Below are 56140 nucleotides of genomic sequence, written 5' to 3'. Positions count from 1 at the left end.
CCACGTCGTCAGCTCCGGCGGGACCGGCCTGACCGGGCGGCAGGCCCTGGGGGCCCGGGACGGCGGTGACCCGGATCTCGTCGAAGGTGCCGCCTGGCTTCCAGAGAAAGAGCCCGACGTAGCTGGTGTCCATGTCGAAGAGCTCCTGGCTGAGGAAGAACTTCCGACCGTCCTCGGCCGTGCCGGCATACGGGACGTGGTAGTCGTCCGGGACGATGGTGATGCGCTCGGGTGCTTCTCCCACTGCTCCTCCTTCAGAGACGGCCGGCTCGACCGCTCGTCGTGACGCGGTCCTCGACGACCTCGCACCGGACCTCCCTGTGCATCGGCCGTGCACAGCATAGGGGCTTCCCGGGGGCGTGGCCGGATGGCATCCTGGGCGCTTGGTGAACTAGAGTTTTCGGTGTGCCGAAATCTCTGACGCGGACATGCGGATCGCTGCTCCTCCTCGCCTCGGTGGCCCTGGCCTCCCCGGCGCTCGCCGGGTGCGCCGCGTCGGCGAGCGACGCCACCGACGACGACCGCCCGGTCGTGCTCACCACGTTCACCGTCCTGGCCGACATCGCCGAGAACGTCGCGGGCGACCACCTGCGCGTCGAGTCCCTGACGAAGGTCGGCGCGGAGGTCCACGGGTACGAGCCGACCCCGGGCGACGTGCGCACGGCCGCCGACGCCGACCTCGTCCTCGACAACGGGCTCGGGCTGGAGGCGTGGTTCGCCCAGCTGGTGCAGGACGCCGAGGTGCCCCACGTCGTCGTCTCCGAGGGCGTCGAGGTGGTCGACATCGCCTCGGGCGCGTACGGCGGGGCGCCGAACCCGCATGCGTGGATGAGCCCGCTCAACGTGCAGGTCTACGTCGACAACATGGTCGCCGCCTTCTCCGAGCTCGCCCCGGAGCACGCTGCGGACTTCGCGGCGAACGGTGAGGCGTACGACGCCGCGCTGCAGCAGGTGCAGGACGACCTCGTCGCCGAGGTCGAGGATCTGCCCGCCAACCGGCGTGCCCTGGTCACCTGCGAGGGGGCCTTCTCCTACCTCGCGCGCGACGTCGGCCTGACCGAGCAGTACCTGTGGGCGGTCAACGCCGAGCAGCAGGCCACCCCGCAGCAGGTCGCGGGCGTCATCGAGTTCGTGCAGGCGAACGACGTGCCCGCCGTGTTCTGCGAGTCGACGGTCTCGGACGCCGCGATGCAGCAGGTCGTCGACGCCACCGGGGCCGTGTTCGGCGGCACCCTCTACGTGGACTCCCTGTCGGCGCCGGACGGCGACGTGCCCACCTATCTCGACCTGATCCGCCACGACGCCGACCTCGTGGTCGCCGGCCTCACCGGCACCGGCACCGGCACCGGCACCGGACCCGACCAGGAGGACGGCGCATGAGCGCGCCCGCGCTCGACCTCGACGGCGTGAGCGTCCGCTACGGCGACGTCGTCGCGCTCGACGGGGTCACGCTGCACCTGGACGCCGGCACGGTGTGCGGGCTCGTCGGCATGAACGGGTCGGGCAAGTCCACCCTGTTCAAGGCGGTCATGGGCCTGGTCGACCTCACCGCGGGGAGCGTCCGAGTCGACGGCGCCACGCCGGCCCGCGCGCGGCGCCGCGGCGTGGTGGGCTACGTGCCGCAGTCCGAGGCGGTCGACTGGGGGTTCCCCGTCTCGGTCCGCGACGTGGTGATGATGGGCCGCTACGGCCGGCTCGGCCTCACGCGACGTCCCCGCGCCGCCGACCGGGACGCCGTCGAGCACGCCCTGGCACGCGTGGAGCTCACCGACCTCGCCGACCGGCAGATCGGCCGCCTCTCCGGCGGGCAGCGCAAGCGTGCCTTCGTCGCCCGCGGCATCGCCCAGGACGCACAGGTGCTGCTCCTCGACGAGCCGTTCGCCGGGGTCGACAAGCGCTCCGAGGCGACCATCGTGCGGCTGCTGCGCGAGCTGGCCGACGACGGCCGCACCGTGCTCGTCTCCTCCCACGACCTGCACGCCCTGCCCCGGCTCGCCGACGAGGCGGTCCTGCTGCTGCACCGGGTCCTGTTCCACGGCCCGGTCGCCGAGGCGCTGGAGCCCGGCAACCTGGCCCGCACCTTCGGCCTCGACCTGCCGGACGCCGCATGAACCTCCTCGACCTGGTCGTCGAACCGTGGACCTACGACTTCATGGTCCGGGCGTTCGTCACGACCGCCGTCGCCGCCGTCCTCGCCGCCCTGCTGTCCTGCTGGCTGGTGCTCGTCGGCTGGTCCCTCATGGGCGACGCCGTCTCGCACGCCGTGCTGCCCGGTGTCGTCCTCGCCTACGTCGTGGGGGCACCGTTCGCCCTCGGTGCGCTCGTGTTCGGCGGTCTGGCGGTGGTGCTCATCGGAGCCGTGCGGGACTCGGGGCGGGTCAAGGAGGACGCCGCCATCGGGATCGTGTTCACCACCCTGTTCGCCCTCGGGCTGGTGCTCGTGTCCGTCACGCCCAGCCAGACCGATCTCGGCCACATCATCTTCGGCAACGTGCTGGGGGTCTCCCCGGCCGAGCTCGTGCAGGTCGTGGTGCTCGCCGTCGTCGGCTCCGCGGTGCTGCTGCTCAAGCGTCGAGACCTCGTGCTGTTCGCGTTCGACCCCGTGCACGTGCACGCCCTCGGCCTCTCGACCCGCCGGCTCAGCGCCCTGCTGCTCGGCGTGCTCGCCCTCACCGCGGTGGTGACCCTGCAGGTCGTGGGCGTGATCCTCGTGGTGGCGATGCTGATCATCCCCGGGGCGACGGCCTCGCTGCTGACCGACCGGTTCGGCCGGATGCTGCTGCTCGCCCCGACGATCTCGGTGCTGTGCTCCGTGACCGGCATCTACCTGTCCTACTGGCTGGACGCCGCCTCCGGCGGGATGGTCGTCCTGGTGCAGGGTGCCGTGTTCGCCGTCGTGCTGCTGGCGAGCCGGAGCCGCACGGCCCGCGGGTAGGCTCTGCGGCATGGGATGGAGCTTCGGGCGCAGGCGACCCACCACGTACCTCCAGGGGGTGGCCGTCGAGCAGTACCCGGCCCAGGCTCCCGAGGCTCGGCGGGGCCGGGCGCTGCGCATCACCGAGATCGGCGAACCCGTGCTGCACACCCCTGCACGGGACGTCGAGACGTTCTCGACGCCGGAGCTCGCCCGACTGATCGACGACATGTTCACCACGATGGAGGTCGCCCAGGGCGTCGGCCTGGCCGCCCCGCAGGTCGGCGTCGACCTGCGCGTCTTCGTCTACGACGTCACCGACGACCGCGGCGACCGACACGTCGGGCACGTGGTCAACCCGGTGCTCGACATCGACACCACCGCCGAGCTCGTCACCGAGGACGAGGGCTGCCTGAGCGTGCCCGGCGCGTACGTGCCGCTGGCCCGCCGCAGCGCCGTGTCCGTGCGTGGCGTCGACCAGCTCGGGGCGCCCGTGCAGCTCGAGGCGACCGGGTTCCTGGCGCGCTGCTACATCCACGAGTGCCAGCACCTCGACGGCGTCCTGTACTGGGACCACCTCGACGCCGACGGGCAGGCAGACGCCCTGCGGCAGCGTGACGAGGAACGGGCCGACATCCTGGCCGAACGTCGCGAGATCGCGATCGAGCTGGACAAGCGTCCCGCGGAGTACCCCGACGCTCCGGCCGGCGGTCGCTGAGACCAGCCGGCGCCGCGGGCCACCCGGAGGCGGCGTCCCGCCCGGCGGGCAGGCCCGTCAGTCGCCCGCGCGGCGCGTGCGCCACACGACCAGACCCCCCGCGCCGAGCCCCGCGGCGGCCAGGACCAGCCCGCTCGCGGCCCACAGGTCACCGTCGGCGAGGAACCCGAGCGCGCTGCTCTGCGACGTGTCGATCTCCGGCACCGGGGCGTAGGCGGACCTCGTGGGGACCGGCCGCGGCCCCTTGGCCGGGCTGGGCGACGGCGACGCCGACCTGCGCGGCGACGGGCTGGGGCTGGGCGACGGCGACGGGCTCGGGGACGCGCTCGGCGTGGGCGCGGGCGTCCACGTGGGACTCGCCTGCGGCGTCGGATCCACCGTGGCGGGCTTCTTCGACCGGGTCGGCTCCGGCGTCGGCTCGGCGCTCGGCGCGGTCTCGGTCGGGGTGGGCGACGGCGTGGCGCTCGCGGCGGGCTCGGCCGGGGCGGCGGCGGTGCAGACGCCCGCGGAGTCGCTCCACTCGCCGACGCCGGGGACGTACACGTAGGTCACGCACCAGCCGTCCGGGAGCACCTCGGCGGCGGCGGAGAACGGCACGTAGCCGGACTCGCCGTCGGGCATCGGTGCGGTGAGCCACTCGTACTGCCAGCCCTCCAGGCTGCGCACCGAGTAGCCGACGGGTGTGTTCCGGTCGTTGCCGCGGCGGCGTTCCCGCTCGGAGTACGAGACGCCGCCGGCGCTCACCTGCAGGTCGTCGTCGTCGGCGTGGGCGGCCGGGGTGCCGGTCACGACGCCGGCCGCCGTGCCGACCGCCGCGAGGCCGCAGCCCAGGACGCACGCCAGCAGCGTGCGGGCGGCGAGGCTGGGGCGCACGTGGACCTTCCGACGCAGGGCCCGGCGCGGTCCGCCGGTCGCTGCACATCGTAGGCGAAACCGACATGCCGTTCGTGTGCCGTCCGGGTGGTTTCGCCCGCTCTGTCGGCGCCGGGGGAGCGCGCCCGCGCGGTTCAGCTGCCGGTGGCGGCGAGCCAGTGCACGACGGCGGCCGCGACGTCGTCCAGCGCCTTGACGTCGTGGGTGCCCGGCAGGGTCACGAGGGTGACGTCGCCGGGGATCGTCGCGGCGTGCTCCGCCAGCTCGGCCGGGGTGCCGAAGGGGTCGCGGTCACCGCTGACGAAGAGCACGGGCACCTCCAGCGCGCCGAAGTGGTCGACCCGCAGGCGGTCCGGCCTGCCGGGCGGGTGCAGCGGATAGCTGAGGAGCACGAGCCCGGCCGCGGGCAGGCCTTCGGCGACCGCCATCGAGCACATCCGTCCGCCGTAGGACCTGCCGCCGAGCAGCAGGTCGCCGGTGGAGACCCCGAGCCGCGCCGCGAGCGCCGCGGCCTCCTGGCGGAGGTGGGCGACGGCGGTGGGCGGGCGGTCGGGGGCGCGCCGTCCCGCGATCCGGTAGGGGAAGTCGACGCGCTCGACGGGCAGCGGGGGATCGGCGGCCGCCAGGGCGTCGTCGACGGCGCGCAGGGCGCGGTGGTCGCGGTCGGCTCCGGCGCCGGGGGTCAGGAGGAGCCCGGCAGGTCGTGGGGTCATCGGTCCCAGTCTCCTCGATCCGGGGGCGGGGTGCCGGGGCAGGTCGTGGGCGCACGGTGCCGCAGGGCCTGGGAGCACGATATGGTTGGTCTGTTTTACATCGTTGTACGAACACAAGGACTGACATGACGGACCAGGTCTTCGCCAACCCCATCGTGCTCCAGCGTGCCGATCCGCACGTCCTGCGGCACGACGGTCGGTACTACTTCACCGGCTCCTACCCGGACTACGACCGCATCGTGCTGCGTCGCGCGGAGTCCCTCGACGGCCTCCAGCAGGCCGAGGAGGTCACCATCTGGACCCGGCACGACACCGGGCCGCAGTCCCAGCTCGTCTGGGCCCCCGAGATCCACCGCGTGGGCGACGCCTGGTACGTCTACTACGCCGCGGCGCCGAACGCCCACGGCTCGGTCGACGCCCCCGGTGCCAACGAGACCTTCAACCACCGGGTCTTCGTCCTGGAGAACCTCTCCGCCGACCCGTTCGAGGGCGAGTGGGTCGACCGGGGACAGGTCGACACCGGCTGGGAGTCGTTCGCGCTCGACGCGACGACGTTCGTGCTCGACGGCACGCAGTACCTGGTGTGGGCCCAGCAAGACCTGGCCGTGCGCGGACACTCGAACCTCTACATCGCGCCGATGGCGGACCCGTGGACCCTGGCGGGGCCCGCGGTCGAGCTCACGCGACCCGAGTTCGACTGGGAGGTCAAGGGGTTCTGGGTCAACGAGGGGCCGTCCGTCCTGGTCAAGAACGGACGCGTCTTCCTCACCTACTCCGGCGCGGCCACGGGCATCGACTACGCGATGGGCGTGCTCACCGCCGACGCCGGCGCCGACCTGCTCGACGCCTCGTCGTGGACCAAGTCGGCCGATCCCGTCTTCGTGTCCGACCCGGCGGCGGGGATGTACGGGCCGGGTCACAACTCGTTCACCGAGACCCACGACGGCGACACGGTGCTCGTCTACCACGCGCGCAGCTATACCGAGATCGTCGGTGACCCGCTGCGGGACCCGAACCGGCACGCCTGCGCCCAGGTGCTGCCCTTCGACGCCGACGGCAACCCGCGGTGGGGCACCCCGCTGCCGCTGACCCGTCCGGTGCCGACCTCCACCGAGGTGCTGGCGGCCGACGGCGGCGCGAGCGTCGTCGCCGACCCGGGCGCCCAGGACGCCGAGCCCCGGGCCCTCAGCTCCTGAGCACCGTGACCGGGCACGCGGCGAAGTCGAGCACCTGACGGCTCGTCGACCCCAGCACCAGCCGATCGAAGCCCCCCAGCCCGCGGGTGCCGACCACCATCCGGTCGGCACCCGCCGACGCGTCGATCAGCATCTTCGCCGCCTGGCCGTGCAGCACCCGAGGACGCACCCGGTCGGCCGGCAGGTCGATCTCCGCGGCGTCCACCGCGGCCTGCAGCCGTTCCCGCGCGAAGTTCTCGTAGTCGTCGATCGGCGGCGCCCACCCCCACGACCCCGGCAGGGGCGCCAGCGTGGTGATCTGCCACGCGAACACCGGGTCCAGCACCGCACCCGTGCGCGCCGCCACCCGCGCCCCGTGGCGCAGCGCCGCGACCGAGTGCTCCGACGTGTCCACCCCGACGACGACCCGAGCCTGCGCCACCGGCTCCGCGGGAGCGCCGTCGGCCTGCGGCGCGTGCTCCGCCGACCGGTCGTGATCGAGGCGCCGCACGACCGTCACCGGCACCTCGGCGTTCTCCACGACCGTCGTCGACACCGAACCGAGCACCCGACGCCCGATCCGCGCGCGCCGTCGTCGACCCAGCACGAGCATCGCCGCGCCGGCCGACACCTTCAGCAGGGCGTCCGGTGCCGGGCCCGGCACCACCCGCACCTCGGCCTGCACCCCCTCGCCGTGCCGCGCCCGCGCGCGCTCCAGCACCTCGTCGGTCTCCCGACGACGCACCCCCAGGACCTCGGCCGACAAGGCGTCCTCACGCTCCGGAGCCGCGTGCACCACCACCAGGCGCAACCCCGCCGACCGCGCCTCCGCGAGCGCCCAGTCCAGCGCCTCGTCCGCCTCGACCGACCCGTTCACACCGACCACGATGTCGTCCATGTCCGCAGGATAGGTCTCCCTCGGGGCACCGGCAGCGCGGCAGGGCGGGCGTGACCTACGCTGGCGCGCATGCCCAGACCCGGACCGGGGACCGTGGGCGCCACCGTCCCCGGGACCGCGCCGGGCACCGGCAGCGCCGCGCAGACCCGAGGTGACGTCCAAGGACTCCGCGCCGTCGCCGTGGCGGCCGTGGTGGCGTTCCACCTCTGGCCCGGCGCCGTCACCGGCGGCTACGTCGGCGTGGACGTCTTCTTCGTCATCTCCGGGTTCCTCATCACCAGCCACCTGCTGCGCAGGCCCGTCGAGAGCGTCCGGGGGCTGCTGGACTTCTGGGCGCGCCGCGTGCGACGCCTCATCCCCGCGGCGACCCTGGTGCTGCTCGTCACCCTGGTCGCCGCGGTGGTGTGGCTGCCGTCGACCGTGCAGGGGTCGGTCGCGCGCGAGGTCGTCGCGTCCGCGCTGTACGTGGAGAACTGGGCGCTCGCCGCCTCGGAGGCCGACTACCTCGCCGCCGACCAGCTCCACTCGCCCGTGCAGCACTACTGGTCGTTGTCGATCGAGGAGCAGTTCTACCTCCTGTGGCCGCTGCTGATCGGAGCGGCGGGCTGGGCCGGGGTGCGCCTCGCACGACGCCGGTCGCGGCGCTCCGCCGCAGGAGCCGGCACGGCGGGCACGGCGGGCACGGCGGGCACGGCGGGCACGACGGCGCGTGCCCGGGTCGCGGTCGTCGTCACCGGCGTCGTGGTCGCGACCTCGCTCGCCTGGTCGGTGCACCGCACCGCCACGGATCCCGCCGCCGCCTACTTCGTGTCCACCACCCGGTTCTGGGAGCTGGCGCTCGGCGGCCTGCTCGCCGCGCTGCTCGCCGCCCGGGCGCCGTCGCCGGGACCGACCGACGACCTCGCCGTGCGGCGCACCGCACTGCTGCGCGCCGCCGTCGCCTGGGCCGGCCTGGCCATGATCGTGTGGTCCGTGGTCACCTTCGACGCCCGGACCCCGTTCCCCGGCGTCGCCGCGCTGCTGCCCACCGTGGGCACCGCCCTCGTCATCGCCGCGGCGTCCGACGGCGTCCCGGGCGGGCCGGGACGCCTGCTCGGGCTGCGCGGGGTGCGCTGGCTCGGCGACGCCTCCTACTCCGTCTACCTGTGGCACTGGCCGCTCGTGGTCATCACCCCCTTCGCGCTCGGCGTGCCGCTCACCCCGCTCGGCACCCTCGGCGTCCTGGCCGCCACCCTCGTGCTCGCGGCCCTGTCGCGGACCTGGGTCGAGGAGCGCCTGCGCCGCCACCCGGTGCTCGTGCGGCGCCGCGGCGCCACGTACGTGGCGCTCGCGGTGTGCGTCGGCGTCGTCGCCGGTGCCGGTGCCGCCGTGACGGTGCGTGCCGACGTCGTCGAGCGCGAGCAGGCCGCCCGGTTCGCCGCCGACGTCGCCCGGGCCGAGCCGTGCGTCGGGGCCGGCGTCGTGCGCGACCCCGCGTGCGCCGAGCCCGACTTCCTCACGCCGCCGCTGGTCGCCGCCGAGGACCGGCCCGTCGTCTACGCGGACGGCTGCTGGAACAACACCCCGTTCACGACCCGCAACACCTGCACCTACGCCCCCGAGGGTGCACCGACCGCCCGGATCGCGCTGGTGGGCAACTCGCACGCCGGGCACTGGGTCCCCGCCCTGGAGGACGGTGTCGAGGACGACGGCTGGGAGCTCACCACCTACCTGCAGTCGGTCTGCTACACCGTCGACCGGCTGCTGGACATCGAGGGTGACGGCATCGCGCAGAACTGCCGCGACACCAACCGCTGGGCGGTCGACTCCGTCGTCGACGGCGGGTACGACCTGGTGATCCTGTCGGACCGCACCAACCAGCCGCTCGCCGGGGTGCCCGCCGACGAGCAGGTCGCCGCCGCGCAGGACGCCTACCGCGAGACCCTGGCGGCGTTCACCGACGCCGGCATCCCGGTGCTGGTGCTGCGCGACACCCCCGCCATGCCGGGCAACGTGCCCGCCTGCGTCGCCGAGCATCCCGACGACGTCGCCGTCTGCGGCGCCCCGCCCGAGCAGGCCCTCGAGCCCGACCCCCTGGCCGCGGCGGCCGCCGCGGACACCACCGGGCTCGTCTCCCTGACGGAGGTCACCGACGTCATGTGCGACGACGCGCTGTGCCACGCCACCGTCGGCGGGCTGATCGCGTACTTCGACCACGGCCACCTCACCGCGACGTTCGCCCGCACGCTGGCGCCGGAGGTGTCGGGCGCAGTGCGCGAGCGCCTCGACGGCTGACGTGCCGGCCGTCGGCACCTCGACCACCCCGACCCTCGCCGCTGGGCGTTCTCCTCCGACGGCCCGGTGCTGCTCGACGTCGTCACCAACCCCGACGAGGTCGCGGTCCCGCCGAAGCCGACCCTCGCCCAGGGCTGGGGCTACGCCGTCGCGAAGTCCAAGGAGGTCCTCCGGAGCCGGTGACGCTCAGCGACGCTCGGGCGGCTGCTGCAGCAGGGAACGGATCGGGCCGGTGACGACGTCCACCTTGTCCACCAGGTCCGCCGGACCGGTGACGACCAGGGCGCGCTCGTGCAGCGCCACGTGCACCGCCACCACGTCACGCACCCGCACGAGCACGGCGGGACGTTCCCGACCGTCCACACGCAGCGTCCCCGGGCACAGCGGCACGGTGTCGACCTCCCGCACGATGGCGCGCATCGCGCTGCGGTAGTCGGCGTAGTCGTCGGCGAAGTCCGCCGCCGGGCGGGGGACGGGCTCGGCGTCCGGCTCCACGGGAGCGGCGATGTCGGCGTGCAGCGGCGCCACCAGCGCGCTGCTCGCCGCCGCGCGCACGACGTCCTCGACGTCGTCGTCGTCCACCGGGGCGCGCAACGTCTCGATCTCGAACGACTCCCCGGCGAACGTGCGGTACGACCGCACGAACCGGTCCGCCTCCGGGTCGTCCCCCTCGTCGTGGCCCGTGAGGGTCTCGTCCTCCAGGTCCAGGCCCCAGGTGAGCGGGTCGTCCACCTCGCCGACGACGCCGGAGAACTGCGCGAGGTGGGGGTCGACCCCGGCCTCGTGGGTGGCGGGCAGGCCGTGCCGTCCGTCCTGCGCCGGGGCGTCCGGCCCGGTGCTGTGGCGGCCCGTGCCGTCGCGCCCCGTGCCGTCGTGCTCTGCGTCCCGTCCGACGTCGTCCATGGCGGACCTCCCGGTGAGCGGTGACCTCTTGGACCGACCTTGCCCCTCGCCGACCTCCCACGGCAACAGGGCACGCCGTCACGCCCCTGGCGAACATGGGCATCTGGAGGCCGTTGCGCGGGTTGGGACCGCATAGAGTCGTTGCGGTCAGGCTGTCACCGTCATCTCCGACGGATGCAGAGAAAGCCGCTCGTGAGGGAGCAGCACATGTTCGAGAGATTTACGGACCGAGCCCGTCGGGTTGTCGTCCTCGCTCAGGAAGAAGCGAGGATGCTCAACCACAACTACATCGGCACGGAGCACATCCTGCTCGGCCTCATCCACGAGGGTGAGGGCGTGGCGGCCAAGGCGCTGGAGTCGCTGGGCATCTCGCTCGACGGCGTCCGCGCGCAGGTCACCGAGATCATCGGCGAGGGCCAGCAGGCCCCCAGCGGGCACATCCCGTTCACGCCGCGTGCCAAGAAGGTGCTGGAGCTGTCGCTGCGCGAGGCGCTGCAGCTCGGCCACAACTACATCGGCACCGAGCACATCCTGCTCGGCCTCATCCGTGAGGGCGAGGGCGTCGCCGCCCAGGTGCTCACCAAGATGGGCGCCGACCTGAACAAGGTGCGCCAGCAGGTCATCCAGCTCCTGTCCGGCTACCAGGGCAAGGAGCCGGTCGCGGCCGGCGGCCCGCAGGAGGGTCAGCCCTCCGGGTCCGCGGTGCTCGACCAGTTCGGGCGCAACCTCACCCAGGCCGCCCGCGAGGGCAAGCTCGACCCCGTCATCGGTCGCCTGCTGGAGATCGAGCGCGTCATGCAGGTGCTGAGCCGCCGCACCAAGAACAACCCGGTGCTGATCGGTGAGCCCGGCGTCGGCAAGACGGCCGTCGTCGAGGGCCTCGCCCAGGACATCGTGCGCGGCGACGTGCCCGAGACGCTCAAGGACAAGCAGCTCTACACGCTCGACCTCGGTGCGCTCGTGGCCGGCTCCCGCTACCGCGGTGACTTCGAGGAGCGTCTGAAGAAGGTCCTCAAGGAGATCCGCACCCGCGGCGACATCATCCTGTTCATCGACGAGATCCACACCCTCGTCGGGGCGGGTGCCGCCGAGGGCGCGATCGACGCCGCCAGCATCCTCAAGCCGATGCTGGCCCGCGGCGAGCTGCAGACCATCGGTGCGACCACGCTCGACGAGTACCGCAAGCACGTCGAGAAGGACCCGGCCCTGGAGCGTCGCTTCCAGCCGATCCAGGTCAACGAGCCCTCCCTCGAGCACGCCATCGAGATCCTCAAGGGCCTGCGCGACCGCTACGAGGCGCACCACCGCGTGTCCATCACGGACACCGCGCTGGTCACCGCCGCGCAGCTCGCCGACCGGTACATCAACGACCGGTACCTGCCGGACAAGGCGATCGACCTCATCGACGAGGCGGGCGCGCGCCTGCGCATCCGCCGGATGACGGCCCCGCCCGAGCTCAAGGAGCTCGACGAGGAGATCGCGGAGGCTCGCCGCGAGAAGGAGTCGGCGATCGACGAGCAGGACTTCGAGAAGGCCGCCGGGCTGCGTGACAAGGAGACCCGCCTCACGCAGAAGCGCGCCGAGAAGGAGAAGGCCTGGAAGTCGGGCGACCTCGACACCGTCGCGGAGGTCGACGACGAGCTGATCGCCGAGGTGCTGGCCATGTCGACCGGCATCCCCGTCGTCAAGCTCACCGAGGAGGAGTCCAGCAAGCTCCTGCACATGGAGGACGAGCTGCACAAGCGCGTCGTCGGCCAGGAGGCCGCGATCAAGGCGCTCTCGCAGGCGATCCGCCGCACCCGTGCAGGCCTCAAGGACCCGAAGCGTCCCGGTGGCTCGTTCATCTTCGCCGGCCCCACCGGCGTCGGGAAGACCGAGCTGGCCAAGGCGCTCGCCGAGTTCCTCTTCGGGGACGAGGACGCGCTCATCCAGCTCGACATGTCCGAGTTCTCGGAGAAGCACACGGTCTCGCGGCTGTTCGGCTCGCCTCCCGGGTACGTCGGCTACGACGAGGGCGGCCAGCTCACCGAGAAGGTCCGTCGTCGTCCGTTCTCCGTCGTGCTGTTCGACGAGGTGGAGAAGGCGCACGCCGACATCTTCAACTCGCTGCTGCAGGTGCTCGAGGACGGCCGCCTCACCGACTCCCAGGGTCGTGTGGTCGACTTCAAGAACACCGTCATCATCATGACGACGAACCTCGGTACGCGAGACATCGCCAAGGGCGTGCAGACCGGTTTCAACGCCGGCGGCGACCTGGGGACCAACTACGAGCGGATGAAGTCGAAGGTCAACGAGGAGCTCAAGCAGCACTTCCGGCCCGAGTTCCTCAACCGTGTCGACGACACGATCGTGTTCCCGCAGCTCACGCAGCAGGAGATCATCGAGATCGTCGACCTGGAGATCGCCAAGCTCGACAAGCGTCTGCGCGACCGGGACATGGGCATCGAGCTCACCCAGCCCGCGAAGAACCTGCTCGCCGAGAAGGGCTACGACCCGGTCCTGGGTGCTCGTCCCCTCAAGCGCGCCATCCAGCGGGAGATCGAGGACTCGCTGTCCGAGAAGATCCTGTTCGGCGAGCTCAAGGCCGGCCAGCTCGTGCTGGTCGACGGCGAGGGCGAGGGCATCCTCGGGGAGTTCACCTTCCGCGGTGTCGACAAGTCCGAGCACGAGCGCGGACCGGTGTCCGTGGGTGCCGCGGCGGCGCTCGACGCGCCGACCGGCGTCTCGGTGAAGGACCTGCCGCCCACCGGGCAGATGCAGGCCGGCGCCGAGTGACGCACACCTGCTGACGCTGGCGACCTGACGGTCGCAGCGCCGGAGCCCGAAGGCCCCGGACCCTCCTCACAGGGTCCGGGGCCTTCGTCGTCCCCAACCCCCTGCCGCCTCCTTCCCCTGACCGACCGGCCGGAGGCAGGGGGCCTGACGGCCCGCGGGTCAGTGCTCGCCGAGGTCCTCCTCGACGGTGAGCAGGTGCGCCGCCATGTGCGTGCGCGCCCGCTCCGCGTCGTGGTCGGCCAGCGCGCGCCAGATCGCCTCGTGGTCGGCGTGCGCTCGCGCCTCCGTGCCGCCGTGACGGAGCCCGCGCAGCAGACGCGCGTGGACGGTGCGGCTCGCGAGGGTCTCCACCAGGGCGGTGATCACGGGGTTGCCGCAGTGGCCGGCCACCACCCGGTGGAACGCGACGTCCGTCTCGATGAACCGTTCGTGGTCCACCGCTTCGGCGTCGAGGATCCTGGCGGCGTCGTCCAGGACGGCGCGGGCCTCGGCCAGACCCTCGGGGGTGATCCGGGACGCGGTCTGCCCGGCGGCCTCCGTCTCCAGCACGCGGCGCACCCGGGACACCCCGAGGTGCTCGGCCAGGTCCTTCTCGACGGGCAGGCGCATGCCGGGCTGCAGCTCGCCGGCCAGGATCATGCGCTTGATGCCGTCGACGCCCGTCAGAGCCGGGCGAGCACCGCCTGGGCGAGGTCCGCCACGGCGTCGACCACGGCGACCGCGCCCGCGCGCTCCAGCTCGCCCTCGGCGGCGTACCCCCAGGCGACCCCGAGGCAGTCGAGGGCGTGCACCGCCGCGCCGTGCACGTCGTGCTCGCGGTCGCCCACCATGAGCATCGGTCCCGCGCCCGGTGCGCCCGGGCGGGGCACGTCGAGGGTGGCCAGCGCGCGCTCGATGACGTCCGCCTTCGTCGAGGTGGCCTCGTCGAGGGGCGCGCCGAAGACGGCGTCGACCAGCCCGGTCAGGTCGAACCGCTCGCAGATCGGCTGGGCGAACACCTCGGGCTTGCTCGTCGCGACGGCGAGCGTGCAGCCCGCCGCGCGGAGCTCGCGCAGGACCTCGGGCACGCCGTCGAACACGGCGGCGTCGAACATCCCGCCCCCGGTGTAGGCGGTGCGGTAGGCGGCGACCGCGTCCCCGACCCGCTCCGGGGGGACCCCGTGGGCGGGGAACGAGTCGGTGATCGGCGGGCCGACGAACGAGCGCAGCGTCGCGTCGTCGGGCACCTGCAGGTCCAGCGCCCGGTAGGCCGCTGCGGCCGAGGCGGTGATGCCGGGGGCCGAGTCCATCAGGGTGCCGTCGAGGTCGAGGAGGACGAGAGGTGAGGTCACGGGCCTCAGCCTAGGGGTGCGGCTCCGAGGCTCCGGGCGTGGGCCACCAGGCGGTCGAAGCCCTCGTCGAGCACCGCGTCGACCTGCTGGGCCTCCGGGTGCGCGTCGTACCAGGCCATCTGCTCCCAGGCGGCGTCGTGGTAGGTGATGGTCGGCGCGAACTCGGGCACGAGCGCCCGGACCTTGGCGCAGTCGAACACCATGGAGTGCGCCTTGTCCCCGAGCAGGCCGTCGCCGACGTCGGGCAGGACGCGGGCGATCGTGTCGGACGGCACGTGCACGATCTCGGGGTCGGGCACGCCGGCGGCCTCGCCGAGCCAGGTGTAGACCTGGTCCCAGGTGGGGGCGTGGTCGCCCATGATCTGGAAGGTGTCGCCGACGGCGTGCGGGTGACCGAGCAGGCCGACGAACCCGACGGCGAAGTCGTCGGTGTGGGTCAGGGTCCACAGGCTGGTGCCGTCGCCGTGCACGACGACCGGCTTGCCGGCACGCAGCCGGGCGACGTCGGTCCACCCGCCGGTCGTGGGCAGCAGGGTGCGGTCGTAGGTGTGGCTGGGGCGCACGATCGTGGCGGGGAAGGCGTCCTCACGGTGGGCGTGCACCAGGAGGTCCTCGCCGGCGATCTTGTCGCGCGAGTACTGCCAGTACGGGTTGCGCAGCGGGGTGGACTCGGTGACGGGCAGGCGCGACGGCGGGGTCTGGTACGCCGACGCGCTGGAGACGAACACGTACTGCCCGGTGCGTCCGGTGAACCGGGCGACGTCGCGTGCCACGTGGTCGGGGGAGAAGGCGCGGAACTGTGCGACGACGTCGAAGTCGCGTCCGGCCAGGGCGTCGTCGACGGCGTCGTGGTCGTCGACGTCGGCCACCAGCTGCTCGACCTCGGCGGGCAGCTCCCGCACGGTGGAGCGTCCTCGGTTGAGCACGGTGACGTGGTGGCCGAGCGCGACGGCGCGGGTCACGGAGGCGGCGCTGATGACGCCGGATCCGCCGATGAACAGCAGGTCGAGCCGGTGGTGGGCCATGGGTCGAGGCTACGCCGACGCGACGGTCAGTCCGGGGGGAAGGTGGTCGGGCAGGGTACGTCGCAGGGCCCCCAGCCGGTCGGCGCGCGGGCGACCCGTCATCCGTTCCACCGGGGCGGTGATGGACACGGCTGCCACGGGCCGGCCCGCCCGCAGCACGGCGACGGCGACGCACGCGATGCCGCGCTCGTTCTCCTCGGTCTCGGTGGCGACGCCGGTGCCGCGCGCCTCCGCCAGCGCCTCGCGCAGCCGCGCCGTGGTGGTGGCGGGGACCAGGTAGGGCTCCAGCGTGGCGTCGTCGTCGGCGTCGTGCAGGGGCCCGGCCGCCAGCAGCGCCCGGCCCAGCGCGGTGGTCGCGGCGGGGCGACGCCGTCCGACGGCGGACCACACGCGCACCGCCCGCTGCGGTTCGACCTTCTCGAGGTAGACGACCTCGCGCCCGGCGAGGACTCCCAGGTGGACGAGCTCGTCGATCTCGGCACTGAGCGCGTCGAGCGCGGGACGCAGGAGGGCGGGCAGGTTCTCCTCGGCGAGGAACGTGGTGCCGAGCGCGAGGATCGCGGGCCCGAGCCGGTAGGCGCCGTCGTCGGTCTGCTCGGCGTACCCGCGGTGCCGCAGGGCCGACAGTGTGCGGTGCAGCGTCGACTTGTTGGCCCCGACCTCCGCGGCGAGCTCGGCGAGCGTGGCGCCGTCGGCACCGGTGCGTCCGAGGGCGTCGAGGGTGAGCAGCGCCTTGTCGACGCTGCCGAGCGGGCTGGGGTCCACGGGGGTCCGTCCTGTAGTCTGCGTTTCGCGGTGAACAACAGTCGTTCACCATAGCGAAACGGAGTCTACACATGTCAGCCGCTGTTCTCGACGCTCTCGGCCAGCACCGGATCGTCCCCGTCGTCGTCGTCGACGGCGCCGAGCAGGGCGAACGCCTCGCCGACGCCCTCATCGCCGGCGGGCTCCCGGTCGCCGAGATCACCCTGCGCACCGCGGGCGGCCTCGACGCCATCCGCGCCGTCGCCGCGACCCGCCCCGACGTCGTCGTCGGCGCCGGCACCGTCACCACCGCCGACCAGGTGGACGACGTCGTCGCCGCCGGAGCGCGCTACATCGTCTCGCCCGGCCTGTCCGAGGCCGTCGTGCGCCGCGCCCAGGAGCACGGCATCCCGATCCTGCCCGGCATCGCCAGCCCCACCGAGATCATGCGCGCCCTCGACCTCGGCGTCGACGTCGTCAAGCTCTTCCCCGCCTCCGTCGTCGGCGGGCCCGGCGCCATCAAGGCCTTCTCCGCACCCTTCCCCGGCCTGCGGTTCGTCCCCACCGGCGGGGTCAGCTCCGCCAACCTGCCCGACTACCTCGCGCTCAAGCCCGTCCTCGCCGTCGGCGGCTCGTGGATGGTCGACAAGGCCCTCGTCGACGCCGGCGACTGGGCAGAGATCACCCGCCGGTCCGCCGAGGCCGTCGCCCTCGTCAAGAACCAGGAGTCCTGAACCGTGGCCAACACCTCCATCACCACCCGCGCCGCAGCCGACTGCCGCTACGACGTCGTCGCCCTCGGCGAGGTCATGCTGCGCCTCGACCCGGGCGACCGCCGCGTGCGCACCGCCCGCAGCTTCGACGTCTGGGAGGGCGGCGGCGAGTACAACGTCGCCCGTGGCCTGCGCCGCGCCTTCGGCCTGCGCGGCGCCGTCGTCACGGCGCTCGCGGACAACGAGGTCGGGCGTCTGGTCGAGGACTTCATCCTCACCGGCGGTCTGGACACCTCCTGGGTGCAGTGGCGCGAGTACGACGGCATCGGCCGGTCGGTGCGCAACGGCCTGAACTTCACCGAGCGCGGGTTCGGCGTCCGCGGCGCCGTGGGCGTCTCCGACCGCGGCAACACCGCCGTGTCGCAGATGAAGCCCGAGGACGTCGACTGGGACGCCCTGTTCTCCTCCGGCGTGCGCTGGCTGCACACCGGCGGCATCTTCGCCGCGCTGTCCGAGTCGGCCGCCGACGTCGCCGAGGCCGCCATGTCGGCCGCGCGCCGCCACGGCACGATCGTCTCCTACGACCTGAACTTCCGCCCCTCCCTGTGGAAGGGCATCGGCGGGATCGAGCGTGCGCGCGAGGTCAACCGCCGCCTCGCCCACCACGTCGACGTCATGATCGGCAACGAGGAGGACTTCACCGCCTCCCTCGGGTTCGAGGTCGAGGGCGTCGACGAGTCGCTCACCGACCTCGACACGGGTGCCTTCCGGGCGATGATCAAGACCGCGGCCGAGGCCTACCCGAACTTCCAGGTCATCGCCACCACCCTGCGCGGGGTCAAGACGGCGACCGTCAACGACTGGGGCGCCATCGCCTGGTCGCGTGCCGAGGGCTTCGTCGAGGCCACGCACCGTCCCGACCTGGAGATCTTCGACCGGGTCGGCGGCGGTGACTCGTTCGCCTCCGGTCTGGCCTACGGCCTGCTCGAGCTCGGATCGCTGCAGGAGGCCGTCGAGTACGGCGCCGCGCACGGGGCGCTCGCCATGACGACGCCGGGCGACACGACGACGGCGAACCTCGCCGAGGTCGCCAAGCTCGCCGGCGGCGGCAGCGCGCGCGTCCAGCGCTGACCCACCACGAGGCAGCACGTACGCCGCGAGGTGGCACGCACCGCGAGGTGGCACGCACCGCGAGGTGGCACGGGCCGGGAGAGCCCGTGCCACCTCGTGTTCGTGGTGCTGCCTCGTGGTGCTGCCTCGCGGTGCCCGCGCCGCCGGGGCGGGGCCCTACCTCGCGGTGCGGGGCGGTGCGGTGGACTCCCGGACGATGAGGTCCGTGCCGAGGTTCACCCTGGTCATCGCGGGCGGCGTCCCCGCGGCGAGCGCGAGCAGCATCCGGGTGGCCGCCGAGGCCATCTCCCGCAGCGGCTGACGCACGGTCGTCAGGGCGGGCGCGGTCCACTGCGCGAGCGGGAGGTCGTCGTACCCGACGATCGAGACGTCGTCGGGCACCCGCAGCCCCAGCTCCTGGACGGCCTTGAGCACGCCGAACGCCTGCATGTCCGACCCGGCGAAGATGGCGGTCGGGGGATCGGGCAGCGTGAGCTGGCGCCGCGCGGCGAGGTAGCCGGGCTCCACGTAGAAGTTTCCCGCGTCCACGAGGGCCGGGTCGAAGGCGATGCCGCCCGCCTCCAGCGCGCTGCGGTACCCGTCGATGCGGGCCCGGCTGCACAGCATGTCCGCCGGACCGGAGATCGCCGCGATCCGCCGGTGCCCGAGCTCGACGAGGTGCCGGGTCGCGGCCAGCCCGCCGGTCCAGTTGTCCGAGCCGACGGTGGGCACGTCGGGCGGGGGCTCGCCGTCGGTGTCGATGACGACGAACGGGATCGACCGGCTGGCGAGCTGGTGCTGCTGGGTGTCGGTGAGCCGGGAGGCGACGAGCAGCACGCCGAGCGGCGGGCGGGCGAGCGTCGCGTCGAGCCAGGCGCGGGTGGGACGGTGCTCGCCGCCGAGCTCCGACAGCACGAGGCTGGTGCGGGCCTCGCAGAGGGTCGCCTCGACCCCCTGGATGATCTCCATGGCCCACGGTGACCCGAGCTGGTGGAACACGAGGTCGACGGCGCCGGCGCCGGCGTGCTTCGTGCCGGGCCGGCGGCGGCGGTACTGGTGCCGCTCGAGCGCCTCCTCGACACGCGATCGCGTGGCCGGGGCGACGTCGCTCCTGCCGTTGAGCACCTTGGACACGGTCGGGACCGACACGCCGACCTCGCGGGCGATCTGCGCGATGGTCGGCGCGCTCGTGGTGCCGGAGGTGCTGCTCCGGGCGCTGCCGGGGGTGCTGCTCCGGGCGCTGCCGGGGGTGCTGCCGGTGGTGGGGGTGGCCATCCTGGTCCGCTCTCGGGACGAACGACGTCGTCGGTGTCGCAAGTTTCGATCCCGACGGTAGTGCAGTTCGCCGACTTTCGGATCCGGCGAAGTGCTTCTTCACCCGACCAGGCAACGTCTTCACGATCGAAAGTTTCGGCGTGCGGCACCGAGGCTGCACGCTGTCGTCGTGCTCCGCCAGGACTGACCCGGTCCGGTCCCGTCCGCGAGCGTCTCTACGCGTCCCTTTCGCGGGGCCCGTGAGGGGAAACGCCGAGACGCTCGCGGCGGGAGGTCGTGTCAGTCCGCGCTGACCGTCTCGGTGACGGTCCCGGTGACGGTCCCGCCCTCCTTCGTCACGGTGTACTCCACGGTGTCGCCGCTCCAGAAGTGGAACGTCAGGTGGACGGCCTCGCCGTCGCGCACCTCGGCGAAGAACGCCGGGCGCAGCACGATCTCGCCGGCCTCCTCGTCCGGCACGAACGCCGCGTCGAACTCCTTGTACGTGGTCCACGAGTGCGGACCCGCGCCGGTGCCGTCCGCGTAGACGGCCTCCATCGTGGCCAGGCGATCGCCGTTGAACGCGGTGGGGATCCCGAAGTCGTCCGTGGTGCCGGTGGCGTCGGTCAGCCCGGGGGTGTCCGCGACGACGATCTCCACGTCCCACGGCACACCGCGCGAGAACAGTGCGGTGAGCTCGGCAGCCGTGCCGTGATCGTCGTCGGTGAGCCGCTTCAGCAGGCGCTTCGTCAGGGTGACCTCGTCGCCCTCGACGCGGTAGTCGAGCACGGGCATCAGCGGACGGCGCCCCTGCCAGAGCCCGAGGAACTTCGTGCCGTGCGGTTGCAGGGTGATCGTCTGCGCCTCGACGGCGCCCGGTCGCACGAACACCTGGTCCGTGGACGCCGTGCCCGACCGGGTCCGCCAGGACGACCTGATCTGCGTGAACAGCTCCTTGTCCTGCCACCGGAAGGTGGTGCGGTCCAGGTGCTGGCCGTTGTCCCACAGCATCGTGGTCACACCGGCCTCGCGGGCCTCGGCACCGAACATCTCGAAGAACTTCAGCTTCTCGCCCTGCTCGATGGTGCCGGTGTGCCGGTCGAAGCCCAGCAGGCCGTACTCCCCGAGGATCACCGGCACGCCGGCGTCGACGAACGTGTCCTGGACCCGGTCGAACGTGCCCGTCATGTCCTCGCGGGCGACGTCGTCGTACCGGTAGCCGCCTGCGACGTTCACGCTGAACGGCCAGTACCCGTAGTAGTGGATCGTGGCGGCGACGTCCGGGTCGTCGAGCTGGGTGATCGTCGCGTCGAGCGCGTCGAGACGCTCCTGACCGGCGTTGGTGTGCAGGGTGGGCAGCACGAGCAGGCGGTCGTCGTTGTTGCCGCCCGCGGCGCGCACGATCTCGTGGAAGGACACGTTGAGGTCGTGCAGCAGGGTGTCGCCCGCGGCGTCGTCGACGCCCGCGAACTGGGGCTCGTTGAGGGACTCGAACGTCAGCTCGGCGGGGTGGTCGGCGAACCGTGCGGCGATCTGCTCCCAGGTCGCGTCGAACTGTGCGGTGACGCCTTCGGGGTCGCTCGGCAGCGCGTTCGTCCACATCCACGAGTCGTGGTGCACGTTGAGCAGGACGTACAGGTCCTCCTCGAGCGCCCAGTCGACGACCTCCTGAACGCGGTCGAGGAACGCCGGGTCGATCGTGTACTCCGGGGCCGGACCCTCGTGCTGGCCCCAGGTGACGGGGATGCGGATCGAGCGGAAACCCTCGTCGGCGACGGCGGCGATCTGCTCGCGGGTCACCACGGGGTTGCCCCAGGCGGTCTCGTCGGCGCCGACGGCGTCGAACGAGTTGCCGAGGTTCCAGCCGGGCTGCATCTGTGCGACGACGCGCTCGGCGGACCTGTGCTTCGCCGGACGGTCCGGATGGTGGTGGCCGCCGCCGGCGACGGCGGCCGGTGCGGTCAGTGCGGTGGTGGCCAGGAGTGCGGCGGTCGCGGCGGCGACAGCCCTCCAGCGGTGCGTCGTCATGTGTGTGCCCTTCGTCGCGCACGGGATCGCCTCGACCTGGATGTCGAAGCGCTTCGACACGTCCATGGTCGTGACCTGGGAGTTCGCTGTCAAGAGCCCGCGCGGCTGGCGGACGCGGTCGCCCGAGCGGTGGCGCGCCGGACCGGTCGCCCGCTGGAGCGGCTCCTGTGCCGGAGCCGGTACCTGTGCCGGACGGGTGCACCTGCCGCACCGGTGTGCTTGCCGAGCGGGTGTGCTTGCCGAACGCGTGTCATCGCCGGATGGCCGCCTCGGTACGGTGGACCCGTGCACCCCTCAGACCCGCCCGCTCCCGCGCCCGAACCAGGGCGGTCCACCGGCACCGTCGTCAAGATGGTCGTCGTCAGCATCCTGCTCGCCCTCGCCGTCTCGCCGACGGTGATCCTGCTGGCCCTGCTCGCCGGGTCGGGCGGGGCCGCACCCGTCGCCCTCGCGGTGCTGAGCACCGTCTTCGTGGGACCGGCGCTGTCCGCGGCGCTCTACGCGCTCGGCGACTCGGCACGCGACGACGGGCTGGGGCCGGCAGCGGCCTTCGTCAAGGGGTACCGGCTCAACGTCGTGGACGTGCTCAAGCTCTGGGTGCCCGCGCTCGGCCTGATCGCCGTGCTGCTGTTCGCCGTCGCCGAGGCGACCGAGGCGCCGCCGTGGGCGATCGGCGTCGGCATCGGCGCGGTCGTGATGATCCTGCTCTCGCTGCTGCAGTCGACCGTGATCGCGTCGTTCTTCGCGTTCCGTGCTCGCGACGTCGCCAAGCTCGGCATGTACTTCCTGGCGCGGCTGCCACGCGTCACCCTCGTCGTCGTGGTGCTGATCACCGCCGCGGGAGCCGTGGCCTTCCTGACCGCGCCCGCCGTCCTCGCGCTGCTCGGTGGTCTGTGGACGGCGCTGCTGCTGAAGGTCGAGAAGCCGCTGCTGGCCGAGGTGCGGCTCCGGTTCGTCACGGGCTGACCGACGGCGCCGCGCAGCCGTTCGACCAGGCGCTCCCGGACGCGCTCGGCGACCTCTCCGGGCACCTCACCGGCGACGTCCTCCCAGCGGGCGACCATCGCCTCGGTGCGAGCCGGTTCGGCGGCCGTGCGGTCCGGCCTCCGAGAGGTGGTCAGCGGCCGTGGTGCACGGCGTCCCAGACGCCGAGCAGGTACTGGACGCCCAGCGCCCGGTCGTACAGACCGTAGCCCGGACGAGGCTTGTTGGTCGTGTTCTCGTCCCACAGGTGCCGGCCGTGGTCCGGGCGGACGTAGCCGGAGTACCCGGCCTCGGCGTACGCCTTCATGATGCCGACGGTGTCGACGTCGCCCTCGCACGCCCGGTGACCGACCTCGGTGAAGTCACCGTTCGGGAAGTGCTTGATGTTGCGCACGTGCGAGAAGTGGACGCGGTCCATGTAGGTGCGCACCGCGGCGACGGCGTCGGCCCGCGGGTTCGCCGAGAAGCTCCCCAGGCACAGGGTCAGACCGTGGTACGGGCTCGGGTTCAGGTCCAGCACGCGGGCCAGGTCCTCGTGGGAGGACACCACCCGGGGCCAGCCGAAGACGTCGAACGGCGGGTCGTCGGGGTGGACGCCGAGCTTGACGTCCGCCTCTTCGCAGACGGGGATCACGGCGTCGAGGAAGTACCGGTAGCTGGCGTGCACGTCCTCGTGCGTGACGCCCTCGTAGGCGGCGTTCAGCTCGGTGAAGCCGGCCAGGCGCTCGGGCTCCCAGCCGGGCAGCGTGAGGCCGTGCGAACCGGCCTCCATGTCCGCGATGAGGCTCTCCGGCGTCATGCGGTCCACGACGGCCTTCTCGAAGTACAGCGCCGTGGAGCCGTCGGGCAGCGGGTGCCACAGGTCGGTGCGCAGCCAGTCGAACACCGGCATGAAGTTGTAGCAGACCACCTTCACCCCGGCCCGGCCGAGCCGGCGGATCGTGGTGCGGTAGTTGTCGATCGCCTCGTCACGGCTGCGACCCAGCACCGTGCGGCCCAGCTTGATCGACTCGTGCACGTTGACCGACTCGACGACCTCGGCGTCGAACGTGCGGGTGACGCCCCGGGCGCGCACCTCGTCGGACAGCCCGGTGATGCGGGCGACCTCCGTGTCGATCTCGGCCTGCTCCCAGACCTCGCCGGCCTGCTTGTGGTGCAGGCTCCACACGATCGTCTCGACGCCCGGCACCTGCCGGACCTGGTCGAGCGTGACGGTGTCGTTGCCCTCGCCGTACCAGCGGAAGCCCATCTTCATCGCGGTGCTGCTCTCCTTGCGGGGGTCGGACGCCGCCCGATCGCTCGGGCGGCGTCCACGGTCACGGACGCGGGTACGAGGCCAGCGCGGACCGGTAGGCCAGGTCGACGGCGGTGTCCACGGCCTCGTCGAGGTCGAGGCGGTGCTCGGCGACGAGACGGCCGAGGTAGCCGGCGTCGATGCGGCGGGCCAGGTCGTGCCGGGCCGGGATCGAGCAGAAGGCGCGCGTGTCGTCGACGAACCCGCTCATGTTGCTGAAGCCCGCCGTCTCGGTCGCGGACTCGCGGAAGCGGCGCATCGCCTCGGGGGCGTCGAGGAACCACCACGGCGCACCGAGCTTGAGCGCCGGGTACACGCCGGCCAGAGGGCCGAGCTCGCGCGAGTAGACGTCCTCGTCGACCGTGAACGCCAGCATCCGGAAGTTCGGGTGGTGGCCGAACGCGTCGAGCACGGGACGCAGCGACCGGGTGAACTCGGTGACGATCGGGATGTCGTAGCCCTTGTCGGGGCCGAACGCGGCGAACGGGTCGCTCGCGTGGTCGCGGAGCACGCCCGGGTGGAGCTGCATGACCAGGCCGTCCTCGGTCGACATCGCGGCCATCTGGAACAGCATGTGCCCGCTGAAGACGCGGGCCTCCTCGGTGGTGACGTCACCGGCCAGGGCGGCGTCGAAGATGCGCACGGCCTCGGCGCCGTCGAGCGGGGTGGTGTCGGCCCACAGGTGGCCGTGGTCGGTCGCGCGGGCGCCCGCCTCGACGAACTTCTGCCGCTGGGTGCGCAGCGCGTCCAGGTAGGAGGCGTAGCCGGTCACGTCGGTGCCGGCGGCCTTGCCGAGCAGGGCGACCTCCTCGGTCCACGTGGCCCGGTCGAGGTGCAGCAGCGGGTCGGGACGGAACGTCGGCAGCACGCGCTCGCCGAGGCCGTCCTTGGCCAGGCGCGTGTGGTCCTCGAGCGACGACCACGCGGGGTCGGTGGTGGCGATGACCTCGATGTCGAACGTGTCGAGCAGGGCACGGGGACGGAAGCCCGGCTCGGCGATGCGGGCGGCCACCTGGTCGTAGATCGCGTCGGCCGTCTCGGCGGACGGGCGGTGCGTGACGCCGAAGATCTCGACGAACGCGTGCTCCAGCCAGTACCTGGTCGGGGTCCCGCGGAAGTGCTTCCACCCCGCGCAGAACCGACGCCAGATCTCGCGAGGGTCCGTCTCCACGGCCTCGTCGGGGGTGGAGCCGACCCCGAGGCGCGGCAGCGTCTCGCCCTGGGAGACGAGCATGCGCGTCAGGTAGTGGTCCGGCACGACGAAGAGCTGGGCCGGGTCGCCGAAGGAGGTGTCCTGCGTGAACCACTCGACGGGGACGTGCCCGTGCATCGACACGATGGGCAGGTCCTTGGTGGCCGCGTAGACCTCCCGGGCGATGCCGCGGGTCGTCGGGTCGGCGGGCAGCGCCCGGTCAGGGTGCAGGGTCCACGGCTCGCTCACGGGTGGGTCTCCTCCTCGAGAATGGATGACAACGTTTGCATCCTACGCCGACACCAATCGCTTGGCGAGCACGTGTGCGCGCTACGATGACGATCCGTCGGTCATGGCAAACGTTCGCAGTAGAAGGAGGCACGGATGGTCACGGTGCACGACGTGGCGCGGGTCGCCGGGGTCTCGATCTCCACCGTGTCCCGGGCCCTGTCGACGCCGGACCGGGTCGCGCCCGCCACCCGCCAGCGCGTGCGGGCCGCCGCCGACGGGCTCGGCTACCGGCCCAACCGTGCCGCGTCCTCCCTGCGCGCAGGCCGAGCCGGCGCCTACGGGCTCGTCGTGCCGGACCTCGCCAACCCGTACTTCGCCTCGGTGGCCAAGGGTGCCCAGGAACGTGCGCGCGAGCACGGCTACGGCCTGTTCGTCGTCGACACCGAGGAGGACCCCGACCTCGAGGCCGAGGTCATGGACAGCCTCGGACCGCAGACCGACGGGGTGGTGCTCTGCTCGCCCCGCGCAGTCGGTCGCACCCTGGAGGCCGCCGCCGGGCGTCCCGTCGTGCTGCTCAACCACGCCGTCGACGGCGTGGCCTCCGTGGGCGCCGACCACGCCGCCGGGATGCGGCAGGCGCTGGAGCACCTGCGCGCGCTGGGCCACCGCCGGCTCGCCTACGTGGGCGGGCCCGAGAACTCCTGGAGCGACCGTCGCCGTCGGGCCGGCCTGGACCAGGCGGCAGCGCTGTACGACGACGTCGACGTCGTCGCGCTCGGTGCGTTCCGCCCGCAGGTCGAGGGCGGGCGCGCGGCGGCCGACCTGGTCGTGGCGACCGGTGCGACGGCCGTCGTCACCTTCAACGACCTGGTGGCCGTCGGCCTCGTCGACCGGCTGCGGGCCCGCGGTCTCGACGTCCCTGGTGACCTGTCCGTCGTCGGCTGCGACGACTCCTACGTGGCGTCCCTGGTCACCCCTGCCCTGACCACGCTGCGGGTCGACCTGCGCGCCCTGGGGCGTGCGGCCGTCGACCGGCTCATCACCTCCGGGGGCGTCGTGGACGGCGGGAGCCCGCCGCACGCCCCCCTGCTGGACGTCGAGCTCGTCGTCCGCTCGTCCACCGCACCTCCCGCCGAACTCCGAGGAGAATCGTGACCGACCGCCTGCACCGTTCCACCCTGCCCGAGACCGTCGAGGCGCCCGTGACGCCGGAGTCCGTGGGCATCGTGCACCTCGGGATCGGCGCGTTCCACCGCGCTCACCAGGCCGTCTACACCGAGATGGCTGCGCGGGCCACGGGCGACCGCCGGTGGGGGATCCTCGGTGTGACCCAGCGGTCCGCGTCCGTGCGCGACCAGCTGCGTCCCCAGGACGGCGTCTACTCCGTGCTCACCGCCGGGGCGGACGAGACCTCGCTCGACCTGGTGGGTGCGGTGGTCGACGTGGCGTGGCCGGCCGAGGAGACCGAGCGGGTCCTCGACGCGGTCGGTGCCGCCACGACCCACCTGGTCACCCTGACCGTCACCGAGAAGGGCTACTGCCGCAAGGGATCGGGCTCGCTGGACCTGTCGCTGGTGAGCGGCGACGTCGTCGCCCTGCGCGCCGAGCAGGGCGTGACGGGCGGGACGGACGTGGACGGCGAGCTGCGCACCGGCGCCGTGGGCCTGCTCGTGCGCGGGCTCGCCGCCCGGTTCCGCGCGGCCCAGGCCGCCGGCGACCACCGCCCCCTCACCGTGCTCACCTGCGACAACATGGTGGACAACGGTCGTGTGCTGCAGGGCCTCGTCGGTGAGCTCGTCGACGCCGCGCTGCCGGGCGAGGAGGGCGACACGCTGCGGGCGTGGCTCGCCGAGGACGTGACGTTCCCCTGCTCGATGGTGGACCGCATCGTCCCCGCGACGACGGCCGAGCAGCGGGACGACGTCGAGCACCGGCTCGGCGTGCGCGACGAGGGCCTGGTGGTGGGCGAGCCGTTCTCGCAGTGGGTGATCGAGGACCGGTTCGCGGGGCCGCGCCCCGCCTGGGAGCGGGTGGGCGCGACGCTCACCGACGACGTCGCCGTCTGGGAGCGGGCCAAGCTGCGGCTGCTGAACGGCACGCACTCGCTGCTCGCCTACGCCGGGCGCCTGGCCGGTCACGAGACCATCGCCGAGGCCGTCCAGGATCCCGCGATCGCCGCGCGTGCCCGCCAGCTCCTGTTCGAGGACGCCCTGGCGACCCTCGTCGCGCCCGAGGGTGCTGACCTGGTCGCCTACGGCGAGTCGCTCCTGGTGCGGTTCGCGAACCCGGCGACCGGGCACACCACCCGGCAGGTGTCGATGGACGGCACCCAGAAGATCCCCTACCGGTGGGGCGGCACGATCGCCGAGCGCCTCGAGGTCGGCGAGGTGCCCCGGGGTGCCGCGTTCGCGCTGGCGGCGTGGGCCGAGGTCGTGCGGCGTGAGGCGGTCGCCGGTCGCGCCGTCGACGACCCGCGCGGCGAGGAGATGGCGAAGACGGTCGCCGTCCTGGGCGGGGGATCTGCCGCTGACGCGCGTCCCGAGGACGTGGCCCGCGCGCTGACCGCGCTCGCGGGGATGCTTCCCAGCGGCGTCGGCCTCGACCCGGCGTTGCTCGACGCCGTCGCCGCGGAGGTGGAGGGGCTCCTCTGAGGGCCGGACCGCCAGGACGCTCATCCACCCGGTGTCTCGGCTGCGGGCGTGCGGACGTGACGTGCGGGCGCGGAGCGGAGGCGGGCACGCGGCGGCGTGCGGTGGTCCGGCGGCGGTATCGTTGTGAGCGCTCACATGCCTGGGGCGACGAAGCGGGCCGCGAACGGGTGTTCGTTGCCGGATCGTGACGAAGCGCTTTCCGGATGGGGCTGGACAAGGTTCACCAGGCCTGTATTGTATCGTTTCAAGTCGACGGCGCCGAGGCACCACAGGGGGTGCGTCACGTCGACAGGACCGAGCAAGGAGGCTCCGATGAAGATCACGCGCAAGGCCGCAGGTGCGGCTGCCGCGACCGCTGCCGTCGCACTCGTCCTGACCGCGTGCAGCGGCGGGGACGACACCGGCGGCGACGAGGGCGGCGACGTCACGCTGACCGTCGCCTGGTGGGGCAACGACGACCGTGCTGCCAAGTACGAGGAGTCGATCGACCTCTTCGAGGAGGCGAACCCCGGCGTCACCGTCCAGACGCAGTTCCAGGCCTGGGACGACTACTGGACCGCCCGCAACACCGAGGCCGCCGGCTCCGCGCTGCCGGACGTCTTCCAGATGGACCTGTCCTACCTGCGCCAGTACGGCGGTACGGGGCAGCTCGCCGACCTCGGCGAGTACACCGACCAGATCGACACGTCGGGCTTCGACGAGGCGCTGCTGTCGTCCGGCACCATCGACGGCGCCCAGTACGGCGTCCCCACCTCGCAGAACACCCTCGCGATGTTCTACAACCAGGACGTCCTGGACAAGATCGGCGTCGAGCCGCTCGCCGAGGGCTACACCTGGGACGACCTCAACGCCTTCATCACCGAGGCCTCCGAGGCCGGCGCCGGCGAGGACCCCGCCATCTACGGCATGGGCGACTACACCGGCACCTTCTGGTTCTTCCTGCAGTGGCTGATCCAGCAGGGCACCGACCCGTTCACCGAGGACGGCCAGCTCGCCTTCGACGAGGCGCAGATGGCCGAGTTCCTCAACCTGCCGGGCTCCCTGCGCGACTCCGGTGCGCTCTACCCGACCGAGCGTGGCGTGCAGCTCGCCCCGCTGAGCGGCTTCACCTCGAACGAGGTCGGCGCGGAGGCCAGCTGGGACAACTTCCTGGCGGGCTACGTGGCGGACTCCGGCACCGAGAACATCGAGATGCTCCCGATGCCGTCGGGCGCCAACGGCCCCCAGCAGTTCTGGAAGCCGTCGATGCTGCTGTCCTCCGGCGCGAACTCCGAGCACCCCGAGGAGGCCGCCGAGCTGATCAGCTTCCTCGTCAACGACCCGGAGGTCGGCAAGATCTTCGGCACCTCGAAGGGTGTCCCCGCCGTCGCCGCCCAGCGCGACGCGATGGAGGTCGAGGAGGGTTCGGTGGACGCCACCGTCGTCGCCTACGAGGAGGCCGTCGCCGACCAGGTGACCGAGGCGGCCCCGCTGCCCGTCGAGGGCTTCGGCTCCATCGAGGCCGAGTACAAGCGCCTCGCCGAGGAGCTCGGCTACGGCAACATCACGGTCGACGAGTTCGTCGAGCAGTGGTTCATGTTCGCCGCCGACAACGTCGGCCAGTCCTGACATTTCCCACGTCGTGTGCGGCCCCGCGTGGCATCGCGGGGCCGCACGCACCGGAGGTTCACCCCTATGCCCACATCATCAGCCGCGCAGGAGGTGCCGGTCGCCGCGCCGGCGCAGCACCTGCAGCCCGGGGACGCCGTGAGCTCGTCCCCGGCGGGTCGGCCCCGCAAGAAGAAGTATCGTCCGGAGGACGTCCGGGCCGGGTACGCGTTCCTGTCCCCCTGGATCCTGGGGTTCGTGGGGTTGACGGCGTTCCCGATGCTGGCGTCGTTGTACCTGGCCTTCACCGACTACGACCTGTTCACCTCCCCCGAGTGGGTGGGGTGGGAGAACTTCGTGGATCTGTTCAACGATCCGCGGTTCCTGCAGTCGGCCCGGGTGACGGCGGTCTACGTGTTCCTGGGGACGCCGATCAAGCTGGCCGCCGCGCTGGCGGTGGCGATGCTGCTGAACATGAAGCACCGCGGTCAGGGTGCGTACCGGTCGATCTTCTACGCCCCGTCGTTGATCGGTGCCTCGGTGTCGATCGCGATCGTGTGGAAGGTGATGTTCATCGACGACGGGATCGTGGACCGCATCCAGCAGGCGTTCGGCATCGAGGTCGGGGGCTGGGTGGGCAACCCGGCGTTCTCCCTGCCGATGCTGATCCTGCTGGGGGTGTGGGGCTTCGGTGCGCCGATGGTGATCTTCCTGGCGGGGTTGAAGCAGATCCCGACCGAGCTCTACGAGGCGGCCGAGTGCGACGGCGCGGGTCCGGGACGCAAGTTCTTCGCGATCACGTTGCCGATGCTCAGCCCGGTGCTGTTCTTCAACCTGCTGCTGGAGACGATCGGGGCGTTCCAGGTGTTCTCCTCGGCGTTCATCATCTCGGGCGGTTCGGGTGGTCCGGCCGGTTCGACGATGTTCTACACGCTCTACCTGTACCTGCGGGGCTTCCAGGACTTCACGATGGGCTACGCCTCGGCGATGGCCTGGGTGCTGGTGGTGGTGGTCGCGCTGATCACGCTGCTGATGTTCCGCACGTCCAGGGGTTGGGTCCACTACACGGGAGACGAACGATGACCACTCTCACCCAGACCCCCCAGACGCCCGCGGTGGACCTCGAGGCGGTGTCGCGGCGCGCGGCGGCCAAGAGGCGTCGCAACGTGAAGTCCGTGATCTTCCACGTGGTGGCGGTGGCGGCCACGATCGTGGTGCTCTACCCGGCGGCGTGGATGCTGCTGGCGTCGTTGAAGCCGAACTCCGACATCATCGGCAACACCCAGCTGCTGCCCGAGGTGTGGACCTTCGAGCACTACGTCACGGCCCTGTCGGGCATCGGCGGGGTGTCGTTCTGGACGTTCTTCGGCAACAGCCTGCTGCTGGCCTGCCTGTCGGTGGTGGGCACGGTGCTGTCCTCCACGGTGGCGGCCTACGCGTTCGCGCGGATCAGCTTCCCGGGGCGCGGCATCATGTTCGCCACGATGATCGCGACGCTGCTGCTGCCGTTCCACGTCACGATCATCCCGCAGTACATCATGTTCAACGAGCTGGGCCTGGTGAACACCTACATCCCGCTCCTGGCCGGCAAGTTCCTCGCGGCCGAGGCGTTCTTCGTGTTCCTCATGATCCAGTTCATCCGCGGTATCCCGCGCTCGCTGGACGAGGCGGCCCGGATCGACGGGTGCGGGCACGGACGCACCTTCGGGCGCATCATCCTGCCGTTGATGCGGCCCGCGATCGTGACGACCTCGATCTTCACGTTCATCTGGTCGTGGAACGACTTCCTGGGCCCGCTGCTCTACCTGAAGAGGCCCGACCTGTACACGCTGCCCATCGCGCTGCGTCAGTACGTCGACCAGACCAGCGTCTCGGACTACGGCGCCCAGATGGCCATGGCCGTCCTGGCCCTGCTGCCCGTGCTGCTGTTCTTCGTGGTGTTCCAGCGCTACATCATCGACGGCGTCGCCACCCAGGGCATCAAGGGCTGACATGGCCCGCGAACCACGCAACGAGGCGCCCCGGTCCCGCCGGGGCGCCTCGGGCGGTCTTCTCCGGACGGCGCAGCTCTTCGGCGAGGTCGCCCTGGCCGGCGTCATGATCGCCGTGGGCAGCCTGCTGATCGTCACCCTCGTCCCGTCCCTCGCCGCCGGGGTGGCGCACCTGCGCCGCGAGATCCACGGCCACCCCACCTCGCTGCGGCGCTTCGCCGTCGAGTGGTGGGCGGCCACCCGGACGCTGTGGCCGCTCGGGCCGGCCGCTCTCGGGCTGGCCGTGCTCCTGCTCGGCGACTGGCAGCTCGCCACGTCGGGGGTCCTGCCCGGCGGCGAGGTCGTCGCGCTGGTGGTCGCCGTCTTCACCGCCGGCGCGATCGTCGTCGGCCTGCGGGCAGCGGGCGCCTGGTCCGACGACGACGGCGCCCCCGACCCGTCCGCCCGCACGCCCACCGTGCTGTCGACCGGCGCGGACCGCACCGTGGACGACGCCGGTGGTTCCGTCCTGCTCCTCGCCGCGGTCCTCATGACCGCCGTGGTGCTGTGGATGCTGCCCCTGCTCGCCCTCGTCGTGGGTGGGCTGCTCGCCCTGGCGGTCGTGGCGGTCGAGATCCGCCGTCGCCCCCGCCCCTGATCGAAGAGAGCCCCATGAAGGTCACCATCCTGGGTGCCGGCGCCATCGCGCACGCGCACGCCGACGCCGTCCACGAGATCTCCCGCACCGCCGGACTGGAGGAGGTCGAGCTCGCCGGGATCGTCGACATCGACGCCGCGCGGGCCGCCGGGTTCGCCGCGCGGCACGGTATCGACCTCCACGGCACGGACCTGAGGACGGCGATCGACGCCGGTGTCGTCGACGTCCTGCACATCTGCACCCCGCCGGCGCTGCACCTGGACCAGGCCCGCACCGCCCTGGCCGCCGGAGCGCACGTCGTCGTCGAGAAGCCGGCCGTGCTCTCCCTCGCCGAGCTCGACGCCCTCGCCGAGCTCGAGCGGTCCGCCGCCGGCCCGCGCGTGACGCAGGTCGTGCAGCACCGCTTCGGCCCGGGCGCCGTGCGCCTGCGCCGCATGCTCGCCGACGGCGAGCTCGGCCGACCGCTGGTGGCGACCTGCGACACGATGTGGTTCCGCCCGCCCGCCTACTTCGAGGTGCCGTGGCGCGGCCGGTTCGACACCGAGGGCGGCGGACCCACGATGGGCCACGGCATCCACCAGTTCGACCTCCTGGTCTCGATCCTGGGGGAGTGGACCGAGGTGCGGGCCATGGCCGGGCGGCTCGCCCGGCACGTCGACACCGAGGACGTCTCGATGGCGATGGTGCAGTTCTCCTCCGGGGCGATGGCCTCCGTCACCAACTCGCTGCTGTCCCCGCGCCAGACGTCGTCGCTGCGCATCGACACCACCCACGCCACGGTCGAGCTCGACCACCTCTACGGGTACGAGGACAGCCACTGGCGCGTCACGCCCGCCGAGGGGCACGAGGACGTGGCGGACCGGTGGGCGGAGTCCGTCGCGGCCGACGCCGTCGACCCGGTGGACCAGGGTCGCTCGGGCCACCTGGCCCAGCTCGACCCCACCTACCGCGCGCTCCTCGCCGGCGAGGCGCCCCCCGTCGGCGTCGCGGACGTGCGCGGAACGCTCGAGCTGGCGGCCGCCATCTACCGGTCTGCCTTCACCGGCGCGCCGGTGATCCGTGATGAGATCTCCCCCGGGGACCCGTTCTACGAGAGCATGGGCGGGACGGGGGCGCCGTGGGCGCCGGTGAAGGACACGGCGAAGGGGATCTGACCATGGCAGTCACGCTCAACACCGACGGTGCGGCGATGAGCGGGTCGAGGGGTGGGGTGGACCTGTTCCGCTACGTCTACCGGCCCACGGACGCGGCGTACGAGAGCCCGCGGCCGTACCTGCACCCGCTGCGCACCCGCAGCGGGGCGGTGGTGAGCGAGTACCGTCCCGCGGACCACGTCTGGCACAAGGGCCTCGCCTGGTCCCTGCCGCACGTCGGGCCGTGGAACTTCTGGGGCGGACCCAACTACGTGCGCTCCGAGGGCGGCTACCGCGACCTGGGCAACGACGGGTCGATGGACCACCACCAGTTCACGGCGCTGGGACCCTGCGGGTTCGTCGAGGAGCTGGCGTGGCGCACCCCCGCCGGGGACGACGGCGCCCCGGGCGCGGTGGTCGTCACCGAGGAGCGCACGGTCCAGGTCGTCGTGCCCGACGACGACCCCACGGCCTGGGTGCTGACGTTCCGGTCGGTGATGACGAACGTGACCGACGGCCCGCTGGACCTCGGCAGCCCCACGACGAACGGTCGGGAGAACGCCGGATACGGCGGGCTGTTCTGGCGCGGCCCGCTGTCCTTCACCGGCGGCCCGGTCCTGCTGCCCGCGCCGGACGGGTCGGGCGTCGTCGCGGACGCCGAGGACGCCCGCGGGCTGCGCGCCGACTGGCTCGGGTTCGTGGGCCGGCACGACGGCGTCCCGGGGCAGGACGGCGGCCCGCAGGCGTCCACCGTGGTCGTGGTCGACCCGGGGAGCAACCCGGGCGGGCGGCCGCAGTGGTTCGTGCGCTCGGAGCCCTACGCGTGCGTCTGCCCGGCTCCGTTCTTCAGCGAGGAGGTGCCCTTCGCGCCGGGGGCCTCCCTGACGTTCGACTACGGCGTGGTCGTGGCCGACGGTGCCTCGGACGGCCCCCGGGGTGCGGCGCTGGCCGAGCTCGGACGGCAGGTCCTGGTCGGGGACGGCTACGCCCTGGAGCTGGGGCACGTCGAACCGGTCGCCGCCGGCTGAGGCGGCGGTCCGACCGGTCAGGCGGCCAGGCGGACCACGCGCACGGCGCCCGCCGGGACCTCCAGGACGCCGGGCGTCGTCGTGCCGGTGAGCAGCTCGGCGCCCGTGACGTCGTCGAGCACGGCGTCGTGGGCGGTGTGGTTGATCGCGAAGAGCCAGGCGGTGCCGTCGTCGGCGACGCGCCGGGTGACCTCGACCCCGGCGGGTGCGACGACCCTCGGAGTCGTGCCCGAGGACTGGGCGAGCCGGGAGGCGAGCGCCCCGAGGCCGGCGCGGTCGAGCCGCGTGCCCACGTACCAGGCCGTGCCGTCGCCGACGTCGCGGCGGGTGACGGCGGGCCACCCGGCCAGAGGGCCGTCGTCGTACGCCGCGACGACCTCCGTGCCGTCGGCGACGTGCGTCTTCTCGCTCCACAGGTCGGCGCGCGCCTCGCCGTCGACGGCCTTGCCGACGACGCTCAGCGTCTCGCCCTCCTGCAGCGTGTAGAACTCCTCGGTGCGCACGCCCAGCAGGTCGCGGAACGCCCCCGGGTACCCGCCGAGACGCACCTGGTCGCAGCCGTCCACGATGCCGGAGAAGAACGTGACCGCGACCGTGGCGCCCCGCTCGGCCGCCGCCGCGATGTTCGCCGCGCCGGCGTCGTCCACCAGGTAGAGGGTCGGGACGACGACGAGGTCGTAGCCGTCCAGGTCGGCGCGCGGCGTGACGGTGTCGACGGTGACGCCCTGCTCCCACAGGGCGGCGTGCCAGGACCGCACCTCGTCCATGTACCGCAGCTCCTGGGTGGGGTGGGAGTCGAGCTCGCTCGCCCACCAGGCGGGGTAGTCCACGACGAGCGCGGCGCGCGAGGAGACGCGCGAGCCGCGCACCTCGCCGAGGCGCTGCAGGGTCTCGCCGAGCTCGACCGTGCTGCGCCACACGTCGGTGTCCTCGCCCGCGTGCGGGAGCATCGCGGAGTGGAACTTCTCGGCACCGGCCCTCGACTGGCGCCACTGGAAGAACATCACGGCGTCGGCGCCGCGGGCGACGTGCTGCAGGGAGTTGCGCAGCATCTCGCCGGGCAGCTTGGGTCGGTTGCGCGGCTGCCAGTTGACCGCTGACGTGGAGTGCTCCATGAGCATCCACGGCTCCCCGCCGGCGACGCCGCGGGAGAGGTCGGCGGCCAGGGCCAGCTCGACGTGGCGGTCCTCGTCGGCGGCGATCGTGTAGTGGTCGTTGGCGACGACGTCGAGGTCGTCGGCCCACGAGAAGTAGTCCATGCCCTTGCACGCCGACGTCGTCATGAGGTTCGTCGTCGTGGGCACGTGGGGCGTGATCTCGCGCAGCGTGTCGCGCAGGTCGCGGTAGTAGTCGAGCAGGGCGTCCGAGCTGAAGCGGTCGAAGTCGAGCTGCTGGGTCGGGTTCGCGAAGGTCGGGGCGGCGAGCGGCGGCAGGACGTCGTCGAACGTGCCGTAGCGCTGCGACCAGAAGGCGGTGCCCCAGGCCTCGTTGAGCCGCTCGACGGTGGTGTACCGCTCGGTGAGCCAGGTGCGGAACGCCGCCGCGGCGGCGTCGGAGTAGTCGCGCGGCACGTGGCAGCCGATCTCGTTGTCGACGTGCCACAGCGCGAGGGCGGGGTGCTCGCCGTAGCGCTCGGCCATGCGGGCGGTCATGCGCAGCGCGTAGTCGCGGTGCACGGGGTGGGTGACGCTGTACGCCTGTCGGCCGCCCTGGTGCAGCACGGTGCCGTCGGCGAGCCGGGGGAGGATCTCGGGGTGGCGGCGCGTCAGCCACGGCGGGGGCGACGCGGTGGCGGTGGCGAGCGCGACCTGGATGCCGGCGTCGTGCAGGCGGTCCATGGTCCGGTCGAGCCACGACCAGTCGAGCTCTCCCTCGCGGGGTTCGAGGGTGGCCCAGGAGAAGATCGCGACGCTCAGGATGTTGACCCCGGCCTCGCGCATGAGGCGCAGGTCCTCGACGCGGACGTCGTCGTCCCACTGCTCCGGGTTGTAGTCGCCGCCGTAGCCGAGTCCCGTGAGCCGGGCGTTCCAGGGCCGGACCGCTGCAGGGTCGAAAGCGGTGGGGGCAGAGCGTCGTCGCATGGCGGAAGTCTGGCATAAATCGATTCAAGATTCGAATGCCGTCCCCGGTCGGCCGACGGTCCGGCGGCTGCCGCCGGGGCGACATCGGCGGCATCCCGCGGCGAGGGCCTGGGTCGGGATGGTCCGAGGTGTCCGTTTTGATCACCGTCCGGTAACACTCGCACTCCGAGGGTGTCGGCGGCTGCTCGCGCTGCCCTAGGCTTCCGGCGCCAGACCTCTGCCATCCCCTGAGAGCGAGCCCACCAGCGATGACCGCTGCCCGTCTGCGCGCACCGATCGCCATGATCGCCGCGCTGTTCCTGCTCCTGCTCACGGCACTCGTCGCCGTGCCGAACGCCTCCGCGACCGGCGGCGGGAGCTCCAGCGGCGCGACCGTCTGCCCCGGCGACGGCGGATGGCGCAAGATCGACGGGCTGAACGGCACGAGCGTCACGGTCGCGGCCTCCGAGGCGCGGCTCATCACCGAGGTGTGCGTCAAGGCGGGCACCGAGGTCCGCCGCGTCACCGTCGACCCGCCCGTGAAGTCCTACCTGGTCCAGAGCCCGGCCACGAACGGCCACGGTGCCACCCAGGACATCAGCCACGTCTCCGTGCGGGAGATCCCGGACAGCGGCGGCTGGTTCTACCCCGCGCCGACCTGCGAGGGCTCCCTGGTGGTCACCTACCCCGGCGGGGTGTCCGGCAACGACGTCAACGTCCGGGTCCGCGACCTCGTGACCGACGAGTCGCGCACCTTCAACTTCCACCGGAACGACGGCTCCTGGGACGGCACCCGGACGTTCGACCCGACCGCGCACCGCGACTGGCCCGGCTGGACCTACTACACCTACGAGTGGGTGCAGGTCGACGGCACCAACTACCACTGGGAGGGTGACGTCGTGTGCGGCGGCACCCCCGAGCCCGTCGAGATCGTCCCGTCCGTGCACGTCGAGCCCGCCGTCTGCGTGGCCACGCCGGGCGTCGTGCACGGTCAGGAGCTCGTCCCCGGTGCCGTGTCGGTCGAGGGTGCCGAGGGCGCCCAGGTGAGCGTCCGTGGCGCCGACGGAACCCAGGTGCCGTCCGCCGCGGCGCTCTCGCCCGGTGCCTACCGGGTCGTCGTCGTGCGTGACGACGGTCAGGAGTTCGGCGACCTCGCCGCGGGCTGGGAGGTCGACGGAGACACCGCGACCTACGCCTTCACCATCGAGCCCGCCGCCGACTGCTGGGAGGCCGTCGAGGTCGAGATGACCGGCGAGCCCACCGTCGTCGACCTGTGCGGGACCGCGGACGACGACGTCAGCTTCGGCACCGCCGTCGGGGGCACGTGGAAGCTCGGCTCCCGGACCGCACTGGGTGACGGCACGACCCGCTGGCGCGTGGTGCTCACGCCCGACGCCGGCTACGCGCTGCCCGCCCAGGGGAGCTGGGACAAGGTCGTCGAGGGCAAGGCCGTCTGGCTGCTCACCACCGACGACCGCGCGTGCGTCACCGCCCTCGCCCCGACCGTCGACCTGCAGTGCGGCGCGACGCCCGAGGACGCGGTGACCTTCCCCGAGATCGACGGCGTCACCTACGAGATGTGGCAGTCCCCGAACGGCCTCTACACCGTCAAGGCCTCGGTGGACGCCTCCACCCACGTCCTGACCAACGGGTCCGCCGCCGACGCGTCGGTGAAGTGGTTCAAGCTCGACCTCACCCTCGACGAGGACGACTGCCTTCCCGAGCCCACCGTCGTCACCCCCGAGGCCCCCGAGCACGAGGACCAGTGCGGCCCGGGCAACCTCACGGTCACCTTCCCGACCGTGACGGGCGTGGAGTACTCCTCCGAGCAGGTCGGTGACACCGTCGTGGTCCACGCCGTGCCGACGGACGGCCACGTCCTCGCCGACGCCGAGGGTCAGGCCCCGCAGGGCTGGACCTGGACGTTCACCGACTCGGACGAGGCGTGCCCGGTGCCCGCCGAGCCTTCGCTCACCGGCTCCACGGCCGTGGGCGAGTGCGTCGCCGACGCCCCGTGGATCTTCTACGAGGTGCGGCTGGAGGACGCGGACGACGTCGTCGCCGAGACCACCGTCCGCCTGCGGATCGACGGCGTCGACGGCGAGAACGTCGAGCTCGTCCTCGGCGACCTGGAGGCCGACGGGACCCTGTCCGGCAAGGTGCTGTGGCCCGGTGCCTCGGTGGGCGAGGACGGCGAGACGGCGACCGGCTGGCCCGGCTGGATCCAGCTCGCCGACGGCTCGTGGTCGCAGACCAACGGCAACCACGCCTGGACCCGCGGCGACGTCACGGCGACGCTCGTGGTGAACCCTGAGCTCGAGGTCGACCTGACCTACCCGGACGCCACCCCGGAGTGCGCCTCGCCGCAGGTCACCGAGGTCGACGAGCCGGCCGGCCCCACGGGGACGACGCCCGACGGGGTGACCGGTGCGGACGGCGAGCCCGGCGTCGACGGGGCCCGTCCTTCCGAGACCGTGGTCGACGCCGCGCAGACGGTGGAGACCGGGTCCGGGGCGCTGCCGCAGACCGGGTCGAACGTGCTGCCCCTCGTCCTCGGGGCCCTGGCCCTGGTGGCGGCCGGTGGCGTGGCGATCTTCGTCGTCCGTCGGCGGGCCTGACCCGACGCCGAACCAGCGAGGGCCCGCCCGGACCGAGTCCGGGCGGGCCCTCCGCCGTCGAACCGTCGAGCGCCTCCTCGCGTTCGGCCCCGTCGTGCCGTTCTCAGACCCGTCCCACGGTGGACTCGCGCACCACCAGCTCGGGGGAGAACAGCACCTGCTCCGCGGGTTCGTCGGGGTCGCGCAGCATGAGGTCGGCGGCCCGCACTCCGAGCTCGTGGCGGGGCTGGCGTACGGAGGTGAGCGGGGTGGCGAGCTCGGCCGCGAAGGTGACGTCGTCGTACCCGACGAGGGCGACGTCGTCGGGCACGGACACCCCTTCGCGACGCAGGGTGCGCAGGGCGCCGAGCGCGACGAGGTCGCTGACGCAGAAGACGGCGGTCGCGCTTCCACCGGCGAGCATGGCGCGGATGCCCGTCTCGCCGCCGTCGGCGTCGAGCGACACCGGGATCTCGGTGAGCGCGGTCTCGGGGTCCAGGCCGGCGTCCCGGACCGCCTTGCGGGCTCCGGTGAGGCGGTCGGCGCACTGGAGGATCGCGTGCGGGCCGTTGAGGAACACGATGCGCTCGTGCCCCTGGTCGATGAGGTGGCGCACGGCGAGCGTGGCGCCGTGGACGTCGTCGACCGCGACGGAGGAGACCGACTCCACGGGGGAGGGGTGGTCGAGCAGCACGACGCGGATGCCACGGTCGCGGGCCGCGAGCAGGTGCTCGACGGACTCGGTGGTGGGCACGACCATCACGCCGCGCACGCCGTGCTCCTCGAACAGGCGCAGGTAGCGGCTCTCGCGTTCGGGGTCACGGTCGGAGCTCGCCACCATCAGGGTGTGGTCGTCGAGCGTGAGGCGTTCCTCGATGCCGCGGGTGACGTCGGTGAAGAACGGGTTGGAGATGTCCAGCACGATCGCACCGACGGTGGTGATCCGCCCGGCCCGGAGCTGGCGGGCGGACCCGTTGCGCACGAACGCGAGCTCGGTGATGGCGGCTTCGACGCGGTCCCGGGTGGAGGGGGAGACCCTGTCGGGTCGGTTGAGCACGTTCGACACGGTGCCGACCGAGACTCCGGCGTGGGACGCGACGTCCGAGATCGACGTGCGTCTCGTGCGGGCAGGCATGGTTCCTCTCCTCGTCGACAGGACCCGGCAAGCGGGTGAGCAGCCACCGGGCTGCGGTCCACGGATCGTAGCCCGTGGGCGCGGGGCGTGGGGACCTGGCACGCCGGGTAGGCTGGAAACCGCTTGCCTGCCCGGGTGCGCATCACGCGCGCAGCGGCTCCCCGGGGGGTCCGGTGAGGCGGCTCTTGCGCCAGGCCCGGGTCGGCGGGTACCTTGTCGGCGTTGAAACGATTCATCGCGACGTCGAGGACGACGTAGGGAGGCACCAGCGATGCACGACGACGGCACCCGCCGTGTGATGTTCCAGTTCCGGGTCCGACCCGACCGGCTCGACGAGTACGGCCGTCGCCACGGCGAGGTCTGGCCCGAGATGCTCCGGGCGCTGCACGAGACCGGATGGCGCAACTACTCCATCTTCACCAGCCCCGACGGTCAGGTCGTCGGCTACTTCGAGAGCACCGACCCCGACACCGCGCGCGCCGGCATGGGGCTGCGCGAGGTCAACACCCGCTGGCAGGCCGAGATGGCCGAGTTCTTCGACGGCGCGGGCCCCGACGAGTCGATGACGGAGCTCACCGAGGTCTTCCACCTGGAGACGCAGCTCGCCTCCACCACCGACGACGCGGGCGCCGGCACGGCGACCACCCAGCACTGAAAGAGGAACCCATGCCCACGCTCCACGACATCACCCCGGTCCTGGACCGGCTCGCCATCGAGGTCCCCTCCTGGGCCTACGGCAACTCCGGCACCCGCTTCAAGGTGTTCGCGACCCCGGGGACCCCGCGCACCCCGCAGGAGAAGATCGCCGACGCCGCCCAGGTGCACCGCCTGACGGGTCTCGCCCCGACGGTCGCCCTGCACATCCCGTGGGACAAGGTCGACGACTACGCGGCGCTCGGCCGGTTCGCCCAGGACCAGGGCGTCACCCTCGGCACCATCAACTCGAACACGTTCCAGGACGACGCCTACAAGTTCGGGTCCCTGACGCACAACGACCCCGCCGTGCGGCGCCAGGCGATCGACCACCACCTCGAGTGCGTCGACATCATGGACGCCACCGGGTCGCGCGACCTGAAGATCTGGCTCGCCGACGGCACCAACTATCCCGGGCAGGGTGACATCCGCACCCGCCAGGACCACCTGCACGAGTCGCTCACCGAGATCTACGCCCGGCTGTCCGACGACCAGCGCATGGTCCTGGAGTACAAGTTCTTCGAGCCGGCGTTCTACCACACCGACGTCCCCGACTGGGGAACGTCGTACGCCCAGGTCGCCGCGCTCGGCGACCGCGCGCTCGTCTGCCTCGACACGGGTCACCACGCACCGGGCACCAACATCGAGTTCATCGTCGCCCAGCTGCTGCGCCTCGGAAGGCTCGGCTCGTTCGACTTCAACTCGCGCTTCTACGCCGACGACGACCTCATCGTCGGCGCGGCCGACCCGTTCCAGCTCTTCCGCATCATGGTCGAGGTCGTCCGTGGCGGCGGGCTCGACGAGGGCTCCGACGTCGCGCTCATGCTCGACCAGTGCCACAACATCGAGGACAAGGTGCCCGGCCAGATCCGCTCGGTGCTCAACGTGCAGGAGATGACCGCCCGCGCGCTGCTGCTCGACCGCGACGCCCTGACCAAGGCGCAGGAGTCCGGCGACGTGCTCGGCGCCAACGCGATCTTCATGGACGCCTTCTACACCGACGTGCGCCCGATGCTCGCCGAGTACCGGGCCGCTCGCGGCCTGTCCGCCGACCCCATGACGGCGTACGCCGAGTCCGGCTACCAGCACAAGATCGCCACCGAGCGGGTGGGCGGCCGGCAGGCCGGCTGGGGCGCCTGAGGCCCGCTGCCCCGACCGCGCTGCGTCGACCCACCGACCCGAAGGAACGACCCGACGATGCCCCTCAGCGTCACCGACCGCACGGTGGCCGGCCCGCACGGCGACCTCCGCCTGCGGCTCTACCGGCCCGCCGACGGCGTCACCCCCGTGGCGGGGATCGTCTGGGCGCACGGCGGAGCGTTCTACCGCGGTGACCTCGACATGCACGAGGCCGAGGGCGTGGCTCGCGCGCTGGCGGCACGTGGCGTCGTCGTCGTGAGCGTGGACTACGCGCTGGTGCCGCCGTTCGAGGGTGCCGGCCGGGCGCCCGCGCAGCCCGCGCGGGCGGTGCGGTTCCCCGTGCCGTCGCACGAGATGGCGTTCGCGTACGCGTGGGCGACGTCCGCCGACCTCGGGGTCGACCCGCACTGCTGGTCGATCGGCGGCGCGAGCGCCGGCGGCAACCTCGCGGCCGGGGCGTCCCTGCGGCTGCGCGACGCGGCCGCAGGGGTCCCGGACGTCGCCCCGGCACCGTCCGGCACGACGGCGCCCGTCCCGCGCAGCGTCGTCCTCGCCTACCCGGTGGCCCACCACGAGCTGCCCGCCGCGAGCGACGAGCTCCTGGCCAAGGTGCGCACCATCTCGCCCGACGAGTCGTTCCCGCCGCCGCGCACCCGGGCGATGAACGACAACTACCTCGGTCACGACCGCGGCCCCGACTCGCCGTACGCGTTCCCGGGCGGCCAGGACCTGCGCGGGCTGCCGCCCACGATGGTCGTGACGTCCGACCGTGACGTGCTGCGGGCGACGGGCGAGGCCTACGCGGCCGAGCTCGCCGCCGCCGGCACGGACGTCCTGCTCGTCCGGGAGGACGGCACCCGGCACGGCCACCTCAACCAGCCCCAGGACCCCGGGTGCGGGCGGTCGATCGCGCGCATCGCCGCCTGGCTGACCACCGCCGCCCTCGTGGGCACCGCCCACGAGCCGCCGGCCTGAACGTCCCCGCACCATCCATCCCGTCCGCACCACCGATCACCGGAGCAACCGATGACGAACCCCGCTGTCACGTCCCTCGTCGAGCGGTCCAACCGCCTGGGATCCGACCCGCAGAACACCAACTACGCCGGCGGCAACACGTCCGCCAAGGGTGTCGAGACCGACCCCGTCACCGGGCAGGACGTCGAGCTGCTCTGGGTCAAGGGGTCGGGCGGCGACCTCGGCACCCTCACCGAGAAGGGCCTGGCGGTGCTGCGCCTGGACCGCATGCGCGCGCTGGTGGACGTCTACCCGGGCGTGGAGCGCGAGGACGAGATGGTCGCCGCGTTCGACTACTGCCTGCACGGCAAGGGCGGTGCCGCGCCCAGCATCGACACCGCGATGCACGGCCTGGTCGACGCCGCGCACGTGGACCACCTGCACCCGGACGCCGGCATCGCGATCGCGACCGCCGTGGACGGCCCCGAGCTGACCTCGACGATCTTCGGCGACAAGGTCGTCTGGGTGCCGTGGCGTCGCCCCGGGTTCCAGCTCGGGCTCGACATCGCGGAGATCAAGAAGGCCAACCCGGACGCGATCGGCACGATCCTCGGCGGGCACGGCATCACCGCCTGGGGCGACACCGCCGAGGAGTCCGAGGCGAACTCGCTGTGGATCATCTCCACGGCGGCGCAGTACATCGCCGCCCACGGCAAGGCCGAGCCGTTCGGCCCCGCGCGGGACGGCTACGGCGCGCTGCCCGAGGCCGAGCGCCGCGCCAGGGCCGCGGCCCTCGCGCCGCACCTGCGCGCCGTCGCGTCCCAGGACAAGCCGCAGGTCGGCCACTTCACCGACACCGACGTCGTCCTGGACTTCCTCGCCTCCGAGCGGTACCCGGAGCTCGCCGCCCTGGGCACCTCCTGCCCGGACCACTTCCTGCGCACCAAGGTCAAGCCGCTGGTGATCGACCTGCCGGCCACGGCCACGGTCTCCGAGATCGTCGAGCGCCTGCCGGAGCTGCACGAGGCGTACCGCGCCGACTACACCGCCTACTACGAGCGCGGCGCCGCCGAGGCGCGCGCGAAGGGCGAGGAGCCGCCCACGATCCGCGGCGCGGACCCGCTCATCGTGCTGGTGCCCGGCGTCGGCATGTTCTCCTACGGCGCCGACAAGCAGACCGCCCGCGTCGCCGGCGAGTTCTACGTCAACGCGATCAACGTCATGCGGGGCGCGGAGGCGCTCTCGACGTACGCCCCGATCGACGAGTCCGAGAAGTTCCGCATCGAGTACTGGGCGCTGGAGGAGGCCAAGCTGGCGCGCAAGCCGAAGCCGAAGCCGCTGGCGACCCGCATCGCGTTCGTCACCGGGGCGGCGTCCGGCATCGGCAAGGCCATCGCCGAGCGGCTGGCCGCCGAGGGCGCGTGCGTCGTCGTGGCGGACCTCGACCTGGCCAAGGCGCAGGGTGTGGCGGCCGAGATCGGCAGCACCGACGTCGCCGTCGGGCTCGCGGCCAACGTCGCCGACGAGGCGGCCGTGCAGGCCGCGCTGAACGAGGCCGTCCTCGCGTTCGGCGGCGTCGACATCGTCGTCAACAACGCCGGGCTGTCCCTGAGCAAGTCGCTGTTCGACACCACCGAGGCCGACTGGGACCTCCAGCACGACGTCATGGCCAAGGGCTCGTTCCTCGTGGCGAAGAACGCCGCGCGGATCCTCGTGGACCAGAAGCTCGGCGGCGACATCCTCTACATCTCCTCGAAGAACTCGGTGTTCGCCGGCCCGAACAACATCGCCTACTCGGCCACCAAGGCGGACCAGGCGCACCAGGTGCGCCTGCTCGCGGCGGAGCTGGGCGAGCACGGCATCAAGGTCAACGGCATCAACCCCGACGGGGTGGTGCGCGGGTCCGGCATCTTCGCCTCCGGCTGGGGCGCGAACCGGGCCAAGACGTACGGCATCGACGAGCAGGACCTCGGCAAGTTCTACGCCCAGCGCACCCTGCTGAAGCGCGAGGTGCTGCCGGAGCACATCGCCAACGCGGCGTTCGTGCTGTGCACGTCCGACTTCTCGCACACCACCGGTCTGCACGTGCCCGTCGACGCGGGCGTGGCGCAGGCGTTCCTGCGATGAGCGAGGCCCCCGCGGCGACGGCGTTCGTGGCAGTCGACCTGGGCGCCACCAGCGGACGGGTCGTGCTGGCGGTGCTCGACGGCGCCCACGGCGCCGAGCGGATCGACCTGACCGAGGTGGGCCGGTTCACCAACGGCCCGGTCGAGGTGCCCGTCGCGGACGGCACCGCCCTGCACTGGGACCTGCTGCACCTGTGGCGCGGCACCCTCGACGGCCTGCGGGCCGCCGGGGTGCTCGCCCGGGAGCGGGGTGTGACCGTCGCGGCGATCGGGATCGACTCGTGGGCCGTGGACTACGGCCTGCTGGACGGCTCCGGCGCACTGCTCGGCAACCCGCGCCACCACCGCGACCCGCGGCTCACCGGCGTCGCCGAGGAGGTCCTCGACCGCCTCGGCGCCTCCGGGCACTACGCCGTCAACGGGCTCCAGACGCTGCCGTTCAACACGGAGTTCCAGCTCGTCGCCGGACGGCACGACGCCGCCTGGCCCGTCGCGGCGTCGTTGCGGCTGGTCCCGGACCTCCTGGCGTCGTGGCTCACCGGTGCGGTGGTCACCGAGGTCACCAACGCCTCGACCACCGGGCTCGTCGACGCGGCCACCCGGCAGTGGTCCGCCCCGGTGATCGACGCCCTGCAGGCCGAGTACTCCGAGCTGGGCGACCTGCGCGGACGGCTGGCCGACCTCGTGGAGCCGGGGACCGTCGTCGGACCGCTCACCGCCACGGTGCAGACAGCGACCGGGCTGGGTGCCGTTCCCGTGGTCGCCGTCGGGTCGCACGACACGGCCTCGGCCGTGGTGGGCGTGCCGGCCGCCGACGAGCGGTTCGCATACGTCTCGTCGGGTACCTGGTCGCTCGTCGGCGTCGAGCTGGACGCCCCCGTGCTGTCCGAGGAGAGCCGGCTTGCGAACGTCACCAACGAGCTCGGCGTCGACGGCACCGTGCGCTACCTCAAGAACGTCATGGGTCTGTGGGTGCTGTCCGAGACGCTGCGCACCTGGCGCGAGGCCGGCCGGGAGGTCACGCTCGCCGAGGCCCTGGCAGCGGCGGAGTCTGCCGAGCCGGGGCGCACCGTCGTCGACGTCGACGCGCCGGAGTTCCTGGCACCCGGCGACATGCCGTCCCGGATCGCGGCCGCCGCGACGGCGTCCGGCCAGCCGGTGCCCGACGGTGTGGGCGAGGTCGTGCGGTGCATCCTCGACTCGCTCGCCGCGGCCTACGCTCGCGTGCTGGCGGAGGTGACCCGCCTGTCCGGCCGCGAGGTCGACGTGCTGCACGTCGTCGGCGGCGGCTCGCAGAACGAGCTGCTGTGCCGCCTCACCGCGCGGGCGACCGGGCTGCCCGTGGTCGCCGGGCCCGTCGAGGGTGCCGCGCTGGGCAACGTCGTCGTCCAGGCCCGCGCCGTCGGCGCCCTGAGCGGCAACCTGACGGACCTGCGCCGCGTGGTGCGTCGGTCGGCCCACCTGGAGCACTACGAGCCGTGACGTAAGCCGACAACAAGAGGTGGCGGGCTGAGGTTTCCGCGCACGGTCGTCAAACGGGAAGCGCAGGGCGCGCAGCGCCCGTGAGCGCGACCGTGCGCGCAAACCTCAGCCCGCCACCTGGGACGGCACCCTCACTCGCCCGACGGCGGGGTCATGACCTGGCCCGCCGGGACCGGCGCGCCGAGCACCGGCAGGCCCGCGCTGCTCCACGTGACCTTCTGGACCCGGGTCTGACGGGTCGCGCCGCAGCCCTGCGTCGACGTGGTGTTGCCGTGGTAGACGATCCAGTCCTCGGTGCCGTCAGGGCTCTTGAAGAACCCGTTGTGGCCCGGGCCGAACACGCCGTTGCCCTTCTGCATCGCGGGCTGGGACTGCTTGGTCCAGTGCGACGGGTTCAGGGGGTTGCTGCCGGTCAGCTCGAGCATCCCGATCTTGTAGTCGGGCGTGTTGCACGACGACGCCGAGAACGACACGAACGTGCGCCCACCGTGCTTGATCACCGCGGCCCCCTCGTTCGTGCGTCCGCCCTGGGTCTCCCAGGAGTGCGTCGGTGTCGAGATCGTCGCCGGGGAGCCGGTGGTGGTCCACGGGTTCGTCATCTTGACGATGCGGACGGTCTGGTCCGCCCCGATCCACTCCGAGAACAGCATGTACAGCGACCCGTTGTGCTCCAGGTAGGAGCTGTCGATGTTCCAGCGGTTCGGCATCGGCGTGCCCATGAACTCGTAGGGGCCCATGGGGGTGCTGCTGGTGGAACGCAGCACGTGGATCTTCTGGCCGTCGAAGTTGGTCTGGGAGTTGCCCGACGTGTACGTCAGGTACCAGGTGCCGTCGATGCGGTGGAACTCGGGCGCCCAGTGGCTGCAGCAGCGTGAGGAGCTGCCGGCGTCGTCCCAGACCACCTGGTCGGGTGCGGCGGACAGGCCGGCGAGCGTCGTGGATCGTCGCATCGTGACGGTGGAGTCCCACGTCGTGGTCGACATGTAGTAGTAGCCGTCCGAGTACTGGATCCACGGGTCCGCGCCGTTGGTGCGGATCGGGTTGGTCAGCTCGCCGGGCTTCACCAGTCGCCACTTCTGCACGGCGGCGCCGTTGTCGGTGTACTGGGAGATGCGGGCGCCGCCCTCGGTGGCGAAGTCGTACAGGTCCAGGGCCTTGCCGGAGAACCGGTTGAGGAACGCGACCGTGCCGTCGGAGTTCTCGCGGATGCGCCACTGCTGGTTGTGCGCGTTCAGGTCCTGCCACTGGACGATCTCGGCGCCGTTCTCGGCGTTCCAGCCGTACACGTCGAGGACCATCGAGGAGTGGCGCGCCTGGATGCGGTAGTAGCCGCCGCCGGAGTCCAGGAAGCGGAACTGCTGGCCCTGGCCGTCCCAGCGTTCCCACTGCTGGAGCGGCGCGCCGGCCGTCGTGGAGATGTCCTTGATGTCGAGCGCGAGGCCGGAGTGCGCCGACTGGATCACGTACCACTGGCCCGGTGTCGGGGCTGCGGCCTGCGCCGTGGACTGCGGCAGGGCGACGAGCCCGACGGCGACGAGGAGGGTGGCGGCCAGGCCGGCGAGCCAGGTCCGGGTCCAGGGGTGTGCGGGTGGTGGGGAGGCGTTCATCTTTCCGCCCTTCACATCGTTGTAGAGGATCGGTGCACGCGATGCTGCAGGAGTCCGGTCAGGAACGTCAGGAGCAGGTCGCGCGGCCCGGTGAGGGCCGTAGGTCATCGCGTCACGGTCGGCGACGCCGGCGACATGACGAGATGTTACCGCTCACACGCGTGTCTCGGAAGGCCCGCCCACGGTCTCGGTGCCGGCTGGATCCTCGGCGGCTCCCGGCGGGGTGGGCACGCTGAACCGTGCCCAGACGTGCTTCGTGCCTGTCGTCGTGCGGTACCAGCCGACGTCGTCGGCCATGCGCAGCGTGAGCTGCAGGCCGAACCCACCCTCCCCGAGCTCCCGGTCCGGGGAGAGCACCGGCGGGTCGTCGGGGGAGCGGTCCATGACCGAGACCGTGATGCCGGTTCCCTCGAGGACGACGTCCAGCCGCGCCGGACCCCCGGCGTGCCGGAGCGCGTTGGCCATGAGCTCGCTCGCCGCGAGCACGATGTTCTGCAGGAGCGCGCGGTGCGCGGGCTCTGCGGGCGCGCCCTGCCACGGGGCCCCCTGGCACAGAGCTTCCTGCAGGCGGGACCGTGCGGGAGCGAGCTCTTCGACCGTGCTGACGGTCCAGCTGCCGATGAGGCACGACTCCGAGCGGGCTTGCTGCATCACGGACCTACCGCGGGCTGGGCGCCGTGGCCGGTGGGCATCGCTGCTCCTTGCGAACAGATGGTCGGGTCGTGTGTCCGCCGACGACGCTACCGTCCGAGACCCAGGACTGCGCGTCCAGGAACAGGCGGAGGGAACCGATCTCAGGCGAAGCGTTGGACGGCCTGCGGGGCCGCCTCGGCCAGCTCGCGCACGGCCGGGTGCTCGGCGTCGGCGAGGACGGACGACAGCGTACCGGATGCCACGAATGTCCCGTTCGCCAGCACGTGGACCGCGGGGCACATCCGCTCCACGAGCTCCAGGTCGTGAGACACCAGCAGCACGGCCGTGCCGTCCTGCGTCGTCGTCTCCGCGAGTCGACGCACCACCTCGCCGCGCATCGACGGGTCGACGGCGGTGAGCGGCTCGTCCAGCAGGAGCGCGGCAGGTCGGGTGGCGATCGCAGCTGCCAGCGCCACCCGCTGCTTCTCCCCGCCCGACAGCGTGCCCACCGCGCGGGGCGCGAAGTGCCGGCTCAGCGCGACGTCCTCCAACAGCTCCGCCACGGTGCTGCCGCTGGCGGCACCCGCGCGGCGGGCGTCCTTGAGGGCCTGACCCACGACACGGTCGACCGTCCAGCGTGGGTCGACGGTGCCCATCCCCTCCTGGGCGACGCGGCGCACCTGGGCGCGGAAAGCCTTCTTGTCGCGCAGGCCGATGCGCGAGACCGTGCGGCCGGCCCACGTGACGTGGCCCGCCGTGGGCTTCACGGTGCCCACGAGCGCGCGGACGATCGTCGACTTGCCCGAGCCGGAGGCACCGACGATGCCGACCGGCGCACCGCCGGCAGTGAGCTCCAGGTCGATGTCGTGCACGACGTCAGCGCCCCCGTACCCGGCCGCGAGACCGGAGGCGCGCAGGATGGGGGTAGAGGTGCTCGTGCTCATGGTGACCTTCGGTGCTCGGACGGTGGTGGCCCGTCGCCGTCCGGGGACGTCGACGGGCCACACCGTACGACGAACGAGCGCGGCGCGGAGTTCCCCGCTGCTCAACGGCGCCACGCCACCAGTTGAGGAGTGAGTATCGTGAATTCGCCGGTCGTTACCGTTCGGGCCCCATACCGGCTCGGCGAGATCGCGTCCGTCGCGCTTGGTGCAGTTGCGCTTTGCGCAATCCCTTTCTCGCTATTCGTTGCCATGGCATTGAGTGCCGTCGTTCTGTCCTTGACGTTGCTGAGCCTGGTTCGGCCTCGTGCACGACGTGCCTGGCTTCTCAGTGGACTTTCGCTATCAGTCATCGCGCTCGTCCTCGGCATGGGAACAATGCTTGTGGCGACACCGATCGCTGAAGAGGTGTCGATAGCGCCGTACACCCCTGCGCCGCTTGAGTGACGGCATCATCCGGCTCAAGACAGACGAGGGTGTAGCAGCGGGCTGAAGCCGCCGGCTTCGAGGAGACGTCGTGCGCCGGGACCCGCCACCTCCCTGTCGCGCGGGCCCGCGGGGCAGGGACCGTGTTTTCGTGGATGTCAGGATTCCCGGATCCGTGACCGCTGCGGGCACCGCAATCCCGTTCAGCGTGAAACTCCTGCACAGCGTGATGACGACGCGCTGACGTGTCGCGAGACCCCGCTGCGCGAACACCCCCAACAACAACACCTCGACACCGGTGCCTTCCCGCCGGCGCGTCCTGCCCACAGCCGAGGTGCCCGGTGAGCGACCAGCGCGGTGCCGTGGCGTTCGTCTCCCCGGTACCCGGCTGATCGGACCGGACCGGGATGATCGGGTACGGGGCCGGCCCCGCCCCGCAGGATGGTGAGCGACAACGGAGGACTGCATGATCAGCACGCTCAACGCCCTGGTCGACGCCGTCGAGCAGAACGCCGCCGGCGACGAGCTCGACGTCGTCGCCTTCGCCCGCCGGCACGGCACTACCGAGTACCACCTGCGGCGGATGTTCTCGTCGCTGGCGGGGATGCCGCTGTCGGAGTACGTGCGGCGGCGTCGGATGACGCTCGCCGCCGCCGAGCTCGTGGCCGGTGCGCCGAACCTGCTCGACGTGAGCGTGCGCCACGGGTACTCCTCGGTGGAGGCGTTCGGGCGGGCGTTCCGGTCGGTGCACGGCACCGGCCCGGGTGGCGTGCGTCGTGACGGCGGTCCTCTCCGCACACAACCCGTGCTCAGGTTCCGCCTGAGCGTCGAAGGGAGCACCCCGATGGACGTCACCATCACCGACCGCCCCGAGCTCGTCCTCGTCGGCCACGCCGCACAGGTCCCGCTGATCCACACGGGCGTCAACCCGCACATCCAGGCGCACATCGCCTCGATCCCGGCCGAGGAGCACCTGCGGCTCAAGGCGCTGTCCAGCACCGAGCCGGGCGGGATCCTGGCCGTGACCGCGGACTCCGAGCCCGACGCCCCCGAGGGGTCGATGCTCACCTACCTGCACGGTGTGGCGACCGACGGCGCGACGCCGTCGCCGGACGACCTCGACGTCGTCCGCGTGGATGCCGGGGCGTGGGCCGTGTTCGCCTCCAGCGGCCCGTTCCCGGAGGCGCTGCAGAACCTGTGGGCGGCGACGGCGACCGACTGGTTCCCCTCCAACCCGTGGCGGCTGCGCCCCGGGCCGTCGATCCTGCGCTACCTCGAGCTCACCGCCACGCACGCGACCTGCGAGCTGTGGCTGCCGGTCGAACCCTCCTGAGACAGGCGTCAGGCCGACGCCGGCCCGGCCGGTGGCAGCGACAGGGCCCGGCGGATCGCCTCCCGGGGGAACGAGGCCTCGCGGCTCTCCTGACGGAACGCGCGATGGAAGTCGCCCATGACCGCAGCGACCGGCGCGTGCCGGAGCAGGAGGGCCGCGACCCCCGGCGGGACTCCCTCCGGGGGCACGCCGACGGCGCAGGAGCGCACGAAGGCGCGACGCTCCTCGGGTCCGAGTCCCCGGAACGCGACGGCGAGCCAGGTCACCAGGTGGGTGGCGACGTAGGCGCGGTCGTGGTCGAGGTGGGCCTCGACGAACGCGGCGTCGTCGGGGGCGAGATCGAACCGCGAGGAGAGCGCGAGGCCGAAGTCGGCGAGGTAGAACCGGTGGCCGTCCGTGAGGACGTTCTCGAAGTGGGCGTCGAGGTGCAGGAACCCGCGGGACCCGAGGAACGCGACCGCGGCGTCGAGCTCGGCGTCCACCAGGGCGCAGGCCTGCTCGGCGGCCTCGTCGCCGGCCCGGACCTCGCCGACGAGTCCCGCAGGCCCACGAGCCGGCGCCGCACCCCCGATCCGCCGCCCCAGTGCTCAACCGCTCGGTCCAGGTCGGCGAGCTCCTCGGGAAGGGGCCCGCCGGGGTCCGGCAGGACCCGCCAGTGGTACATCAGCGAGAAGCCCTCGTGCTCGCCGGTCAGGCCCATTCCGTGGTCATGACGTGGACGGCCAGCTCGCGCCACGCGCCGAACCCCGGGCTGCCGATGGCGCCGACCCCGTAGTGGCAGGAGGCGGGCAGTCCGCAGAGGTTCGCCGTCGAGCGCAGGTTCTCCGGGCGGAGCTCGAGGTCCGTGAGGCGCACCTGCTTGACGAACACCGGAACGCCGTCGACGTCGAGGCGGACGGTTCGGCCGCCGATGCCCGCACCCACCGGCGCGGCGGCGTCGACGAGCTCGCGCAGCCCGACGTCGCTGTGCAGGGACAGCGACGTCGACACGGTTCCCCACGTGGCCAGGCGGGCGTCGCGCGCCCGGGGTCCCGTCGACGGGGTCTCCACCACGACGCTCTCCTCTCGGCAGTGCGCCGGAGACGGGCCCGGCCGGGTCGGCGTCTCACGGTCGTCCGGCCCCGGTGGTCGGCCTCCGCGGTCAGGTCCCCGGTCCGACGACGAAGGCTCCGCCCGGTCGCAGGACCGGACGGAGCCTTCGTCGTGGTGCCGGGAGCCGGCTCAGAGGTGCGGGGCCACGTGCTCCGTGTAGCGGGCCGCGACGGTCTTCGCCGTCTCGGTCGGGTCCACGGCCCAGATCTCCTCGTTGAAGATCTCCGTCTCGACGTCGCCGGTGTACCCGGCCTCGGCGACCCACCGGGAGATGGTGGTGAAGTCGATGTACCCGTCGCCCACGTGCCCGCGCGAGTTGAGCGCCGACGTCGCGAACGGCAGGTTCCAGTCGCAGATCTGGTACCCGGCGATGCGGCCCTCGCGCCCGGCGCGGGCGATGGAGGCCTGCAGCTCCGGGTCCCACCACACGTGGTAGGTGTCGACGACGACGCCGACGGTGGCGGGGTCGAACGGCGCCGCGAGGTCGAGCGCCTGGCCGAGCGTGGACAGCACCGCGCGGTCCGCGGCGAACATCGGGTGCAGCGCCTCCAGGACGATCCGCACGTCGTGCTCGGCCGCGATCGGGGCGAGGTCCGCGAGCCGGTCGGCCACGCGGGCGCGGGCGGCGACGACGTCGCGGTCCGTCCCGGGGGCCGGGGGCTGCTCGGGCGAGGAGCCGGGAAGCCCGCCGACGACGAACACCAGCTCGCGCGTCCCGACCCCGGCGGCCTCCTCGATGGCACGCAGGTTGTCCTCGACGGCGTCCTTGACGCCCTCGGGCGTCGCGGCCGTGAGGAACCCGCCGCGGCACAGGGACGAAACCCGGAGCCCGGCGTCCTCGACGATCTTGCGAGCCGTCTCGGCACCGTGCTCCTGCACCTGGTGGCGCCACAGCCCGATCGCACCCATCCCCGCGGCGGCCGTCGCGTCCACGGCCTCCTGCAGCGAGGCGAGCTTGACGGTGCCGGTGTTGAGCGAGCAGCGCTCGAGCCCGGCCGTCATGAGTCCACCCCGTTCACCGTGAGCAGCGCGCCCAGGCGCTTCGCGGCGAGGTCCGGGTCGAGCAGCATGCCGCAGTCGTCCGCGAGGCGGGCGAGCTGCACCAGGTGCGCGAGCGAGCGGCCCGAGTGCAGGCCACCCACGAGCTGGAAGCCGCTCTGGAACCCGTTCAGCCAGCTCAGGAACGACACGCCCGTCTTGTAGAAGTAGGTCGGCGCGCAGAAGATGTGCCGGCCCAGCTTCTCGGTGGAGGCGAGGATGGCGTGGCCCCGGGTGGCGTCCTGGGCGTCGAACGCCTGCAGCGCGGTGGACGCCGCCGGGTAGATCGCCGCGAAGATGCCGAGCAGGGCGTCGGAGTAGCCCTGGTCGTCGCCCGCGATGAGCTCCGGGTAGTTGAAGTCGTCACCGGTGTACAGGCGCACGGGCGAGCCGTCGAGCGCCGCGAGGGTGCGGCGCAGGCCGATCTCGTGCCCGGCGTCGAGCAGCGACACCTTGACGCCGTCCACCTTGCCCTGGTGGGCCTTGATGAGGTCCACGAAGGTGGCGGTGGCGGTGTCCACGGAGTCCGAGCCCCAGTAGCCGCCGAGCGCCGGGTCGAACATGGTGCCCAGCCAGTGCAGGATGACGGGCTGGTCGGCCTCGGCGAGGACGGCGTCGTAGACGCGCGCGTAGTCGTCGGCGGAGCGTGCGACCTTCGCCAGGGCGCGGGACGCCATGACGATGACCTGGGCGCCGGCCTCCTGGACGACGCGCACCTGCTCGCGGTAGGCGTCGACGACGGCGGCGAGGCCCTGCTCGCCGGGCTCGACGGCGGCCGGGTCGAGCTGGTCGGTGCCGGCGCCGCAGGCGATGGCCCCGCCGACGGACGCGGCCTCGGCCGCGGACCGGCGGACGAGCTCCTGCGTGGCGGCCCAGTCGAGGCCCATGCCGCGCTGGGCGGTGTCCATGGCGTCGGCGACGCCGAGGCCGTAGCGCCAGATCTGGTGGCGGTAGGCGAGCGTGGCGTCCCAGTCGACGACGGCCGGCGCGCCGGGCACGTTCTCCGCGCCGACGTGGGGCACGACGTGCGCGGCGGCGAACGCGACGCGGGAGCGGATCGGCTCGGACGGGGCGGTCCACGGCCCGGGTGCGTTGAGCTCACGGACCTCGGTGCCGACGACGCGACCGCCGTCGTCGAACCGCGGCAGACGGACGGTGGCGCCGCTGGCGGTCAGCTCAGGCGCTCCCTCGTGGCCCACGACGGCGGCGCTCACAGGGAGATCTCCGGCACGGCGAGGCGGCGGCCCTCGGCCGACGACTGCAGGCCGAGCTCGGCGAGCTGGACGCCGCGGGCGGCGGACAGCAGGTCGAAGCGGTGCTCGCGCCCGGCGACGACGTCGCGCACGAACTCCTCCCACTGCAGCTTGAAGCCGTTGTCGAGGTCGGCGTTCGCGGGGACCTCGGACCACTGGTCGCGGAACGGCTCGGTGACGGGCAGGTCCGGGTTCCACACGGGCTTGGGGGTGTGGGCGCGCTGCTGGGCGACGCACTTGCGCAGGCCGGCGACGGCGGAGCCGTGGGTGCCGTCGATCTGGAACTCGACGAGCTCGTCGCGGTAGACGCGCACGGCCCAGGAGGAGTTGATCTGCGCGACGACGGGGTCGCCGCCCGGGGTCTCGATCTCGAAGATGCCGTAGGCGGCGTCGTCGGCGGTGGCCTGGTACTCCTTGCCCTGCTCGTCCCAGCGGGCGGGGATGTGCGTGACGGTCTGGGCGTTGACGGTCTTCACCTGGCCGAGGATGCCCTCGAGCACGTAGTTCCAGTGGCAGAACATGTCGGTGGTCATGCCACCGCCGTCCTCCTTGCGGTAGTTCCAGCTCGGGCGCTGCGCGGGCTGGATGTCGCCCTCGAAGACCCAGTAGCCGAACTCGCCGCGCAGCGACAGGATGCGGCCGAAGAAGCCCTCGTCCACCAGGCGGCGCAGCTTGACCAGGCCGGGCAGGTAGAGCTTGTCGTGCACGACGCCGGCGGTGACGCCCGTCTCCTCGCGCAGGTGGGCGAGCTCGATCGCCTCGGCGAGGGTCTCGGCGGTCGGCTTCTCGGTGTAGATGTGCTTGCCGGCGCGCATCGCCTTGGAGAGCGTGGCGGGGCGCAGGTTGGTCATCGCGGCGTCGAACACGATGTCCGTCGAGTCGGCGTGGATGATGCCGTCGAGGTCGGTCGTGTACTCGGCGATGTCGTGCAGCTCGGCGAGCTCGGCGAGCTTGGCCTCGTTGCGGCCCACGAGGATCGGCTCGACCTGGACGCGGGTGCCGTCCGGGAGCTCGACGCCGCCCTGCTCGCGGATCGGCAGGATGGAGCGCACGAGGTGCTGGCGGTAGCCCATGCGACCGGTGACGCCGTTCATGGCGATGCGCAGGGTGCGGGTGGTGGACACGGAGGGACTCCTTCGTCGAACGACCTGAGGCTGGTGGCATCCCGGCGCCGCGGCACTGGAATGCGCTTTCCATCGCCCACGGTAGGGTGTCCCGGGCGGTGCGTCAAGCGTCCGCCCGCCACGAGGTCTACGGTCGTGGCGCCAGGGTATGCCTCGCGGGGCGCGCACAGGAGGTGCAAGGAGTGGTCAGAGCACGGCTGCAGGACGTCGCCGACCGGGCCGGGGTCTCCCTCGCCACCGCGTCACGGGTGCTCAACGGGTCGGCACGCCAGCCCGGCGCCGCGCTCGTGACCAAGGTCCGGGCGGCCGCCGCCGACCTCGGCTACGTGG

Annotated in this window: 49 protein-coding genes (2 of these 49 running past the window's edge); 26 read left to right on the top strand and 23 right to left on the bottom strand. The window is 72.6% G+C overall.

Annotated features, from left to right (window positions below):
* On the bottom strand, positions 1-244 hold the 5' portion of the coding sequence (locus tag ACNHYB_RS09030) for a hypothetical protein (protein WP_418275018.1). It extends 194 nt beyond the left edge of the window; only the first 244 of its 438 coding nucleotides appear in the window; the start codon lies at positions 242-244; its stop codon lies beyond the left edge, outside the window.
* A gap of 161 nt (positions 245-405) precedes the next feature.
* Here ACNHYB_RS09030 and ACNHYB_RS09025 point away from each other — a divergent pair, with 161 nt between their 5' ends.
* The 4 genes from ACNHYB_RS09025 to def are packed head-to-tail and all read left to right on the top strand — an operon-like array spanning position 406 to position 3632.
* The gene (locus ACNHYB_RS09025; protein ID WP_418275017.1) at positions 406-1380 is read left to right on the top strand and encodes a metal ABC transporter substrate-binding protein; all 975 of its coding nucleotides are present in this window, start codon (positions 406-408) and stop codon (positions 1378-1380) included.
* On the top strand, positions 1377-2111 hold the full coding sequence (locus ACNHYB_RS09020; protein ID WP_418275016.1) for a metal ABC transporter ATP-binding protein: 735 nt from the start codon (positions 1377-1379) through the stop codon (positions 2109-2111). Before ACNHYB_RS09025 ends, ACNHYB_RS09020 begins: the two co-directional genes overlap by 4 nt.
* Positions 2108-2935 carry a metal ABC transporter permease gene (locus ACNHYB_RS09015; RefSeq protein WP_418275015.1) on the top strand — a complete coding sequence of 276 codons (828 nt, stop codon included), beginning with the start codon at positions 2108-2110 and terminating at the stop codon, positions 2933-2935. Before ACNHYB_RS09020 ends, ACNHYB_RS09015 begins: the two co-directional genes overlap by 4 nt.
* Before the next feature lie 10 nt (positions 2936-2945).
* Positions 2946-3632, top strand: coding sequence for a peptide deformylase (gene def / locus ACNHYB_RS09010; RefSeq protein WP_418275014.1), 687 nt, complete (start codon positions 2946-2948; stop codon positions 3630-3632).
* 57 nt (positions 3633-3689) lie between these two features.
* On the opposite strand, the gene ACNHYB_RS09005 is transcribed toward def, so the two are convergent.
* The gene (locus ACNHYB_RS09005) at positions 3690-4505 is read right to left on the bottom strand and encodes a hypothetical protein (RefSeq protein WP_418275013.1); all 816 of its coding nucleotides are present in this window, start codon (positions 4503-4505) and stop codon (positions 3690-3692) included.
* A gap of 134 nt (positions 4506-4639) precedes the next feature.
* Positions 4640-5218: an alpha/beta family hydrolase gene (locus ACNHYB_RS09000; protein WP_418275012.1), complete on the bottom strand. Its 579-nt coding sequence runs from the start codon at positions 5216-5218 to the stop codon at positions 4640-4642.
* A 125-nt stretch (positions 5219-5343) separates the two neighbouring features.
* Here ACNHYB_RS09000 and ACNHYB_RS08995 point away from each other — a divergent pair, with 125 nt between their 5' ends.
* Positions 5344-6414, top strand: a complete 1071-nt coding sequence (locus tag ACNHYB_RS08995; RefSeq protein WP_418275011.1) for a family 43 glycosylhydrolase — start codon at positions 5344-5346, stop codon at positions 6412-6414.
* Here the strand turns inward: ACNHYB_RS08995 and ACNHYB_RS08990 are convergent.
* Positions 6404-7291: a universal stress protein gene (locus tag ACNHYB_RS08990; protein ID WP_418275010.1), complete on the bottom strand. Its 888-nt coding sequence runs from the start codon at positions 7289-7291 to the stop codon at positions 6404-6406. The two genes, ACNHYB_RS08995 and ACNHYB_RS08990, sit on opposite strands and share 11 nt — an antisense overlap.
* 69 nt (positions 7292-7360) lie before the next feature.
* Between ACNHYB_RS08990 and ACNHYB_RS08985 the strand changes: the two genes are divergently transcribed.
* On the top strand, positions 7361-9565 hold the full coding sequence (locus ACNHYB_RS08985) for an acyltransferase family protein (protein WP_418275009.1): 2205 nt from the start codon (positions 7361-7363) through the stop codon (positions 9563-9565).
* A gap of 186 nt (positions 9566-9751) precedes the next feature.
* Here the strand turns inward: ACNHYB_RS08985 and ACNHYB_RS08980 are convergent, their stop codons facing one another.
* A complete protein-coding gene (locus tag ACNHYB_RS08980) occupies positions 9752-10468 on the bottom strand; it encodes a hypothetical protein (protein ID WP_418275008.1) in 717 nt (238 codons plus the stop codon).
* 207 nt (positions 10469-10675) lie between these two features.
* On the opposite strand from ACNHYB_RS08980, the gene ACNHYB_RS08975 reads away from it, so the two are divergent.
* Positions 10676-13243: an ATP-dependent Clp protease ATP-binding subunit gene (locus ACNHYB_RS08975; protein WP_418275007.1), complete on the top strand. Its 2568-nt coding sequence runs from the start codon at positions 10676-10678 to the stop codon at positions 13241-13243.
* 159 nt (positions 13244-13402) lie between these two features.
* On the opposite strand, the gene ACNHYB_RS08970 is transcribed toward ACNHYB_RS08975, so the two are convergent.
* From ACNHYB_RS08970 to ACNHYB_RS08955, 4 genes are read right to left on the bottom strand one after another with little or no spacing between them, the layout of a single operon-like run.
* Positions 13403-13882, bottom strand: coding sequence for a FadR/GntR family transcriptional regulator (locus ACNHYB_RS08970; RefSeq protein ID WP_418275006.1), 480 nt, complete (start codon positions 13880-13882; stop codon positions 13403-13405).
* 23 nt (positions 13883-13905) lie between these two features.
* A complete protein-coding gene (locus ACNHYB_RS08965; protein ID WP_418275005.1) occupies positions 13906-14574 on the bottom strand; it encodes an HAD hydrolase-like protein in 669 nt (222 codons plus the stop codon).
* Between the two features lie 5 nt (positions 14575-14579).
* Positions 14580-15599: an NAD-dependent epimerase/dehydratase family protein gene (locus tag ACNHYB_RS08960; RefSeq protein WP_418275004.1), complete on the bottom strand. Its 1020-nt coding sequence runs from the start codon at positions 15597-15599 to the stop codon at positions 14580-14582.
* Between the two features lie 9 nt (positions 15600-15608).
* Positions 15609-16364: an IclR family transcriptional regulator gene (locus tag ACNHYB_RS08955; RefSeq protein ID WP_418275003.1), complete on the bottom strand. Its 756-nt coding sequence runs from the start codon at positions 16362-16364 to the stop codon at positions 15609-15611.
* Positions 16365-16435: 71 nt separating this feature from the next.
* Between ACNHYB_RS08955 and ACNHYB_RS08950 the strand changes: the two genes are divergently transcribed.
* Positions 16436-17077 (top strand): bifunctional 4-hydroxy-2-oxoglutarate aldolase/2-dehydro-3-deoxy-phosphogluconate aldolase, encoded by a 642-nt coding sequence (locus ACNHYB_RS08950; RefSeq protein WP_418275002.1) that lies wholly within the window; start codon positions 16436-16438, stop codon positions 17075-17077.
* Positions 17078-17080: 3 nt separating this feature from the next.
* Positions 17081-18187 (top strand): sugar kinase, encoded by a 1107-nt coding sequence (locus ACNHYB_RS08945; protein ID WP_418275001.1) that lies wholly within the window; start codon positions 17081-17083, stop codon positions 18185-18187.
* Positions 18188-18343: 156 nt separating this feature from the next.
* Here the strand turns inward: ACNHYB_RS08945 and ACNHYB_RS08940 are convergent, their stop codons facing one another.
* On the bottom strand, positions 18344-19441 hold the full coding sequence (locus ACNHYB_RS08940; protein ID WP_418275000.1) for a LacI family DNA-binding transcriptional regulator: 1098 nt from the start codon (positions 19439-19441) through the stop codon (positions 18344-18346).
* Between the two features lie 279 nt (positions 19442-19720).
* Complete coding sequence (locus ACNHYB_RS08935) at positions 19721-21514, bottom strand: cellulase family glycosylhydrolase (protein ID WP_418274999.1); 1794 nt, start codon at positions 21512-21514, stop codon at positions 19721-19723.
* 219 nt (positions 21515-21733) lie between these two features.
* Here ACNHYB_RS08935 and ACNHYB_RS08930 point away from each other — a divergent pair, with 219 nt between their 5' ends.
* Positions 21734-22414 carry a glycosyltransferase gene (locus tag ACNHYB_RS08930; protein ID WP_418274998.1) on the top strand — a complete coding sequence of 227 codons (681 nt, stop codon included), beginning with the start codon at positions 21734-21736 and terminating at the stop codon, positions 22412-22414.
* 151 nt (positions 22415-22565) lie between these two features.
* Here the strand turns inward: ACNHYB_RS08930 and ACNHYB_RS08925 are convergent, their stop codons facing one another.
* The gene (locus ACNHYB_RS08925; RefSeq protein WP_418274997.1) at positions 22566-23687 is read right to left on the bottom strand and encodes a mannonate dehydratase; all 1122 of its coding nucleotides are present in this window, start codon (positions 23685-23687) and stop codon (positions 22566-22568) included.
* Positions 23688-23748: 61 nt separating this feature from the next.
* A complete protein-coding gene (gene uxaC, locus ACNHYB_RS08920; protein WP_418274996.1) occupies positions 23749-25167 on the bottom strand; it encodes a glucuronate isomerase in 1419 nt (472 codons plus the stop codon).
* Between the two features lie 135 nt (positions 25168-25302).
* Between uxaC and ACNHYB_RS08915 the strand changes: the two genes are divergently transcribed.
* The 8 genes from ACNHYB_RS08915 to ACNHYB_RS08880 all read left to right on the top strand — a co-directional run bounded on the left by ACNHYB_RS08915 (position 25303) and on the right by ACNHYB_RS08880 (position 34176).
* Positions 25303-26304: a LacI family DNA-binding transcriptional regulator gene (locus ACNHYB_RS08915; protein WP_418274995.1), complete on the top strand. Its 1002-nt coding sequence runs from the start codon at positions 25303-25305 to the stop codon at positions 26302-26304.
* Entirely contained in the window at positions 26301-27800 is a 1500-nt protein-coding gene (locus ACNHYB_RS08910; protein ID WP_418274994.1) for a mannitol dehydrogenase family protein, read from the top strand. Before ACNHYB_RS08915 ends, ACNHYB_RS08910 begins: the two co-directional genes overlap by 4 nt.
* A 312-nt stretch (positions 27801-28112) precedes the next feature.
* Positions 28113-29408 carry an ABC transporter substrate-binding protein gene (locus ACNHYB_RS08905; protein WP_418274993.1) on the top strand — a complete coding sequence of 432 codons (1296 nt, stop codon included), beginning with the start codon at positions 28113-28115 and terminating at the stop codon, positions 29406-29408.
* A 66-nt stretch (positions 29409-29474) separates the two neighbouring features.
* Positions 29475-30470, top strand: coding sequence for a carbohydrate ABC transporter permease (locus ACNHYB_RS08900; protein WP_418274992.1), 996 nt, complete (start codon positions 29475-29477; stop codon positions 30468-30470).
* Positions 30467-31378, top strand: coding sequence for a carbohydrate ABC transporter permease (locus ACNHYB_RS08895; protein ID WP_418274991.1), 912 nt, complete (start codon positions 30467-30469; stop codon positions 31376-31378). The genes ACNHYB_RS08900 and ACNHYB_RS08895 overlap by 4 nt, the downstream gene beginning before the upstream one ends.
* Position 31379: 1 nt before the next feature.
* On the top strand, positions 31380-32015 hold the full coding sequence (locus ACNHYB_RS08890; RefSeq protein ID WP_418274990.1) for a hypothetical protein: 636 nt from the start codon (positions 31380-31382) through the stop codon (positions 32013-32015).
* Positions 32016-32029: 14 nt separating this feature from the next.
* Positions 32030-33169 (top strand): Gfo/Idh/MocA family protein, encoded by a 1140-nt coding sequence (locus ACNHYB_RS08885; RefSeq protein ID WP_418274989.1) that lies wholly within the window; start codon positions 32030-32032, stop codon positions 33167-33169.
* 2 nt (positions 33170-33171) lie between these two features.
* The gene (locus ACNHYB_RS08880) at positions 33172-34176 is read left to right on the top strand and encodes a PmoA family protein (protein WP_418274988.1); all 1005 of its coding nucleotides are present in this window, start codon (positions 33172-33174) and stop codon (positions 34174-34176) included.
* 17 nt (positions 34177-34193) lie between these two features.
* Here the strand turns inward: ACNHYB_RS08880 and ACNHYB_RS08875 are convergent, their stop codons facing one another.
* Positions 34194-36257 carry a beta-galactosidase gene (locus tag ACNHYB_RS08875; RefSeq protein ID WP_418274987.1) on the bottom strand — a complete coding sequence of 688 codons (2064 nt, stop codon included), beginning with the start codon at positions 36255-36257 and terminating at the stop codon, positions 34194-34196.
* Between the two features lie 248 nt (positions 36258-36505).
* Between ACNHYB_RS08875 and ACNHYB_RS08870 the strand changes: the two genes are divergently transcribed.
* Complete coding sequence (locus ACNHYB_RS08870; protein WP_418274986.1) at positions 36506-38854, top strand: LPXTG cell wall anchor domain-containing protein; 2349 nt, start codon at positions 36506-36508, stop codon at positions 38852-38854.
* A 103-nt stretch (positions 38855-38957) separates the two neighbouring features.
* On the opposite strand, the gene ACNHYB_RS08865 is transcribed toward ACNHYB_RS08870, so the two are convergent.
* Entirely contained in the window at positions 38958-39968 is a 1011-nt protein-coding gene (locus tag ACNHYB_RS08865) for a LacI family DNA-binding transcriptional regulator (RefSeq protein ID WP_418274985.1), read from the bottom strand.
* A 271-nt stretch (positions 39969-40239) separates the two neighbouring features.
* Here ACNHYB_RS08865 and ACNHYB_RS08860 point away from each other — a divergent pair, with 271 nt between their 5' ends.
* Genes ACNHYB_RS08860 through ACNHYB_RS08840 form a run of 5 tightly spaced genes read left to right on the top strand, consistent with a single transcriptional unit; the run spans position 40240 to position 46363 of the window.
* The gene (locus ACNHYB_RS08860; protein ID WP_418274984.1) at positions 40240-40623 is read left to right on the top strand and encodes an L-rhamnose mutarotase; all 384 of its coding nucleotides are present in this window, start codon (positions 40240-40242) and stop codon (positions 40621-40623) included.
* A gap of 11 nt (positions 40624-40634) precedes the next feature.
* Positions 40635-41801: an L-rhamnose isomerase gene (gene rhaI, locus ACNHYB_RS08855; protein WP_418274983.1), complete on the top strand. Its 1167-nt coding sequence runs from the start codon at positions 40635-40637 to the stop codon at positions 41799-41801.
* 57 nt (positions 41802-41858) lie between these two features.
* Entirely contained in the window at positions 41859-42776 is a 918-nt protein-coding gene (locus tag ACNHYB_RS08850; protein WP_418274982.1) for an alpha/beta hydrolase, read from the top strand.
* Positions 42777-42827: 51 nt separating this feature from the next.
* A complete protein-coding gene (locus tag ACNHYB_RS08845) occupies positions 42828-44882 on the top strand; it encodes a bifunctional aldolase/short-chain dehydrogenase (RefSeq protein WP_418274981.1) in 2055 nt (684 codons plus the stop codon).
* The gene (locus tag ACNHYB_RS08840; RefSeq protein ID WP_418274980.1) at positions 44879-46363 is read left to right on the top strand and encodes a rhamnulokinase; all 1485 of its coding nucleotides are present in this window, start codon (positions 44879-44881) and stop codon (positions 46361-46363) included. The genes ACNHYB_RS08845 and ACNHYB_RS08840 overlap by 4 nt, the downstream gene beginning before the upstream one ends.
* Positions 46364-46494: 131 nt before the next feature.
* Here ACNHYB_RS08840 and ACNHYB_RS08835 read toward each other — a convergent pair whose 3' ends face one another.
* From ACNHYB_RS08835 to ACNHYB_RS08825, 3 genes are all read right to left on the bottom strand, one after another.
* Positions 46495-47970: a family 43 glycosylhydrolase gene (locus tag ACNHYB_RS08835; RefSeq protein WP_418274979.1), complete on the bottom strand. Its 1476-nt coding sequence runs from the start codon at positions 47968-47970 to the stop codon at positions 46495-46497.
* 153 nt (positions 47971-48123) lie between these two features.
* Positions 48124-48621 (bottom strand): ATP-binding protein, encoded by a 498-nt coding sequence (locus ACNHYB_RS08830; protein WP_418278022.1) that lies wholly within the window; start codon positions 48619-48621, stop codon positions 48124-48126.
* 143 nt (positions 48622-48764) lie between these two features.
* Complete coding sequence (locus tag ACNHYB_RS08825; RefSeq protein WP_418274978.1) at positions 48765-49547, bottom strand: ABC transporter ATP-binding protein; 783 nt, start codon at positions 49545-49547, stop codon at positions 48765-48767.
* Between the two features lie 889 nt (positions 49548-50436).
* Here ACNHYB_RS08825 and ACNHYB_RS08820 point away from each other — a divergent pair.
* Positions 50437-51303 carry an AraC family transcriptional regulator gene (locus ACNHYB_RS08820; protein WP_418274977.1) on the top strand — a complete coding sequence of 289 codons (867 nt, stop codon included), beginning with the start codon at positions 50437-50439 and terminating at the stop codon, positions 51301-51303.
* A gap of 8 nt (positions 51304-51311) precedes the next feature.
* Here the strand turns inward: ACNHYB_RS08820 and ACNHYB_RS08815 are convergent, their stop codons facing one another.
* The 5 genes from ACNHYB_RS08815 to ACNHYB_RS08795 form a co-directional block, all read right to left on the bottom strand.
* Positions 51312-51785 carry a hypothetical protein gene (locus tag ACNHYB_RS08815; RefSeq protein WP_418274976.1) on the bottom strand — a complete coding sequence of 158 codons (474 nt, stop codon included), beginning with the start codon at positions 51783-51785 and terminating at the stop codon, positions 51312-51314.
* Between the two features lie 208 nt (positions 51786-51993).
* The gene (locus ACNHYB_RS08810) at positions 51994-52356 is read right to left on the bottom strand and encodes a hypothetical protein (protein ID WP_418274975.1); all 363 of its coding nucleotides are present in this window, start codon (positions 52354-52356) and stop codon (positions 51994-51996) included.
* Positions 52357-52524: 168 nt separating this feature from the next.
* Complete coding sequence (locus ACNHYB_RS08805) at positions 52525-53397, bottom strand: sugar phosphate isomerase/epimerase family protein (protein WP_418274974.1); 873 nt, start codon at positions 53395-53397, stop codon at positions 52525-52527.
* Entirely contained in the window at positions 53394-54581 is a 1188-nt protein-coding gene (locus ACNHYB_RS08800; RefSeq protein ID WP_418278021.1) for a dihydrodipicolinate synthase family protein, read from the bottom strand. Before ACNHYB_RS08800 ends, ACNHYB_RS08805 begins: the two co-directional genes overlap by 4 nt.
* Positions 54582-54643: 62 nt before the next feature.
* Positions 54644-55780, bottom strand: a complete 1137-nt coding sequence (locus tag ACNHYB_RS08795) for a Gfo/Idh/MocA family protein (protein WP_418278020.1) — start codon at positions 55778-55780, stop codon at positions 54644-54646.
* A 212-nt stretch (positions 55781-55992) separates the two neighbouring features.
* Here ACNHYB_RS08795 and ACNHYB_RS08790 point away from each other — a divergent pair, with 212 nt between their 5' ends.
* On the top strand, positions 55993-56140 hold the 5' portion of the coding sequence (locus tag ACNHYB_RS08790; RefSeq protein WP_418274973.1) for a LacI family DNA-binding transcriptional regulator. 869 nt of this gene lie beyond the right edge of the window; 148 of the gene's 1017 nt are visible here — the first part of the coding sequence; its start codon is at positions 55993-55995; its stop codon lies beyond the right edge, outside the window.

Source organism: Isoptericola jiangsuensis, assembly GCF_048320105.1.
Classification (GTDB): Bacteria; Actinomycetota; Actinomycetes; order Actinomycetales; family Cellulomonadaceae; genus Isoptericola; species Isoptericola jiangsuensis_A.
Note: the sequence above shows the minus strand (reverse complement) of the source record. Positions and strands in the feature narration are given on the sequence as shown.

What these genes read in the sequence shown, in the direction of transcription:
- ACNHYB_RS08880 (WP_418274988.1), top strand. Translation starts at nt 33,172, where the DNA reads ATGGCAGTCACGCTCAACACCGACGGTGCGGCGATGAGCGGGTCGAGG.
- ACNHYB_RS08900 (WP_418274992.1), top strand. Translation starts at nt 29,475, where the DNA reads ATGCCCACATCATCAGCCGCGCAGGAGGTGCCGGTCGCCGCGCCGGCG.
- ACNHYB_RS08950 (WP_418275002.1), top strand. Translation starts at nt 16,436, where the DNA reads ATGTCAGCCGCTGTTCTCGACGCTCTCGGCCAGCACCGGATCGTCCCC.
- ACNHYB_RS08875 (WP_418274987.1), bottom strand. Translation starts at nt 36,257, where the DNA reads ATGCGACGACGCTCTGCCCCCACCGCTTTCGACCCTGCAGCGGTCCGG.
- ACNHYB_RS08835 (WP_418274979.1), bottom strand. Translation starts at nt 47,970, where the DNA reads ATGAACGCCTCCCCACCACCCGCACACCCCTGGACCCGGACCTGGCTC.
- ACNHYB_RS08935 (WP_418274999.1), bottom strand. Translation starts at nt 21,514, where the DNA reads ATGGACGTGTCGAAGCGCTTCGACATCCAGGTCGAGGCGATCCCGTGC.
- ACNHYB_RS08845 (WP_418274981.1), top strand. Translation starts at nt 42,828, where the DNA reads ATGACGAACCCCGCTGTCACGTCCCTCGTCGAGCGGTCCAACCGCCTG.
- ACNHYB_RS09000 (WP_418275012.1), bottom strand. Translation starts at nt 5,218, where the DNA reads ATGACCCCACGACCTGCCGGGCTCCTCCTGACCCCCGGCGCCGGAGCC.
- ACNHYB_RS08975 (WP_418275007.1), top strand. Translation starts at nt 10,676, where the DNA reads ATGTTCGAGAGATTTACGGACCGAGCCCGTCGGGTTGTCGTCCTCGCT.
- ACNHYB_RS08940 (WP_418275000.1), bottom strand. Translation starts at nt 19,441, where the DNA reads ATGGCCACCCCCACCACCGGCAGCACCCCCGGCAGCGCCCGGAGCAGC.
- ACNHYB_RS08995 (WP_418275011.1), top strand. Translation starts at nt 5,344, where the DNA reads ATGACGGACCAGGTCTTCGCCAACCCCATCGTGCTCCAGCGTGCCGAT.
- ACNHYB_RS08820 (WP_418274977.1), top strand. Translation starts at nt 50,437, where the DNA reads ATGATCAGCACGCTCAACGCCCTGGTCGACGCCGTCGAGCAGAACGCC.
- def (WP_418275014.1), top strand. Translation starts at nt 2,946, where the DNA reads ATGGGATGGAGCTTCGGGCGCAGGCGACCCACCACGTACCTCCAGGGG.
- ACNHYB_RS08905 (WP_418274993.1), top strand. Translation starts at nt 28,113, where the DNA reads ATGAAGATCACGCGCAAGGCCGCAGGTGCGGCTGCCGCGACCGCTGCC.
- ACNHYB_RS09020 (WP_418275016.1), top strand. Translation starts at nt 1,377, where the DNA reads ATGAGCGCGCCCGCGCTCGACCTCGACGGCGTGAGCGTCCGCTACGGC.
- rhaI (WP_418274983.1), top strand. Translation starts at nt 40,635, where the DNA reads ATGCCCACGCTCCACGACATCACCCCGGTCCTGGACCGGCTCGCCATC.
- ACNHYB_RS08830 (WP_418278022.1), bottom strand. Translation starts at nt 48,621, where the DNA reads ATGCAGCAAGCCCGCTCGGAGTCGTGCCTCATCGGCAGCTGGACCGTC.
- ACNHYB_RS08895 (WP_418274991.1), top strand. Translation starts at nt 30,467, where the DNA reads ATGACCACTCTCACCCAGACCCCCCAGACGCCCGCGGTGGACCTCGAG.
- ACNHYB_RS08960 (WP_418275004.1), bottom strand. Translation starts at nt 15,599, where the DNA reads ATGGCCCACCACCGGCTCGACCTGCTGTTCATCGGCGGATCCGGCGTC.
- ACNHYB_RS08890 (WP_418274990.1), top strand. Translation starts at nt 31,380, where the DNA reads ATGGCCCGCGAACCACGCAACGAGGCGCCCCGGTCCCGCCGGGGCGCC.
- ACNHYB_RS08925 (WP_418274997.1), bottom strand. Translation starts at nt 23,687, where the DNA reads ATGAAGATGGGCTTCCGCTGGTACGGCGAGGGCAACGACACCGTCACG.
- ACNHYB_RS08865 (WP_418274985.1), bottom strand. Translation starts at nt 39,968, where the DNA reads ATGCCTGCCCGCACGAGACGCACGTCGATCTCGGACGTCGCGTCCCAC.
- ACNHYB_RS08885 (WP_418274989.1), top strand. Translation starts at nt 32,030, where the DNA reads ATGAAGGTCACCATCCTGGGTGCCGGCGCCATCGCGCACGCGCACGCC.
- ACNHYB_RS08870 (WP_418274986.1), top strand. Translation starts at nt 36,506, where the DNA reads ATGACCGCTGCCCGTCTGCGCGCACCGATCGCCATGATCGCCGCGCTG.
- ACNHYB_RS08795 (WP_418278020.1), bottom strand. Translation starts at nt 55,780, where the DNA reads ATGAACGGCGTCACCGGTCGCATGGGCTACCGCCAGCACCTCGTGCGC.
- ACNHYB_RS08825 (WP_418274978.1), bottom strand. Translation starts at nt 49,547, where the DNA reads ATGAGCACGAGCACCTCTACCCCCATCCTGCGCGCCTCCGGTCTCGCG.
- ACNHYB_RS08840 (WP_418274980.1), top strand. Translation starts at nt 44,879, where the DNA reads ATGAGCGAGGCCCCCGCGGCGACGGCGTTCGTGGCAGTCGACCTGGGC.
- ACNHYB_RS08915 (WP_418274995.1), top strand. Translation starts at nt 25,303, where the DNA reads ATGGTCACGGTGCACGACGTGGCGCGGGTCGCCGGGGTCTCGATCTCC.
- ACNHYB_RS09015 (WP_418275015.1), top strand. Translation starts at nt 2,108, where the DNA reads ATGAACCTCCTCGACCTGGTCGTCGAACCGTGGACCTACGACTTCATG.
- ACNHYB_RS08985 (WP_418275009.1), top strand. Translation starts at nt 7,361, where the DNA reads ATGCCCAGACCCGGACCGGGGACCGTGGGCGCCACCGTCCCCGGGACC.
- ACNHYB_RS08990 (WP_418275010.1), bottom strand. Translation starts at nt 7,291, where the DNA reads ATGGACGACATCGTGGTCGGTGTGAACGGGTCGGTCGAGGCGGACGAG.
- ACNHYB_RS08860 (WP_418274984.1), top strand. Translation starts at nt 40,240, where the DNA reads ATGCACGACGACGGCACCCGCCGTGTGATGTTCCAGTTCCGGGTCCGA.
- ACNHYB_RS08805 (WP_418274974.1), bottom strand. Translation starts at nt 53,397, where the DNA reads ATGACGGCCGGGCTCGAGCGCTGCTCGCTCAACACCGGCACCGTCAAG.
- ACNHYB_RS08980 (WP_418275008.1), bottom strand. Translation starts at nt 10,468, where the DNA reads ATGGACGACGTCGGACGGGACGCAGAGCACGACGGCACGGGGCGCGAC.
- ACNHYB_RS08850 (WP_418274982.1), top strand. Translation starts at nt 41,859, where the DNA reads ATGCCCCTCAGCGTCACCGACCGCACGGTGGCCGGCCCGCACGGCGAC.
- ACNHYB_RS08970 (WP_418275006.1), bottom strand. Translation starts at nt 13,882, where the DNA reads ATGATCCTGGCCGGCGAGCTGCAGCCCGGCATGCGCCTGCCCGTCGAG.